The organism is Burkholderia sp. BE17 (assembly GCF_009362305.1).
Lineage (GTDB): Bacteria > Pseudomonadota > Gammaproteobacteria > Burkholderiales > Burkholderiaceae > Burkholderia > Burkholderia pyrrocinia_C.
This window is the reverse complement of record NZ_WHNU01000057.1, coordinates 1-55611: the sequence shown is the minus strand read 5'-3', so window position 1 is coordinate 55611 and position 55611 is coordinate 1. Positions and strand designations below refer to the sequence as shown.

Here is a 55611-nt window from a genome sequence, read left to right as displayed (position 1 = left end):
CATCCTTTGCTGCTGCTATATGGGTCGTAGCCGCCCATTGCTTCATTCTCGCGGTAGCCCCATTCCCATTCGCGGTTTTCGTAGCATTTGTCGGTCGTAACGACCACGACCGATCGGACACTGCGTACCTGGCGGATTGCGTCCAGCACGTGCACGGTGCCCATTACATTGGCTTCGTATGTTTCCACCGGGCTCGAATACGACGCGCGAACGAGCGATTGTGCCGCCATGTGAATCACGACTTCGGGCTCAGCACGGCGCAGCGCGTTGAGCAACTGTCCGCGATCGCGAATATCACCAATGACGGACTCGATACCCTCGTCCACTCGCGCAAGGGAAAACAGGTTTGGCGTGGTGTCGGGCGCGAGCGCATAACCCGTGACCTCTGCCCCGAGCGAATGGAGCCACAGCGTCAACCAGCTTCCCTTGAAGCCCGTATGCCCTGTCAGAAAGACACGCTTTCCGGACCAGAACGATGGGGCGATCATGACCACACCTTCCATGGCGCCTCATTGGTCTGCCAAAGTTTTTCGAGGAGCAATTTGTCCCTCAACGTATCCATCGGCTGCCAAAATCCTTCGTGCTCGTAGGCGGCGAGGTTGCCCTGCTCAGCGAGGCGCTCGAGCGGCTCTTGTTCCCACACACACGCATCGCCGGAGATCAGATCGATCACTTTCGGCGACAGCACGAAGAAACCGCCATTGATCATGCCGCCGTCACCCTTGGGCTTTTCCTTGAATGACGTGACCTTATTGTCGTGAATATCCAGCGCGCCAAAGCGCCCAGGCGGAAACGCGGCCACAAGCGTGGCGAGCGCGCGGCTCTTCTGGTGATACTCGACGAGTTGGGTAATGTTAACGTCGCTCAGGCCATCGCCATACGTGAAACAGAACGCTTCCTCGTCCTTGACGAAATTCTTCACGCGACGAAGACGCCCCCCCGTCATAGTCGATTCGCCGGTATCAACCAGCGTGACTTTCCAGGGTTCCGAATATCGCTGATGCACCTGCATTTCATTGGTCCGCATATCAAAAGTGACATCGGACGTATGCAGGAAGTAATTCGCGAAATACTCCTTGATCATGTAGCCCTTGTAGCCGCAGCAGATCACGAAGTCGTTCACACCGTAAGCGGAATAAATCTTCATGATGTGCCAGAGGATCGGTTTCCCGCCGATTTCGATCATCGGCTTCGGGCGGTTGACCGTATCCTCCGAAATGCGCGTTCCCAGCCCACCCGCAAGAATGACTGCTTTCATCAGGATCCTGTGTTGAACGTCGAGCGGCTAGCTGCCCTGCCCTGAGGGGTGATAACAGCGGATTCCGTGCTCAACCGGCGTGACGAGCCGGATAGTCGTCGCGACTCGCGTATTGATGTCGCGACGGGACAATTTGGAGGAGCTGTTTCACTTCGTTTGACAACCAAAATATTTTCGCCGGGTGCACTGGTTAGCAACCTTGCCGGACACGTCGGAGTGCAAGGGTTGTACGAAAACGCAAATGATACTGCTTTCAGATGTCAGGATTGTCATGCCGCTGGTGGAACATCAATTGTTTCGGCCGCCATCAAGGGCGGCAGATGGGAGACATCTAGAGGGCACGAACGCACCTTTCCGAGCCGACGCATCTCGTCGATGGATCGAAATCCCACGCGACAACCATGTACTGAACGTGAAATTACAACAGATTCCCGCTCGGAGCGAAAGTAGTCGCACCCCGCATCAGGCATGCAAGCGACTGCAGATTCCGTGGTCTGACGCCATTTCTACATTCGTCTCGCCCCCGTTCCACTCCTGATGCATGAATTCTGTCGGGAGCCAGACTTTCCCCGAAAATTCGCCACCCGGAGAACGCCGCCGGTTCTGACCTCGCGGGAATTATCCTCCCCCCACCACCCGCATGCGCCGCCGCGCAATAGTCACCTCTCACTGCATCAACCCGGTCCTGACCTGCGGCATCAAACTCGCATTCGCGCCCGTCACGGCAATCGTCCCCGTCAACGACGCCCCCGCTGGCAACGCCAGTAAACTGCCGTCCCCGAGCCGATTCGTATCGACGACGACCTGGTTCGCCGCGCAATCATCGGTCAACAGCCAGACCGCAAGCCGGCGATCGACAAGAACGTGTTGCCCGTCACGCTGAACGAACACACGTTCCCGTACGCCCGGAAACCCGCATAACCGGAGCCCGACACGCGGTTGTCCGCCACCGTGACATCCGACACCGCTCCCGACCACGTATCCAGCTCGATCGACTGTACGCATACGATTTCTTGCGAGCCCGAGGCGGCCTCATCGTAAGTACGCCCGGCGTTTTTGCAAATGAACTCCGTCGCCCGACTGGCCGCGCTGTGCGCCTCACGCACAAACCGTTGGCGGGCCTCTTCGACTCATCTCCATGACATGCGACATGCGATCGCACTTCGCCCGATCGCCACGGACACGCACCTGGCATTGCGTAGAATTCCGAACCGTTGCATGTACAACGGACCCAAGGACCCGACCATGATTCGAACGATCGCGGCACTGGCCGCGCTTTCGACCCTGACCTGCACGGCGAACGCCGCCGATACCGGCGCCGCATCCGGCAAGGCGCACGCGAAACAGCACTACGTCAGCCCGGGCATCGCCAACGTCACCGGCGCGGCAGCACCGCGCCAGGAAAGCGCGTCCTCCGACGCACGCTGCAGGGAACTGGCCGCCGGCATCGATGCGGTGACGCACGCACCCGATCGCGGCCACAAGGTCGTGCGCGGAATCGGCCCGGACGGCAAGCCGCGCAACGAACTGCGCGCTTACGACAAGCGGGCCGACCTGGAAGCCGAGCATCGACGGCTCGGCTGCCGATAACGAACGCAACGCCGCCCGGCCAACTCACGCCGGGCATCGGCATCTACGCGTTCGCGCCGCCATCGATCGTCAACCCGGTCCCGTTGATCGACCGCCCTTCCGGCCCGACGACGAACGCAACGAGCGCCGCCACGTCATCGGCCTTGCCGTACTGCGGAATCGCCATCCGCGAACGCTGCGCACCGGCATGTTCGCCATCGGCCGGATTCATGTCGGTATCCGTCGACCCCGGATGCACGATGTTGACCGTGATGCCGCGCGGCCCGAGATCGCGCGCGAGCCCCTGCGTCCAGCCGATCAGCGCGGCCTTGCTCGCCGCATAGAGGCTCATCCCCGCATCGGGCACACGCGTCGCGAGGCAACTGCCGGTCGACACGATGCGCCCGCCCTCCCCGAGATACCGCGCCGCCGCCTGCGACGCGACGATCACCGCGCGCACGTTCACGTTCAGCGTCGCGTCGATATCGTCGAGCGTGAGGTCGTCCAGCGCGCCTGCGCGGAAGATCCCCGCGTTGTTCACGAGGATGTCGAGACCGTCGAACGCTTCCGCGGCACGATCGACCGCGCTACGAACGGCAAGCGGATCGGCACTATCGGCCTGGATCGCAACGGCGCGCCGGCCCAGCGCCTCGATGCCGGCGACGACGGCCTGCGCCCGCTCGGCCGATTTTTCGTAAGTGATCGCGACGTCCGCGCCGTCGGCCGCCAGCCGCTTCGCGATGGCCGCGCCAATGCCGCGGCTGCCGCCCGTCACAAGTGCACGCTTGCCCTGAAGTCGATTCATGTTCGTTCCTTTCCTCATTTATGTAACGGTCGACACAGAATGTGGCACGTTGCGCGGCACTGTCAATTGAATTATTTTATCGATCGATACAGATATCGATGAAGGAATGGACGCAATGGCTGAACGGGGCCGACCGAGAAGCTTCGACAAGGAAGCGGCGTTGGATCGCGCGATGGAGGTGTTCTGGCGCCTCGGCTACGAGGGTGCGTCGATGGCGGACCTGACGGCCGCGATGGGCATCGCGTCACCGAGCCTGTATGCGGCGTTCGGCAGCAAGGAAGCGTTGTTCCGGCAGGCGCTCGAGCACTACCGTGCAACGGAGGGACGGGAAATCTGGGATGGCGTCGAACAGGCCGGCAGCGCGCACGACGCCGTGCGGAACTACCTGATGGATACCGCACGCGTGTTCACGCGGCGGTCGAAGCCGGCCGGCTGCCTGATCGTGCTGTCGGCGCTGCATCCGGCCGAGCGTTCCGACACCGTCCGGCAAACGCTGATCGTGATGCGCGAACGCACGGTCGAAGCGCTGCGCGAGCGCCTCAGCCAAGGTGTCGCGACCGGCGAGATCGCGGCGCACGCGAACCTCGACACGATCGCGCGGTACTACGTGACGGTTCAACAGGGGATGTCGATCCAGGCGCGCGACGGCGCAAGCCGTCGCGATCTGGAGGCGATCGCGCAAGCCGCGCTGGCCGCGTGGCCGGCGCTCGTCGGCGCGAGCGGCGTCTAGCCGCAGGACGCCGAAGCCGCGCGAGCCGGCACGTTACTGCTTCGCCGCGTGCTGCACGTCCTTCGACGCATGCCACACGCGATAGCGCACCTCGAAGCCGTCCGGCACATACACGACGAGCGGCAGGCGGCTGTTGTAGCGCAGCAGCTGGCCATCGCCGCGCACCTGCACGAACCGTTGCTGCGGCGCCTGACCCGGGCACGCCATCAACGTCGATGCCGGCCCCTTCACGTCAGTGAGCCGGTAGTACGTATAACCCCAGCCCTTCACGTCCTCGGCGGTCAGCTCGCCACCGAACCACTGCTGGTTGCAGTCGGTTTGCAGCGTCTTGCCGATCATCAGCTCGACGCGCGCATCGCCCTCGTTCTCGAGCGCGGGCAGCGCGATCACGGCGCGCTGCTGGCCGGCCGCGGCCTGCGGAAACATCTTGATCGACTCGGCCGGCACGGCGGGCGCCGATGCGGGGCCAGCCACGCACGCGGCGGCAGTCGTGACGCAGAAAGCGGCCAGGGCGGCCCGGATCGCGAATTTCATCGATGTGCTCCTGAAAAACAAATGAGCCCCGGATGCTAACACTTTCGGCTCAAGACCTTACGACGCTGTAATTTCACGACACAATTGCAAACAGCCGGCAATCCCCGTGCGCGGTACTTATACGGAAACCAACGGAGATCATCATGCTGAAGCTCATTGCTACCGCCGGCGTCACCGCCCTGCTGGCCGGCTGCGTCGTCGGGCCGGACGCCGGATACGGCTACGGATCGACCTACTATTCCGATCCGGGCTACGCGTACGGCCCGGCCTACGCGCCGTCGCCCGTGTACGGCACGGTCAACATCTGGGGCGGCGGCGGCGGGCGCGACTGGGACCGCGGACGCCGCGACTGGGATCGCGACCGCCGAGGCTGGGATCACGACCGCGGCGGCTGGGATCGCGACCGCGGCGAGCGCGCCCGTCACGGCGGCTGGGGCCGCGGCGACGGACGCCGCGCCGACTGGAACGACGACGGCGGCGGCGGGCGCGGCCAGGGCAACGGCGGCGGTCATCGCCACTGACGCAATTGCAACCGTTTGTATCCACGCACGGCCCGCCCGTGGTTGCTACAAGCCGATAGACGGCCGTAAAAAGACCAAGGCCCTCGCATCACCGCGAGGGCCTTTTGTCGTTAGGCCTACCGGAAATCAGGCGATATCAGCAATCCCGCGCCGACCTGCCCGCACGCCACATGCGTGCCCGCTTACCACCCGGCCGGCTGCGCATAGCCGCGCGACACGGGCGCGCCGCACACGTACGCACGCTGATAGCGGTCGTAGCAATAGCCGGGGCCGTCGTCGTCCTGGTACTGCGCCTGCTGGTAGGTCGGATAGGCAGGCTGCTGGTACGCGGGCGCCTGGTAGTACGTCGGCGGCTGATAGGCCGGTGCCTGGTATGCGGGCGCCTGATACACGACGGGCGGACTCATCGCGGACGTCACGATCGCGCCCAGCACCGCGCCGCCGATCAATGCGCCGATGACGGCGCCGCCGTCGCGGCCATGCGCGGACGCCGGGCCCGCTACGGCGAGCGAACCGGCGAGGACACACACTGCGGCAATCTTTTTCATGATGGACTCCCACGCGAAGTGGTACTGGATGCGATGCATTGTGGCGGCACGCGGCCGTAATAGATGCAGCAAGTGGTAACGCGCCATTACCGGTATCGCGCACACCGAAACGCGTCGTCGCCGTGCTACGATTTTCGGCACACAGGAGACGCCTTCATGCAGCCCGAAACCGCCCGCCGTTTCGATACCGAATTCGCCCCGCGCATTGCACGGGCGATCGCCGCCTTCTTCGCCGATCACGTACTGACCGATGTCGTCCCGTACGGCGGGCACGGGCACCCGACGTGCGTGCAGATCCGCAGTGCGCCGCACGAGCATGTGAGCGGCTTCGTGCATCCGCTGAATCTCGAGCTGACCTGGGACACCGACGAAATCGAGCGACTGATGGAGCCGGACGGCCCGCAGCGCTTCGAGCACTACCTGTCCGCGCTGCCGAAAAAGCTGGGCGCGTGGCAGGGCGCACGCGACATCGATCTCGCATCGCGCACGCAGGCCGACCCGCTCGTGCGGCTCGGCGGCCTCGACTTCGAAGGCTGAGTGCAGGCGCCGGCCGGCAGCCGCGCGTGCCGGCGTCGCGCAATGCGCGCCGGTGATACACTCGACCGGCCCCGGTCCGGCGCAGCCGCGCCGGCCAGCCGTTCATCGCCGCCTCCACCCTTTTCGCATGGTTGCGCACGCAACCGGCAACCGGGCGCGCGGACAACCACGCTTTCGCTCCCGCCATGAACGCCGATACCGGCCTGCCGCTTCCGCAACGCTACTGGGCGATCGTCTGCGTCGCACTGGGCATCACGCTTGCCGTGCTCGACGGCGCCATCGCGAACGTCGCGCTGCCGACGATCGCGCGCGACCTGCACGCCTCCGACGCCGCGTCGATCTGGATCGTCAACGCGTACCAGCTCGCGGTCACGATCACGCTGCTGCCGCTCGCGTCGCTCGGCGAGCGCATCGGCTATCGCCGCATCTACATCGCCGGGCTCGCGCTGTTCACCGCGGCATCGCTCGGCTGCGCGCTCGCCGGCTCGCTGCCGATGCTGGCCGTGATGCGCGTGATCCAGGGTTTCGGCGCGGCCGGCATCATGAGCGTCAACGCGGCGCTCGTGCGGATGATCTACCCGTCGTCGATGCTCGGGCGCGGGCTGTCGATCAATGCGATGGTGGTCGCGCTGTCGTCGGCGATCGGGCCGACGGTCGCGTCCGCGATCCTGTCGTTCGCGTCGTGGCCGTGGCTGTTCGCGGTCAACGTGCCGATCGGCATCGCCGCGGTACTCGGCAGCCTGCGCGCGCTGCCGGCCAACCCGCTGCACGACGCGCCGTACGATTTCCCGAGCGCGCTGATGAACGCGTGCGTGTTCGGCCTGCTGATCACGGCCGTCGACGGGCTCGGCCACGGCGAACGCCATGCGTATGTCGCGGCCGAGCTGGGTGTCGCATTCGTCGTCGGCTACTTCTTCGTGAAACGCCAGTTGTCGCAGCAGGCGCCGCTATTGCCCGTCGACCTGATGCGCATCCCGATGTTCGCGCTGTCGGTCTATACGTCGATGGCGTCGTTCACGTCGCAAATGCTCGCGTTCGTCGCGCTGCCGTTCTGGCTGCAGAATTCGCTCGGCTTCTCGCAGGTCGAGACCGGCCTGTACATGACGCCGTGGCCGCTCGTGATCGTGTTCGCCGCGCCGCTCGCGGGCGTGCTGTCGGACCGCTATTCGGCCGGCATCCTCGGCGGGATCGGGCTCGCGCTGTTCGCGGCCGGGCTGCTGTCGCTCGCGACGATCGGCGCACACCCGGGCACCGTCGACATCGTGTGGCGGATGGCGCTGTGCGGTGCGGGCTTCGGGCTGTTCCAGTCGCCGAACAACCGCGCGATGCTGTCGTCGGCGCCGCGCGAGCGCAGCGGCGGCGCCGGCGGCATGCTGAGCACCGCACGACTGACGGGCCAGACGCTCGGCGCCGCACTCGTCGCGCTGATTTTCGGGCTCGCGCCCGATCGCGGGCCGACGGTCGCGCTCTATGTCGCCACGGCCTTCGCGGCGGTAGCCGCGGTCGTGAGCATGCTGCGCATCGCGTCGCCGCGGCCGGACGCGGCGGCCTGACACCAACGCGCGCCGCACACGCAAACACACACACGCGTCATGCGGCGTCGAGCGCGTCCATCACGAAACGCACGCGCGCCTTCACGCTCACGCGCGGCAACTCGATCAGCCGATACCCGTACGCCGTGTAGCAATCGACCATCGCGTCGTAGGTGCGCACGGCTTCCGCGAAATCCTGCCGGCGCTCGGTGTCCTGCGCATAGATGTCGGGCCACGGCGGCGCGATGAACACGCGCCGGTGATAACGGAAACGGCGCGCCGCGGCTTCCGCGTGCGCGGGCACCGCAAGCCCGGTCAGCCGCAGATAGCCGACCACGTCCGGCACGCCGCGGTCGAAGAACACGGGCCCACGCGCGTGCCGCGCGAGATGGTACGAGCGCATCTCCCAGCTCAGCATCAGCTCGGCGAACGCTGCCGGGTCGCGCCACGGCAGCGCGTGGCCGTCGACGGCCACCTGGTCGCGGATCACGCCTCGCCCGGCCTCCTGCGAGCGCGCGAAACCGGCGCGCTCGAGCGCGTCGAGCAACGTGCTCTTGCCCGAGCCCGGGCCGCCCGTCACGACGAAGAATCGGCCGATTGCATCGTCGATCGCGTCGTCGCCCCCGGCCCCGGCTCCCTGCGCGAACTCACGCATGCGCAACCCGCCGGCCCGCGCGCTGCGTGACCGATACGGCCGCCGCGACACTGCGCAAGTCGGCGACGAACGTATCGCGCCAGACCGACAGGTCGTTCTCGCGCAGCCGCGCGAGGTTCTCCTCGTGACGTGCCTGCCGCTCCGCGAGCGGCATCGACAGCGCGCGCTCGAGCGCCTCGGCCATCTGCGACAGGTCGTACGGATTGACGAGGAGCGCGCCGGTCAGTTCGGCCGCCGCACCCGCGAACTCCGACAGCACGAGCACGCCCGGATCGGCCGGATCCTGGGACGCGACATATTCCTTCGCGACGAGATTCATCCCGTCGCGCAGCGGCGTCACGTAGCCGACCTGCGACATCCGGAAGAACGCCATCAGCAGGTTGCGCTCGTACTTGCGGTTCAGGTACTGGATCGGCGTCCAGTCGAGCTGCGAAAAGCGGCCGTTGATGCGGCCGGCCTCGCCTTCGAGCGTTTCGCGGATGTCCTGGTAGGTCTGCACGTCGGAACGCGTCGGCGGCGCGATCTGCACGAGCGACACGCGCCCCTGCCAGCCCGGTGCGTTCGCGAGCATCCGCTCGAACGACTGGAAGCGCTCGACCAACCCCTTCGAGTAGTCGAGGCGGTCGACGCTCATCACGAGCTTGCGGCCGTCGAGCGCCTCGCGCAGCATCTTCACCGGCTTGCGCGTGCCGTACTGGACGGCCGCCTGCGCGATCGCCTCCGGATGCACGCCGATCGGATAGGCGGCGACCTTCACGACGCGGCCGTGCGCATGCAGCATCCCGTCGTCGCTCGCCGCGCCTATGCCGCGCCGCTCGATGTAGTCGGTGAACGCCTGCTTGTCGGCATCGGTCTGGAAGCCCGCGACGTCGTACGCGCACATGAACTTCACGAGTTCCTCGTGCGGCGGCACGAGGCGCAGCATGTCGGGCGACGGAAACGGGATGTGCAGGAAGAAGCCGATCGGGTTCTTCACGCCGAGCTCGCGCAGGAAATGCGCGAACGGCAGCAGATGGTAATCGTGTACCCAGATCAGGTCGTCGGGCCGCAGCAGCGCGGCGAGCTGCTTCGCGAGCATCGCGTTCACGCGCAGATACCCTGCGTACTCCTGCCGGTCGAAGCGCGCGAGGTCGCCGCGGTAATGAAACACCGGCCACAGCGTCGCGTTCGAGAAGCCGCGGTAGTACTGGTCGTAGTCGCGCCGGGTCAGCCCGACCGTCGCGTAGGTCACGTTGCCGTCCCGCTGGATCGCGGGTTCGGCATCCGGCGCGCCGACGATCTCACCGTTCCAGCCGAACCAGACGCCGCCGGTTTCCTTCAGCGCGTCCATCACGCCGACAGCGAGGCCGCCCGCGCTCGGGCGCGTGTCCTCGCCGGCTGCGACACGGTTCGATACCACGATCAATCTGCTCATGCGGCTTCCCCTCCTCGATTCGATTGGCTGGCGCGCCGCGCGCCAAGGCGGACGCGGCTGCCCGAAGGCGGCCGCGCAGCGATTCAGTTCCGAGAAATGCAATGAAATGCGGCAGCGGAATGCGACGACGACGGGATCAAGCGTCCTGCTCCTGGCCGAGGTCGCGTTGATAGTCGAGCCCTTCCGGGCGGGCACCGCCCTGGTTGTGATCGCCGTCGGACGGCGTCTCGCCGTGCGCACCGGCAGGTGGTGCGGATGGCGCGTCGGTCCGCGGACGCGGTTGGTCCGCCCCCGCGTCGGGTGGCCGATGCGAAAACCGTTTCGGACGACGCATGGCAGGGTGTCTCATATATGGCGCGGCTCGAAGCCGTCGTAGAAACATTCCATAACAAAACAGTCTAGGTCGGTTCCTTGCACGCCAAGGTAACAATTGCCTTCAATTTGTAACGTTTCGACCCCGCGGCAACCATCTGTCCGAGAATAGCGCCGCGCGCCCGCGCGACATGCCGTCCGGCGATTTGTCAAAGCTTTGCATTTTTCCTATGACAATTGCGAAACAATGACGTGACATGGGGCGCGCATGCGTCGCCGCTCACCCAGACAGGACTTGCACTCAGGGATGAACATTCGTTTCGAATCGTCGCGCCGGGCCATGCCGGCGCGCGTCGTGCTGGCCGCGCTCGCCACGGCCGCACTGCTGTCCGGCTGCAACTCGCTTTACAGCGAAGGCGCGACAGCCGGCGCCGGTATCGCGGGTGCCGCGATCGCGTCCAAGGTCACCAACAACGCCGCCGTCGCGACGGGCATCGGCCTCGGCGCCGTCGCCGGCGCGCGTGCGGGCGTCCAGTACTCGCAGCGCGTCGCGCACCGCTACACGCAGGAACAGATCGCGAAGGCGGCCGCCCCGCTCGACGTGGGCGGCGTCGCGCCGTGGTCGACGCACCACTCGTTCCCGATCGAGGACGACGAGCAGGGCCGCGTGACGGTCAGCCGGATGATCAGCGTCGGTCCGCTCGACTGCAAGGAAATCGTGTTCGCGGTCGACACGCCCGCGAAGCCCGACAAGGCCGCGCAATCGGCGTTCTACGTCGCCACCATCTGCCGCGACGGCCCCATGTGGAAATGGGCGTCGGCCGAGCCGGCGACCGAACGCTGGGGCGCGCTGCAATGAGCGTCGCGATCCGTATCGCGGCGATCGGCGCGCTTTGCGCGGCGGCGGCCACGCTGTCGGGCTGCGGGTCGGTCGGCGCGGCGAGCGGCGCGCTCGCCGGCGCGGCGACGGGCCTCGTCACCGCGAACCCGGCGGTCGGCGTCGGCGTCGGGATTGCCGTGCAGGCCGCGACCGACGAGGCCGTCAACCGCACGATGAAGCAGCTCCATCAGAACCAGCAGGACGCGATCGCGAAGGCGGCCGGCAGCCTGGCCGTCGGCGAAGTGAAACCGTGGAAGGTGAAGAACACGCTGCCGCTGGAAAACGGCGAAGGCGAAGTGCGCGTCACGCGCGCGTACTCGTCGGCACTCGCGCTGTGCAAGGAATTCGCGTTCTCGGTGAAGGACGGCGACAAGGCCGACTGGTACTTCGCGAGTGCGTGCCAGCAAGGCACGCACTGGAAATGGGCGGCGGCCGAACCGGCCGTCGATCGGTGGGGGAATTTGCAGTAACGGGGCAATGCACCGCGTGACGCGCAGCGCACGCGGCTGCCGGGCCGCACGGCCCGGCGCAATCGATCAGGACTCGACGTCCTCGAGGCTGAAGATCTCGGTCTGGTCGTTGTACGAGAAGATCTCGCCGTAACGGCCCCAGTCGATCACCGCGTCGAGCGTTTCCTCGGCCGCGCCGTCCGACAGGGAATCCTCGAGCTCCTGCTCGAAGCGCACGCGCGGCGCGCGGTGGCCCGGGCGCTCGTTCAGCACCTTCTTGATTCGTGCGGCCAGCGGCACGTGCTTCAGCAGGTGATCCGCAAACATCAGCTTGCGCTCCTGCGTGCCGAACTCCGCGAACACGCGCCCCGGCGGCGTCAGGAACACGTCGCCTTCGCGCACGTCCGCGAAGCCGAGGTATTGCAGCACTTCCGCGATCGGGAACAGATCGTCGACTTCCAGATGCAGCGTGCGCGCGATTTCCGGCATGTCCGCGCGGCCATGGTACGGCGCCATCGCGAGCGTCTCGATCAGGCCGGCCATCAGGTTGGTCGACACCTGCGGCAGCCAGCTGCCGAGCTCGAGCCCCTTCTTCGTCGCCTCGCCGGTCTGGCGCGCGGTCATCTTCGCGTAGATATCGTCGACGAGCTTGCGGAACGCCGGATCGAGCCGGTTGCGCGGGTGCTTGAACGGCACCTTGATCTCGGCGATCACGCGGCCCGGGTTCGACGACAGCACGAGAATCCGGTCGCACATGAACACGGCTTCCTCGATGTTGTGCGTCACGATCAGCACCGACTTGATCGGCATCCGCCCTTGCGTCCACAGGTCGAGCAGGTCGGTACGCAACGTCTCGGCCGTCAGCACGTCGAGCGCCGAGAACGGCTCGTCCATCAGCAGGATCGTCGGATCGACGACGAGCGCGCGCGCAAAGCCCACGCGCTGGCGCATGCCGCCCGACAGCTCGCGCGGGTACGCGTTCTCGAAACCGTCGAGACCGATCAGGTCGATCGCGGCGAGCGCACGCTCGCGCCGCTCGCGCGCGCCGACGCCGAGCGCTTCCAGGCCGGCCTCCACGTTCTGCAGCACGGTGAGCCACGGGAACAGCGCAAACGTCTGGAACACCATCGCGACGCCTTCGGCCGGGCCGCGCAGCGGCTGGCCGAGATAGGTCACTTCACCGCCGGTCGGCTCGATCAGGCCGGCGATGATCCGCAGCAGCGTCGACTTACCCGAGCCGGAACGGCCGAGCAGCCCGACGATCTCGCCTTCGCGCAGCGACAGGTTCGCGTCGTCGAGCACGAGCAGTTCGCCTTGCGTCTTGTTGAAGCCTCGGCAGACGTGATCGACGCGCAGGATTTCTTCACCGACGCGCGGTGGCTGGGACGTCTGGACGGGGGCGTTTACAGCATTCGGATTGTGCATCGCGTTTCGCTCTCAATCGGTCTCAGTCGAGCCGCAGCTTCGCTTCGGCGAAGGCATACAGCGGGCGCCACAGCAGACGGTTGAACAGGGTGACGAACAGGGACATCACGGCGATGCCCAGGATGATCTTCGGGAAATCGCCGGCGGCGGTGGTCTGCGCGATGTACGCGCCGAGGCCGTGCGCCTCGATCTTGGTGTTGCCCCACTGCACGGCTTCCGACACGATGCTCGCGTTCCACGCACCGCCCGACGCGGTGATCGCGCCGGTCACGTAGTACGGGAAGATGCCGGGCAGGATCGCCTGCCGCCACCACTGCCAGCCACGGATGCGGAAGTTCGTCGCCGCTTCGCGATAGTCGTTCGGATAGGACGTTGCGCCGGCGATCACGTTGAACAGGATATACCACTGCGTGCCGAGCACGATCAGCGGCGACAGCCAGATGTCGGGGTTCAGGTGGAAGCCCGCGATCACGATCACGAACACCGGGAACAGCAGGTTCGCCGGAAACGCGGCGAGGAACTGCGCGAGCGGCTGCAGCTTCTCGGCCAGCCTCGGGCGCAGCCCGACCCACACGCCGATCGGCACCCAGATCACCGACGCGATCGCGATCAGCACGACCACGCGCAGCAGCGTGATGAGCCCGAGCACTAGCACATGCCCGACCTCGGTCATCGTCACGCCGGTCGACACGAAGCTGACGACGCGCCACACGATATAGGCCGTGCCGATCAGCACGAGGGTCGCCCATGCGATGTCGACCGTGCGCGACGCCTTCTTCTCCACGCGCGGCAGCGTGAAGCGCATCGCGCCGGACAGCGGCAGGCGCAGCGGAATCCGCGCCGCCTTGGCGAAGAACCAGCCGGCCGGCACGAGCAGTTGATGGATCAGGCGCGTGCGGCGCACGAGGTCGAGCAGCCACGACTCCGGCGCGTTGCCCGAGCTCGTGTTCTCCATCCGGAACTTGTCGGCCCACGCGACGAGCGGGCGGAACAGGAACTGGTCGTACGCGAGGATCACGACCGTCATCGTGAGGATCACCCAGCCGACCGCGCCGAGGTTCTTGTCCGAGATCGCCTGCGCGAGATACGCGCCGATCCCCGGCAGCGTGATCGTCTGGTTGCCGACGGTGATCGCTTCCGACGCGACGACGAAGAACCAGCCGCCCGACATCGACATCATCATGTTCCAGATCAGGCCCGGCATCGAGAACGGTACCTCGAGCTTCCAGAAGCGCTGCCAGGACGTCAGGTGAAAGCTCCGCGACACTTCGTCGAGATCGCGCGGCACCGTGCGCAGCGACTGGTAGAAGCTGAACGTCATGTTCCACGCCTGGCTCGTGAAGATCGCGAAGATCGCCGCGAGCTCGGCGCCGAGCACCCGGCTCGGGAACAGCGCGAGGAAGAACGTGACCGTAAACGAGATGAAGCCGAGCACCGGCACCGACTGCAGGATGTCGAGGATCGGGATCAGCACCATGCCCGCGCGACGGCTCTTGGCCGCGAGCGTGCCGTAGACGAGCGTGAACACGAGCGACGCGACCATCGCCGCGAGCATCCGCAGCGTGGTGCGCAACGCGTATTCGGGCAGGTTCGACGGATCGAGCGAGATCTTCTGCGTCTGCAGCACGCCGATCGGCGCCATCGTTTCGTGGAAACCGACGATCGCCATCGCCAGCAGGCAGATGATCAGCGGAAACGCGATGAAGTCCCACCGGTTCGGCAGAACGCGCCAGGCAGACGCGTTGGCGGTCCGGTTCGGATTGAAGAATCCGACGTCCATCAGGCGCCCTCCCCGGTAAGGCCGAACGAAGCCGGCAGTCGATGTTGATTCATGGCAAAGCGCACGGGCGCGGTAATTCGATTGACTGACGATCTCGCGCACGCGCGATGCGCCGTGCGTGCAAGCTGCGCCCCGCGCGGTCGCGGTCGAGTCGGCCCGCGACGGCACGACACTACACCAACCTGTATTTCAGGTACAACCGTCCGGGGACGGAGCGACGGCGCGCACCGCGCAGCGCGCAGCGCACGGATCGTGCCCGGTGCGCGGGCGGACGGCGGGTACACGGTACGGAGCAGCCCGGCCGCAGTCCTTCGGCCGGCATGCAGGCCCGAATTATGCCGTGATCCGGGCCGGCCGTGAACCCGCCAGCCGCACGCGGGCGCAAACCGTGCCGGGCGTCAGCAGCCGGACACGGCGAAGCGGGTATGATCGGGGCTAGCCCCCAGGGTCTGTTGCGGCCGGTGTCGTGGCGACGCATGCACGTTCCATATGTATACAGACCCTGGGGATCGACCGACGAGCGGGAGGAAGGGAATGGCAGGAAACTTGGTGATCGTCTGCCGCGATCAGGATGCCGACGCGTTCTACGAACTGATGCAGGAGTACGGGTCGTTCCAGACGCGGCTGTCGTCGACGGCATGGTACCTGAACATGAACGTCGTGCCGGAATCGCTGCAGGAGGAAATCCTGGAGCGCCTCGGCCGCTATACGACCGTCTACATCTTCGAGGCCACCACCGTGACCTACAACACGATCGACAGCAACGCAGCCGAGACGCTCGGCACGCTGTTCGGCGAATGATGCCGCGCGGCGCTTGCCGGCCCGGGCAGGCGCCGCAGCCGCTTACGCGGCCTGTGCGTGGGGTTCGTCCTTCGGCACGACCTCGAACGGAAACGTCATCGCGACGCGCAGGCCACCTTCGGGGCGGTTGCCGATGTCGCACGCCCCGCCCAGCCTGAGCACGAGCCGCTCGACGATCGCGAGCCCGAGCCCGCTGTGGCCGTTGCCGCCGCGCGCGGGGTCGAGCCGCACGAACGGCCGCGTCGCGGCCGCGAGGTCGCGCGGCGCGATCCCGCCGCCGCTGTCGCTGACCGACAGCACGTAGCCGGACGGCGTGCGGGCCGTCTCGACGAGCACGGGCGGCGCGCCATAGGCATGCGCGTTGTCGAGCAGGTTCGACAGAATCCGGTCGAGCGTCGCCGTCGGCAGCCGGAAACCCGGATCGGCGTCGAGCCGCGTCTGGACCGCCGGCGCATTCGGCGCGACCGCGCGATAGCTGCGTGCGATCCGCTCGCACGCCTGATCGACCGGCACCGGCTCGCTGCGGTCGGACCCGCCGTGCGCAAACACCAGAAACTGGTCGACGATGTGCGACATCGAATCGACGTCGCGCACGACGCCGTCGCGCAAGCGCGCATCGTCCATCATTTCCGCGCGCAGGCGCATCCGCGCAAGCGGCGTGCGCAGGTCGTGCGCAACGCCCGCCAGCATCACCGCGCGGTCGCTCTCGGCCTGCGACACCTGTTCCACCATCTGGTTGAAGCCGTGCGTGAGCTGGCGCAACTCGCGCGGGCCGCGCTCGCGCAGCGGCGGCACCGGCTGCCCGCGGCCGAAGCGCGCGACCGCGCGCGCCAGCGAGCGCAGCGGCTGCTGCAACTGCCAGGCCGCGAACAACGCGGCGATCACGCCGGCCGAGAAGATCGTGCCGAGCCACAACAGCATCCGGTCGAGCGAGCGCGGCGGCCGCAGCGGCTGCACGGGCACCACGATCCAGTTGCGGTCGGCCGGCTCCTTCACCCACAGCACCGGCGGATGGCCCGGCGCGCCGATCTCGACGCGCGTGCCGGGCGGCATCCGCTCGCTCACGTCGTCGCGGAACCGCTTGAGCGCCGCCGGCAGGCTCGACGGATCGGCGTTCGGCACGTCGGCGCTGTCCGGCGTCACGAGCCGCACGCGCGACGGCAACGGCTGGTCGGGCGTGCGCTCGACGTGCTGGCGCACCGCGTCGACCAGGAACGCGGCCTCCTCGACCGCGTAACGGGTCTGCATCTGGTTGCGCTCGAGCCGCATCGCGAAAAACCACGCGAAGTGCGACAGGAGCAGGACGCCGACGACGAGCAGCGCGAGCCGCCCGAACAGCGAATCAATGGGTTTGCGCATGAGCCTCGCCGTCGGGCACGAACACATAGCCGCGCCCGCGGACCGTCTGGATGAAGCGCGGCGTCGACGGATCCGTTTCGAGGATGCGGCGCAGGCGCCACACCTGGACGTCGATACCGCGGTCGGTACCGTCGTACTCGGGCCCGTGCAGCAGCTCGAGCAGCCGCTCGCGCGTAAGCGTGCGCAGCGCATGGTTCACGAAGATCTTCAGCAGCGCGAATTCGCTGCTCGACAGCGTGGCCGGCTTGCCGTCGACCGACAGCGTGCGCCCCTGGAAGTCCAGCACGAAGCGGCCGAACGCGAACGGCTCGCGCTGTTCGGGCGCGGCCGCCGACGGCGTCGCGCGGCGGCGGCGCAGCACGGCCTGCACGCGCGCGAGCAGCTCGCGCGGGTTGAACGGCTTGCCGAGGTAGTCGTCCGCGCCGAGTTCGAGCCCGACGATGCGGTCGACGTCGTCCGCGCGCGCGGTCAGCATGATCACGGGGATGTCGTCGCCGGCCGCGCGCAACTGGCGCAGCGCGGTCAGGCCGTCCACGCCCGGCATCATCAGGTCCAGCACGATCAGGTCGGGCCGCTCGCGCTCGAGACGCTTCTCGAGCGTCGCCGCGTCGTGCAGCACGGACACTTCCATCCCCTGGCGCACGAGATAGTCGCGCAGCAGGTCTCGGAGTTCTTGGTCGTCGTCGACGATGAGGATCTGGGTAGTCATGGCTCGAAGTTTACCGCGCGAGGGCGGAGTCGAAGAACGAAACAAAGGGATGAAAGGGTTACTGCGGGTTACCGCGCAAGGGAACTGTAATGCGCGGTAACCGGGCCGCCGCCCCACGTAACACCGGCCGGGGCCGGCATCGCTAACCTGCCTCTTACCGGATGCGGTACACGGCTTTCCCCGTACCGCATCGCCGGACCCTTTGGATACAAGGAGTTTCTGAAATGTATAAGAAGACTTCCCGCGTGGCCATCGCGGCCGCCACCGTGCTCGCTCTCGCATTCGGCACTGCGCATGCCGCGCCGCCCACCGACATGCCGCCGCCTGGCGGCCCCGGCATGCACCAGATGCACGGGCACGACGGCGGCCCGTTCGGTGCAATCATGAAACTGCACGACCAGCTGAAGCTCAACGCGTCGCAGGAACAGCAATGGCAGACGGCCGTCAACACGATGAAGCAGAACCGTGATGCGATGCGCAAGAGCCACGAGCAGATGCGCGAGCAGTTCAAGGCCCAGCAGAACCAGCCGATCCTCGACCTGAGCGCGCTGCACGCCGCGCGCCAGCAGGCCGAGCAGCAGAACGCGCAACTGCGCGAGCAGACGTCCGCCGCATGGCTCGCGTTCTACAACGGGCTGAACGACCAGCAGAAGACCACGGTCAGCACGGCGCTCAAGCAGCAGTTCGCGCAGATGCAGCAGCGCCACGAGAAGATGAAGGAGCGCTGGGAGCAGCATCGCGCGGCCAAGGGCGCGTCGGCGCCCGCGCAGTAAGCCGGCAAGCCGCTCCCCGGAGCGGCGCCGAAGGGGACGCGGGCACCGGCCCGCGTCCCCTTTTTTCGTTCAGGCGACGTCGAACGGCAGCACCTCGGCCGCCCGGCCGGGTGCGAGCGTGACCGCGTCCACGCCGCAATCCATCGACCGCGCGCCGGATCGTTGCATCCGCGACTGCAATTGACGCAATACCCGTTGCAAATACCGCGATTGCCGCAACAGCCGAATCGAAGATTCGAAGAATCGATCGATCGCGCCGGATTGCCGTTTTCCGGGTATCGCGTTCGGGTAAAATACCGCCCTTTTGGCGTTCGCCCGTCCGGCGGCCGCCATCGCCAGAACGCCGATCGGCGAATTTTGGCCGTCTAGAATACGCCGCGGCGCCCGGTCCGACCGGCCGCGAGCGCCCCCGGAAAGTCAGCAACAGAAGGATGGAAATGAAGAAGGCCGCCCTGTGCGCCGCCCTCGCCCTCGTGGCGGGCAGCGCCTTCGCGAAGGAGTGGAAGACCGTGCGGATCGGCGTCGATGCCAGCTACCCGCCGTTCGAGTCGACCGCGCCGAGCGGCGAGATCGTCGGTTTCGACGTCGATCTCACCAAGGAGATCTGCAAGCGGATCAACGTGAAATGCGTGTGGGTGGCGCAGGACCTCGACGGGATCATCCCGGCACTGAAGGCGAAGAAGTACGACGTCATCGTGTCGTCGCTGACCGTCACGGACAAGCGCCGCGAGCAGATCGACTTCTCCGACAAGGTGTACGACGCACCGGCGCGGATGATCGCGAAGACCGGCTCGCCGCTGCTGCCGACGGTCGCGTCGCTGAAGGGCAAGCGCGTCGGCGTCGAGCAGGGCTCGACGCAGGAAACCTACGCGAAGGCGTACTGGGAACCGCAGGGCGTGACGGTCATTCCTTACCAGAATCAGGACCAGGTCTATACCGATCTCGGCTCGGGCCGCCTCGACGCGACGCTGCAGGACGAACTGCAGGCCGACTACGGCTTCCTGCGCACGCCGCGCGGCAAGGGCTTCGCGTTCGCCGGGCCGGAAGTGAAGGATCCGAAGACGATCGGCGACGGCACCGCGATCGGCCTGCGCAAGGAAGATACGGACCTGAAGCTCAAGATCAACAAGGCGCTGGCCGACATGCACAAGGACGGCACGTACGACAAGCTGTCGCACAAGTACTTCTCGTTCAGCGTCTATTCGGCTTCGGCCCGCTGAGCGCCGACAAGAAGAAGCAACGGATGCGGGGGCGGCCCTGCGTCCGGGCAGTACAGGCAGTCAACCACGCGCCGCCCGCCCCCTAGCCCGCCGCTCGCGCGACGGGCTGGCCCGGCACCGTTGCCGGGGCGGACGGTCATGATACGCACGGGGCGTTCCGCGCAGTTCGGCGGGCGCGTCTTTCGCGGCGCACCGCGTGCGCCGTCAAGGACCACATATGTTTCTACAAGGTTACGGCCCGCTGATCCTCGCAGGCACCTGGCAAACCGTCAAACTGGCGGTGCTTTCGCTCGCGCTGTCGTTCCTGCTGGGTCTGCTCGGCGCGGGTGCGAAGCTGTCGCGCAACCGCGTGACGAACGGCGCCGGCACCGTCTACACGACGCTGATCCGCGGTGTACCCGACCTCGTGCTGATGCTGCTGCTGTTCTACAGCCTGCAGATCTGGCTGAACATGGCGACCGACGCACTCGGCTGGGACCAGATCGACATCGACCCGTTCCTCGCCGGCGTGATCGTGCTCGGCTTCATCTACGGCGCGTACTTCACCGAGACGTTCCGCGGCGCGTTCCTGTCGGTGCCGCGCGGCCAGCTCGAGGCCGGCAGCGCGTACGGGATGACGAACTGGCAGGTGTTCACGCGGATCATGTTCCCGCAGATGATGCGCTTCGCGCTGCCGGGCATCGGCAACAACTGGCAGGTGCTCGTGAAATCGACCGCGCTCGTGTCGATCATCGGCCTGGCCGACGTCGTGAAGGCGTCGCAGGACGCCGGCAAGGGCACGCTGCGGTTCTTCTTCTTCACGCTGATCGCGGGAGCGGTCTACCTCGCCATCACGACGATCTCGAACTTCGTGCTGATGTGGCTCGAAAAGCGCTACTCGACCGGTGTCCGCAAGGCTGACCTATGATCGAACTCATCCAAGAATACTGGCGCAACTATCTCTACACCGACGGCTATCGCATCACCGGTGTCGCGATCACGCTGTGGCTGCTCGTCGTGTCGATCGGCCTCGGCTTCTGCCTGTCGGTGCCGCTCGCGGTCGCGCGCGTGTCGAAGAGGAAGTGGCTGGCGGGCGCCGTGTGGCTCTATACGTACGTGTTCCGCGGCACGCCGCTCTACGTGCAGCTGCTGCTCTGCTACACGGGCCTCTACAGCCTGCAGGCCGTGCGCGGCACGCCGATGCTCGATGCGTTCTTCCGCGACGGGATGCACTGCACGCTGCTCGCGTTCACGCTGAACACCTGCGCGTACACCACCGAGATCTTCGCGGGCGCGATCAAGGCGACGTCGTACGGCGAGATCGAAGCCGCGCGCGCGTACGGGATGACGCCGTTCACGATGTATCGCCGCGTGATCCTGCCGTCGGCGCTGCGCCGCGCGCTGCCGCTGTACAGCAACGAAGTGATCCTGATGCTGCACGCGACGACGGTGGCGTTCACCGCGACCGTGCCGGACATCCTGAAGATCGCCCGCGACGTGAACTCGGCCACCTACATGTCGTTCCACGCGTTCGGCATCGCCGCCCTGCTCTACCTCGTGATCTCGTTCGCGCTCGTGTGGCTGTTCCGCCAGGCCGAGCGCCGCTGGCTCGCGTATCTGCGCCCGCAAGGCAAGTAAGTTTTCGCAGGACTATTGATGAATTCCCAGACCCAGAAGCTTTTCGTCGACGATCTCCACAAACGCTACGGCAGCAACGAGGTGCTCAAGGGCGTGTCGTTGAAGGCGAACGCCGGCGACGTGATCAGCGTGATCGGCTCGTCCGGCTCCGGCAAGAGCACGATGCTCCGCTGCATCAACTTCCTCGAACAGCCGAACGCCGGCCGCATCTTCGTCGACGGCGAGGAAGTGCGCACCGCCCTCGACAAGGCCGGCGCGCTGCGCGCGGCCGATCCGAAACAGTTGCAGCGCGTGCGTACCAAGCTGTCGATGGTGTTCCAGCACTTCAATCTCTGGTCGCACATGAACGTGCTCGAGAACGTGATGGAAGCGCCCGTGAACGTGCTCGGCATCCCGAAGAAGGAAGCCGAGGAGCGTGCGCGCGAATACCTGGAAAAGGTCGGCCTCGCGCCGCGCGTCGAGAAGCAGTATCCGTCGCACCTGTCGGGCGGGCAGCAGCAGCGTGTCGCGATCGCGCGTGCGCTCGCGATGCACCCGGACGTGATGCTGTTCGACGAGCCGACGTCGGCGCTCGACCCGGAGCTGGTGGGCGAAGTGCTGAAGGTGATGCAGAAGCTCGCCGAGGAAGGCCGCACGATGATCGTCGTCACGCACGAGATGGGCTTTGCGCGCAACGTGTCGAACCACGTGATGTTCCTGCACCAGGGCCGCGTCGAGGAAGAAGGCGTGCCGGCCGAGGTGTTTGCCAACCCGAAGAGCGAACGCCTGCGCGGGTTCCTGTCGGGCAGCCTCAAGTAACGTACGCAACGCACGACGTGCGAACGGGCGCCCCGCGGGGCGCCCGTTTTGCGTTTACGCGGCGCTCACCGGCGTGCAGTCGGCGAACGCGCGCAGTTCGTCGCCCGCGAGCCGGTAACGCACCCATTCGCTCTGCGGCGCGGCGCCGACGCTCTCGTAGAAACGGATCGCCGGCTCGTTCCAGTCGAGCACACTCCATTCGAAACGCCCGCAGCCCGACTCAACCGCGATCCGCGCGAGCGCCTTCAGCAGCCGCAACCCGGCGCCCGCACCGCGAAAGCGCGGCGACACGTACAGATCCTCGAGGTACAGCCCCTGCCGGGCAAGCCAGGTCGAATACGAGAAGAAATACACGGCGAAGCCGGCCGGCTCGCCGTCGACCTCGCACACCAGCGCGCGCGCCGGTGAACCTTCGCCGAACAGGCTGCGCTCGAGCGACGCGGGCGTCGCGATCACTTCGTGCTCCGCCTTCTCGTAGACAGCCAGCTCGATAATGAAACGCAGGATCAGCGGCACGTCCGCGGCGGTGGCGGTACGGATGTCGATTTGCACGGGTTGAGCCCTCCTCCGGCCCGGACTTGAAACGAAAAGCGGCGCAGCACAACCGCGCTGGCGCCGATCAGACCGTCATGCTACGTTCACGCCGTGCCTGCAGGAAGTGCAGTTTCTTCATCCTGACCTGAACATGATGCATCCCGACCTGCGTCGCCTCGACCTGAACCTGCTGCTCGCGTTCGACGCGCTGTACCGGCACCGGTCGGTCGCCGCGGCCGCGCACGAGCTCGCGATGAGCCCGTCCGCGCTGAGCCACGCGCTCGCGCGGCTGCGCGATGCGATCGGCGACGCGCTGTTCGTGCGCCTCGGCAACGAGATGCAGCCGACGGTGCGCGCCGACGACATCGCCACGTGGGCCGGCGACGCGCTCGACACGATGTCTAAGGGTCTCGCCCGCGCGCGCCGCTTCGATCCCGCGCAAAGCGACCGCACGTTCGTGTTCGCCGCGACCGACTACACGGCGTTCGCGGTGCTGCCGGCGTTCCTCGCGCGCATCCAGCACGTCGCGCCGCGGCTGCGGATCCGCGTCGTGCATTCCGACCGGAAGATTTCCGTCGACGAGCTGGCGGCCGGCCGCATCGATTTCGCGCTCGGCTACCACGAGGAATCGTCGGCCGACGCGCCGGGCATCGAGGATTTCGACTGGTTCTCCGACGACTACGTCGTGATCGCGAGCGCCACGCATCCGGACATCCGCCGGCGGCTGACGCTCGACCAGTACCTGGCGGCCCGCCACGTGGTCGTCACGCCGTGGAACGAATCGCGCGGCGTCGTCGACTACGTGCTCGACCGGCTCGGCCTCGCGCGGCAGGTCGCCGTGCAGTTGCCGACCGTACTGGCCGCGCCGTTCGTGATCGCGGAATCCGCACTCCTGATGACCGTACCGAACCGCGCCGCGCAAGCGCTGCGGCATGCGACGCCGATCCGCATCTTCCCTGCGCCGTTCGAGATCCCGCGCTACACGCTGAAGGTCTACTCGCACGCGAAGCATGCGCGCACCGATGCGCACCGCTGGATTCGCGCACAGCTGCTCGACGCACGTCCGGGCCCGGGCTGAGCTCGACATGCCGCGGCCGCACGCCTTATGCGACGGGTGTTGCAGGCACTGGACGGCGACATCCGGCGGCCGCAAATTCATTACGAAATACTTACCAATTTCGCATCTTTCGCGCCTACGCCCGCGCCCCGGCAACGTCAATAGTGGCAATCCTTGACCCATGTTCGCGGAATTCATGTCTCCCTTGCGGGACAAGGGTTTTCCGGTAATTGCGAACCCCTATGCCACCTGTCGCGCACTGTGTTGCATGGCAAATTGGCGACAGGTGTTAGTCAAACAACGATTTCCATCGCCACAAAATTGTATTTTTGCTAAATTAGTAACCAAAGTAGCAAAACGAAGTTCGTGAAATGTAGTTTAGCTTCACGACACTACAAGGAGACCCCGCAGGCCGACCCGGCTGTGCGCGGGAACGCTCAACGGTTTTCCGTCTGCTTGCCTGCGTGCCGCGCTTACCGGCCCTGCACGAGGTCTCCCTGGTTATCCCGCTTTTGCCCGGCGCTCGCGCTCCGGGCATCTCATGCAGTCTGGGTTGACTTTTTGACAGGGTATGGAGGAGATGATGAAGAAAGCTTTGGTCGCGGCCGCGCTGATGGCTGCTGGGGTGGTGACGGCGCACGCGCAGAGCAGCGTCACGCTGTATGGCCGCCTGGATGCAGGCATCGAGTACATGAACGGCCTGCAAGACGGCCACCGAGTACGCGCGGAAAGCGGCGACTGGGGCACGAGCCTGTGGGGCTTGAAGGGTAGCGAGGACATCGGCGGCGGCAACAAGGTCCTGTTCCACCTCGAAGGTGCGTTCAACACGATGACCGGCGGTCTCGGCACGTCCGGCTCGATCTGGGATCGTTTCGCGACGGTCGGCATCTCGAACGACCGCTACGGTACGCTGCTGTTCGGTCGCGAACTCGCGATCGCGAACGGCGTGTGGGACTTCGATCCGCTGGGCCAGTCGAGCTGGTCGTCGGCATCGCTCGTGCGCGGCCGCAACTGGAACAAGACCAGCAACAACGTGTCGTACCAGTCGCCGCAGTTCTACGGCTTCGACTTCTACGGCCAGTTCGCGTTCTCGAACTCCACCAGCTTCAACGGCAACACGACGGCCGGCCAGCCGGGCCGTGCAGCCGGCGCGCAGATCACCTACACGAACTCGCTGTTCCAGTTGCGCGGCATCTACGACGAAACGCGCGACAGCAACGGCCGCTTCTCGGACGTGTTCAACTACTCGCGTGAATACTTCGCGGGTGCGAACGTGTTCCTCGGCCAGTTCAAGCTGCAGGCCGCCTACCAGTCGTCGCACGCGGACGGCAGCGGCGGCCCGGCGGTCAACAACGGCATCACCGGCACCCAGCAGATCTGGGGCGGCGTGACGTGGCAGGCTACGCCGGCGGCGGCGCTGATCGCGGCCGTGTATCACGTGAACGCGAACCACGGCGGCGGCAACGCGAACATCTACACGGTCGGCGGTTCGTACAACATCTCGAAGCGCACGCTGTTCGACGTGCAGGTCGCGACGGTGCGCAACAGCTCGACGGCCAACTTCGGCCTGAACGCGAACGGCGCGGGCACGGCCGTGTCGACCGGCAACCCGCATCCGGGCGGCAGCCAGACCGGCGTCTACGCCGGCATCCAGCACCTGTTCTGATCAGGCGCCGTCCAAAGAACGATTCGGCAACACTTTCCACGCTGCTGCGAGAGGCGCGTATCGGTGCGGTACCCAACCGGGTATCGCACCGTTTTTTATTGGCGGGCCGGTTTCGCACGGCCCACTGACGAATACGGCGCTCAGACGGCCGCTTCGTTCTCTTCGCCGGTACGGATGCGGATCACGCGTTCGACGTCCGACACGAAGATCTTGCCGTCGCCGATCTTGCCGGTGCGCGCCGCGCCGATCACCGCGTCGATCACCTGGTCGACCTGCGCTTCCGCGACGACCACCTCGATCTTCATCTTCGGCAGAAAGTCGACCACATATTCGGCACCGCGATACAGCTCGGTATGCCCCTTCTGGCGGCCGAAGCCCTTCACTTCCGTCACGGTCAGGCCCGTGAGACCCACTTCGGCGAGCGCTTCGCGGACTTCGTCCAGCTTGAACGGCTTGATGATGGCTGTGATGCGTTTCATGATGGTTGTCCCTCAATGCTCGTTTGGATGAAAAATCGCGATCCCGATTGTAAGCCGTGCGGTATGCCGTGCACGGGTCAGTCGAGACGCTCGGTAAAGCGCGACGTGATCGGATAGCGCCAGTCGCGCCCGAATGCGCGATGCGTGACGCGGATGCCGATCGGCGCCTGGCGGCGCTTGTATTCGTTGATCTTGATGAGCCGCGTCACGCGTTCGACGTCGGCCTGCACATAACCGGCCGCGACGATCTCGGCGAGCGGCCGGTCTTCTTCCATGTACATCCGCATGATCGCGTCGAGCACGTCGTACGGCGGCAGGCTGTCCTGGTCGGTCTGGTTCTCGCGCAGCTCGGCCGACGGCGCGCGCGTCAGGATCCGCTCGGGGATCACGTTGCGCAGCACGTAGTCGGCCGTTTCGTTGCGATAGCGGCAGAGCCGGTACACGAGCGTTTTCGCGATGTCCTTGATCACCGCGAAACCGCCGGCCATGTCGCCGTACAGCGTGCAGTAGCCGACCGCCATCTCGCTCTTGTTGCCGGTCGTCAGCACGATCGAGCCGAACTTGTTCGACAGCGCCATCAGCAGCGTGCCGCGAATGCGCGCCTGGATGTTCTCCTCCGTCGCGTCTTCCGCGCGGCCCGCGAACTCGCCCGCGAGCGCCGCGCGGAACGCGTCGAACATCGGCGCGATCGCGATCTCGTCGTAGCGCACGCCGACGCGCCGCGCCATCTCCGCCGCATCGGTGGTCGAGATGTCGGCCGTGAAGCGTGACGGCATCATCACCGCACGCACGCGCTCGGGCCCGAGCGCATCGCACGCGACGGCCAGCACCAGCGCCGAATCGACGCCGCCCGACAGCCCGATGAGCACGCCGGGAAACCCGTTCTTGCCGATGTAGTCGCGCACGCCCAGCACGAGCGCGCGGTACACCTGCGCCTCCAGCGACAGTTCCGGCGCGATCGCGCCGGGCAGCGGCCGCGCGCCGTCGAATTCGACGATCGCATGCCCTTCGTCGAACTGCGGCATCTTCGCGACGAGCGCGCCCTGAGCGTCGAGCACGAACGAGCCGCCGTCGAACACGAGTTCGTCCTGTCCGCCGACGAGGTTCACGTACACCATCGGCAGCCCGGTCTCGCGGATCCGCGCGCGCAGGATGTCGATGCGCACCGCTTCCTTGTTCATGTGGTACGGCGAGCCGTTCGGGATCAGCAGCACCTGCGCGCCGGCCGCCTTCGCGATCTGCGCCGCCGATGCGTGCCATGCGTCCTCGCAGATGATCACGCCGAATTTCACGCCGTTCAGCTCGAACACGAGCGGCTCGGCGTCCGTCGCGAAATAGCGCTTCTCGTCGAACACCTCGGCGTTGGGCAGATCCTGCTTGCGGTAGGTGCCGACGATCTCGCCGCCGACGATCAGCGACACCGCGTTGAAGGTGTCGGTGGGCGGCACGCCGCGCTCGATCGGGCGGTTTGCATTACCATCGACGGCTGACGCGAGCGGAGCGCCGCCCGACGGATCGCCGCCCGCGCCGCGCAACGGATGGCCGACCAGCACCGCAAGCCCGTCGAACGCCTTCAGCTCATCGGCGAGCGCGGCGAGCGCGGCGGCCGCCGCCGCGTAGAACGCGGGCCGCAGCAGCAGGTCTTCCGGCGGATAGCCGGACAGCGCGAGTTCGGGCGCGACCATCAATTGCGCACCATCGTTGTGCGCGGCGCGCGCGGCCGCGACGATCCGCGCGACGTTGCCGGCGAAATCGCCGACGGTGACGTTGATCTGGGCGAGAGCGAGTCGGGTCTTCATGACGGGATCGGCGCAGCCCGGCGGCGCGCCCTGAAGGGCTGACGAAATCGACCCGGGCGCGTGCCACGGCGGCACGCATCCGGCAACATCCAACGGTACGGATTCACGCTTGAAACACGAACGCATCGATTATCGCACGGGCATCCTGTCGTCCCCCGCGGAGGTGCCGGCCGACGAGTGGAACGCGCTGCTCGCGCGCGACGCGCAGCCGACGCCGTTCCTGCGCCACGAATTCCTCGACGCGCTGCATGTCTCGCGCTGCGCGGTCGACGATACCGGCTGGTCGCCGCACTTCGTCACGCTGACCGACGAGCGCACGGGTCGCCTCGCTGCCGCCGCGCCCGTCTACGCGAAGCAGCATTCGTACGGCGAATACGTGTTCGACTGGGCGTGGGCCGACGCGTACCAGCGCAACAATCTGCCCTACTATCCGAAGCTGCTGTGCGCGGTGCCGTTCACGCCCGTGCAGGGCACGCGCCTGCTCGCGGCCGACGACGATGCGCGCCGCCGGCTCGCGGCCACGCTGCTCGCATTCGCCGAGCAGAGCGACGTGTCGTCGCTGCACGTGCTGTTCCCGACCGGCGACGAAGCGCGGCTCCTCGAATCGATGGGAATGATGCTGCGCGAAGGCGTGCAGTTTCACTGGATCAACGACGGCTACCGCCATTTCGACGATTTCCTCGCCACGCTGGAGCAGAAGAAGCGCAAGAACATCCGCGCGGAACGGCGCAAGGTGCACGATGCAGGCGTGACGTTCCGGCGGCTCACCGGCGACCGGATCAGCGACGCCGACTGGCGCTTCTTCTCGCGCTGCTACCGGCAGACCTACCGCGAACACTATTCGAGCCCGTACCTGAACCTCGACTTCTTCCGCACGATCGGCGCGACGATGCCCGAGAACCTGCTGCTCGTGATCGCGGAAGCCGACGGCCAGCCGATCGCGAGCGCGCTCGCCGTCTACCGGCGCGGCGAGCATGGCGGCGGCACGCTGTACGGCCGCTACTGGGGCGCGCTCGAGCACGTGCCCTGCCTGCATTTCGAAACGGCCTACTACCAGTTGCTCGAATTCTGCATCGAGGCCGGGCTCGATACGTTCGAAGGCGGCGCGCAAGGCGAGCACAAGCTCGCGCGCGGGTTCCTGCCGACCGTCACGCACTCCGCGCACTGGCTCGCGCACCCGGCGTTCTCGGATGCGGTCGCGCGCTTTCTCGAACGCGAAACCGAGCATATCCACGCGTACGTCGACGAACTGCGCGAACACGATCCGTTCCGGCGCGGCGCCGAGTAGCGCGAGACGGGACGTGCGCCGCCGGTCTGCATCGGGCACATTCGGCGCGGGGCAGGCCCGAGCGATGCCCCGGGCCTGCCCCGCGCATGACGCGGCCGGTCAGCGCGCCGCGAGCGACACCGCCTGCAACAGCGCCTGCGGATCGCGCGACGACGCAGCGGCCGTGAGCGTATAGCTGCCCGCGCTCACCCGCCATGCATGCGTGCCTACGTCCCAGGTCGCAAACCGCTGCGCCGGCACCACGACGCTGACCGTGCGCGCTTCGCCCGGCTGCAGCGCGACCTTGGTCCAGCCGACGAGCCGCTTCGGCGGTTCGCCGAGCGAGGCGGGCAGCGCCGCGTAGATCTGCACCGTTTGCACGCCGGCCCGCGCGCCGGTGTTCGTCACGGTCGCACCGACCGTCACGTTGCCCGATGCGTCGGCCTGCGCGGTCATCCCGGCGAGTGCATACGTCGTGTACGACAGCCCGTAGCCGAACGGGAACAGCGGCTCGATCGCCTTCGCGTCGAACCAGCGGTAGCCGTACGCGAGCCCTTCCGCATAGACCGATTGCTGGCTCGCCGGGTCGATCGTCGGCTGGGGCAGGTCGGCCTCCTGCTTCGGGAACGTCAGCGGCAGCCGGCCCGACGGGTTCGCGTCGCCGAACAGCAGGTCCGCGATCGCCTGGCCGCCCTGCACGCCCGGGTACCACGCGTCGAGCACGCCGTGTACGTTCGCGAGCCACGGCATCAGCACGGGGCTGCCGTTCTCGAGCACGACGATCACGCGCTTCGCCTTCGCCGCGACCGCGGCGATCAGCGCGTTCTGGTCGTATTGCTGGTTGTACGGATCGGCCTTCGCATCGGGCAGCGACAGGCTCGCCAGGTCGAGCCCTTCCGTCTGCCACTGCGTCGCGAACACGATCGCGACATCGGCCTGCGCGGCCGCGTTCGCGGCGGCGTTCGCGTCGGTCCCGTCGAGATAGCTGACCGACGCGTTCGGCGCCTTTGCGCGGATCGCCGCGAGCGGCGCGGACTTGTACCAGGTCGCGCAGCCGCCGAACAGCGTGTCGGCCGGCTGCTGGCAGGCCGTCACCGCATTGCCGTCGATCGCCGGCACCGCGCCCGAGCCGCCGCCCGACAGCACGCCCGCATCCGCATGCCCGCCGATCACGACTACCGACTTGAGCGCACCGGCCGCCAGCGGCAGCACGGGCTGCGCATCGCCGGGCGCGGCCGCGTTCTTCAGCAGCACCGCGGATTGCCGCGCGATCGCGAGCGCATCGGCGTTGCCGGCGGCTTCGTCGATCGCACCGCCCGGCTTCGGCGGCGCGTCCATCACGCCGATGCGGATCAGCGTGCGCAGCTTGCGCTGCACCATGTCGTTCAGCCGCGCGACCGATACGCTGCCGGCCTGCAGCGCCGCACGCAGCTTCGTATTGAAGTACGAACCGAGCGGCGCGTTGCCGTCGTCGGCCGCGCCCGGCTGTTCCTCGTCGAGCCCCGCCTGTACGGCCGCGACCGTCGAGTGCGTCGCACCCCAGTCCGACTGCACGACGCCCTTGAAGCCCCACTCGTTCTTCAGCACCGTCGTCAGCAGATACGGGTTCTCGCACGCATACACGCCGTTCAGCTTGTTGTACGAGCACATCACGTTGCCCGGCTGGCCGTCCTTCACGCCGATCTCGAACGCGAGCAGCTCGGCCTCGCGCATGGTCCGCTCGTCGACCACCGAATCGATCGTCATCCGGTTGGTTTCCTGGTCGTTGAACGCGAAGTGCTTGATCGTCACGATCACCTTCTGCGCCTGCGTCGCGTTCGTGCGCGCGGCGCTCAGCGTGCCCGCGAGCACCGGATCCTCGCCCATGTATTCGAACGTGCGGCCGTTACGCGGCTCGCGCGCGAGGTTCACGCCGCCGCCGAGCCCTTCCGCGAAACCGAGCGCGCGCAGTTCAAGCGCGATGCGCTTGCCGTAGGTGCCCGCGAGCGCCGGGTCCCACGTCGCCGCGAGCGCGACCGGTGCGGGCAGCGCGGTCACGCGCGCATTCTTCACGTTCACGCCGCCCGCCGAATCGGCGCTGCTGACGCCCGGAATGCCGAGCCGCGGCACGCCCGGGATGTAGCTCGCGCCGTTCAGCGCATCGGCCGGAAACGGCCCGCCCAGGTCGAGCGCGGGCAGGCCCGTGCCGTGCACGAGCTGCAGCTTTTCGTCGGTCGTCAGTTGCGCGACGAGCGCGGCCGCGCGCTGGTCGGCCGCGGCATCCGCGTCGGCCGACGCGGACGGGCCCGGCTGGATGTCGTCGCCGCCGCACGACGCGAGCAACACCGTGAGCGCGCACGCGGACGCGATCGTCGAACACCGGAACAGCGAAGTTTTCATTGATCCTCCTGAATCGATCTGTTGTACTTGTCGCCACACTCCAGCGTCCGAGTCTAAAAATCGACCGGTCACCACGCTTGACCGGCAGGAGCATGCGTTGACCTCTCGCAGCGGGGACAAACCCGAACGGCATGACGACAGGGAGACAGACATGGAGTTGCGACAGAAATCGGTATCCGTCCGGATCTACCGCTGGCTGTGCGAAGACGCGCGCGCGAACGGCATCGACATCGTGCCGCTTTACGAGACGCTCGGCATCGGGCCGGCCGAACTCGCCGACGACATGCGCCGCATCGCGGGCGACCGGCACGTCGCCGCGATGCGGCTGACGAGCGCGTGGCCGCTGTCCTGGTACCGCTCGCCGCCGCAGGCCGTGCCGTGGCTCGTGCCGTTCCCGGAGCTCGCGGGCGTCACGTGCAACGCGGCGACGCTGCGCGACGCGCTGCACGGTTACCTGCACTATCGCGAGCTGATCGGCAACGTCGACTGGATCTTCGCGCACGAGCACGGCGATGCGATCGCGCTCGAATACGTGAACGAAGGAGACGGCCGGCACGCGGGCAGCGCGCTCGCGAACCTCGCGATCCTCGCGGCGCTCGCGCGCCTGTACGATCCGCACGTGCGCGTCGACGACGCGGAATTCGCCGGCCGTGCGTTCGCGCCCGCGGCCGCGCTGCGCGACATGCTCGGTGCGCCGGTGTCGTTCGACACCGCCCACAACCGCATCGTGCTGCGCTCCGCACGCTTAGACACGCCGTTCGAGCGCTACAACGCACCGCTCGCCGGCATCCAGCGTCATGCGGCCGACGCCGCGCGCGACCGGGTTCGCGTGCGCTCGACGTTCGGCTCGTCCGTCGAGCAATGCGTGCGCGACTGGCTGCGTACCTCAGACGACGCCGACGTGCCGACCGACACGCTGATGCAGCACGTGTGCACACGCTTCGCGATGTCGCGCTGGACGCTACGCCGGCGGCTGCATCGCGAAGCGGTCGGCTTTCACGCGCTCGTCGCGCAGGCGCGGCTCGGCGAGGCGCGCGACCTGCTGCTGAATACGCAATTGCCGATCGGCGAGATCGGCGTGCGCGTCGGCTTCCGTTCGACGAGCGCATTCACGCGCTTCTTCACGCGCGAACTCGGCTCGGCGCCGAGCCGCTTCCGCGACGGGCACGGCGACGGACTGCGATGACGCGCAACTTTTCTGAGACACTGGCGGCTTCGCATCCCGCCGCCCTGCCATGTCCTGGTTTCTGTATCTGATCGAATGCGCCGACGACAGCGTTTACACGGGCATCACGACCGACGTTGCCGCGCGCTTCGACGAGCACGCGGCCGGCAAGGGCGCGCGCTACACGCGCTCGCGCAAGCCTCGCGCGGTGCTCGCGTCGTTTCCGCAGCCCGACCGGTCGAGCGCGTCGCGCGCCGAATACTGGGTGAAACGGCTCACGCCTGCGCAGAAGCGTGAGCTGGCGGCCGGGTTGCGGACGCTGGAATCGGTGCTGCCGGCAGGGTTGACGGTCGACGGGAACGGTGAGGTTGCCGGGTTGAAGGCAGGTGCGCGCGGGCGGAAGAAGGTGAAGGCAAAGGCGGAGAGCGTCGATAGCGCGACGAAAACAGCTGAAATGAAGCAACCTGCCGAGAAAGCCGAGAAAGCCGAGAAAGCCGAGAAAGCCGAGAAAGCCGAGAAAGCCATCAAGTCTGCAAAAACCGCGAAGACCCGACAAGCCGCTAAGGCTCCAAAGGCGGCAAAAGCCGCGCCGGTCGCGAAGCGCGCGAAGAACGACGGCGATGCGGTCGTGAAAAAGACCGCGTCGCGCGGCGCATCGTCGAAAAAAGACCAACAGGCCGCGTCCCCGTCGTCGAAAAGCAAAGCGCCGGCGGCCAACGGCAAGCCCGTCACGAACGGACGCGACGCCACCGGCCCCGCGCCGGCGCGCCGCCCTCCGTCGGCGACGAAAACCGCCGAAGCCACCGTGGTCTCCGCTGCCCCTCGACACGCCAAACGCACGACGGGCGCGAAGGACGCGCCGACCACCACCGCCCTGCCCGCCTCCCCTTCCGCTCGCAAGAAAACCGCGCGCGCAAAACAAAACCGCGCGGCCTCCTGAGGAGACACGCGCGGTTTGCGTTTCGCACGAACCGACCGTTGGCCGGCGCGCCGCTTACTTCTTGTAGTTCGCGGCGCCGTCGGTGATTTCCTTGTGCGCGGCTTCGATGCCGGCCCAGCCTTCGACCTTCACCCACTTGCCCTTCTCGAGCGCCTTGTATTGCTCGAAGAAGTGCTTGATCTGGTCCTTCAGGTACTCGGGCACGTCGTCGATCGACTTCAGGTTCGCCGTCATCGGGCAGATCTTGTCGTGCGGCACCGCGACCAGCTTCGCGTCGACACCCGACTCGTCGGTCATCTGCAGCATGCCGAGCACGCGCGAACGCACGATCGAGCCGGCGAGCAGCGGGAACGGCGTGATCACCAGCACGTCGACCGGATCGCCGTCGCCCGACAGCGTCTGCGGGATGTAGCCGTAGTTCACCGGATAGCGCATGCCCGTGCCGATGAAGCGGTCGACGACGAGGAGGCCCAGCTCCTTGTCCGCCTCGTACTTCACCGGATCGCTTTGCGCGGGAATCTCGATGATCACGTTGAAATCTTGCGGCAGGTCCTTGCCGGCCGGAACATGATTGAAGCTCATGAGCGCTCTCTGTAGGTCGATGGGAATTCGGGACAGGGCGCCGCGGCCGATGCACCGCCGCAGGCGTCCCTCAACGGAATGCGCCATTATAGCCAATCGATCGGTGGCGTCCGGATGACGATCGGCGCGATAATCGCTCCGGATGCCCGGCCGTCGAACGACAGGCGGCGTTGGATGGGATCGGCATCGGCGCTGAAGCGCCGGCGCCGGTCGACCGCGAGGCATGGGACCAGCGTAAGCGCTAAAGCGCTGACTCGGGTCGACAGGAGCTGGCATGGAAGAGGCGAAGCACTTCATCGCGGGCGAATGGACGTTGCCCGCGCAACTGGAAACGATCGCGGTCGTCGATCCGTCCGACGGCCAGCCGTTCGCGACGATCGCGCGCGGCACCGCGCCCGACATCGAGCGAGCGGTCGCCGCGGCCCGCGACGCATTCGCGGGCGCATGGGGCGCCGCGAGCGCCGCCGAGCGCGGCCGCGTGCTGATGCGGCTGTCGGCACGCGTGGCCGATTCCATCGAGGAACTCGCGGCGATCGAGGCGCGCGACACCGGCAAGCCGCTGAAGCAGGCGCGCGCGGATGCGGCCGCGCTCGCGCGCTACTTCGAGTTCTACGCGGGCGCCGCCGACAAACTGCACGGCGAAACCCTCCCCTATCAGGCCGGCTATACGGTGCTGACGGTGCGCGAGCCGCACGGCGTCACGGGCCACATCGTGCCGTGGAACTACCCGATGCAGATCTTCGGGCGCAGCGTCGGCGCGGCGCTCGCGGCCGGCAACGCGTGCGTCGTCAAGCCGGCCGAGGATGCGTGCCTGTCCGTGCTGCGCGTCGCCGAGCTGGCCGCCGAGGCCGGGCTGCCGGCCGGCGCGCTCAACATCGTCACCGGCTACGGCCATGAAGCCGGCGCCGCGCTCGCACGGCATCCGGGCATCGACCACATCTCGTTTACGGGTTCGCCGGCCACCGGCAAGCTGGTCACGCAGATGGCGGCCGAGAACCACGTGCCGGTCACGCTCGAACTCGGCGGCAAGTCGCCGCAGATCGTGTTCGCCGATGCCGACCTCGAAGCGGCGCTGCCCGTGCTCGTGTCGGCGATCGTGCAGAACGGCGGCCAGACCTGCTCGGCCGGCAGCCGCGTGCTGATCGAGCGCGCGGTCTACGAGCCGCTCGTCGAGCGCCTCGCCACCGCGTTCAACGGGCTGCGCGTCGGCCCGAGCCGCGCCGATCTCGACTGCGGCCCGCTGATCAACGCGAAGCAGCAGCAGCGCGTGTGGGATTTCCTGTCCGACGCGCAGCACGACGGCATTCCGATGGCCGCGCACGGGCAGGTCGTCGCCGACGCACCCGAAAGCGGCTTCTACCAGGCGCCCGCGCTGTTGCGCGACGTGCCGCCGTCGCACCGGCTCGCGCAGGAGGAAGTGTTCGGCCCCGTGCTCGCCGCGATGCGCTTCGTCGATGAAGACGAAGCCGTCGCGCTCGCGAACGGCACGCCGTACGGCCTCGTCGCGGGCATCTGGACGCGCGACGGCGCGCGCCAGATGCGTGTCGCGCGGCGCCTGCGCGCAGGCCAGGTATTCATCAACAACTATGGCGCGGGCGGCGGCGTCGAACTGCCGTTCGGCGGTGTCGGTCACTCGGGCCATGGCCGCGAAAAAGGCTTCGAGGCGCTGTACGGCTTTACCGCGCTGAAGACGATCGCGATCCGGCACGGCTGAACGCGCGGCGCGCGAAACGCGGCCGGCAGCGGCCGGCCGCATCGCACAACACGACGACTCTCATAACCAGCACAGGAGACACACCATGCGGTTGAGCGGCAAGACGGCAATCGTCACAGGCGGCGGCTCGGGTTTCGGCGAAGGCATCGCGAAGACGTATGCGCGCGAAGGCGCGAACGTCGTCGTCAACGACCTGAACGGCGCGGCGGCCGAGCGCGTCGCGAGCGAGATCGCGCTCGCGGGCGGCAAGGCGATCGCGGTGGCGGGCGACGTGTCGAAGCAGGACGACTGGCACACGCTGCTCCAAGCCGCGCTCGACGATTTCCATTCGGTCCAGATCGTCGTGAACAACGCGGGCACCACGCACCGCAACAAGCCGGTGCTCGACGTGACGGAAGCCGAGTTCGACCGCGTGTACGCGGTCAACATGAAAAGCCTGTTCTGGTGCGTGCAGACCTTCGTTCCGTACTTCCGCAAACAGGGCGGCGGCGTGTTCGTGAACGTCGCGTCGACGGCCGGCGTGCGGCCGCGCCCGGGCCTCGTCTGGTACAACAGCACGAAGGGCGCGATGATCACCGCGAGCAAATCGCTCGCGGCCGAGCTCGGCGCCGACCGCATCCGCGTGAACTGCATCAATCCCGTGCTCGGCGAGACGGCCCTGATGACCGAATTCATGGGCTGCGAGGACACGCCCGACAACCGCAGCCGCTTCCTCGCGACGATCCCGCTCGGCCGCTTCTCGACACCGCAGGACATCGCGAACGCGGCGCTTTACCTCGCGTCCGACGAGGCCGAATTCATCACGGGCGTCTGCCTCGAAGTCGACGGCGGGCGCTGCATCTAGCCGTACCGGGCTGTTCGCGTGCCGCGTCGGGATTCACCGGCCGGCACGGCATTCATGTATTGCTTCGCACGAAACCGGATCAAGGGCCGATGTATCGGCTCCGGTCAACCATAAAAACCGCAAAGCATGCGATCCAAGTAAACGCTAAAGCGCCAACCTGGGTCGACAGGAGACAACATGGCAACATCTACGCAGTCGCTGCCGGGTTCGTCCGGCGCATTCGAGGAAGCAACCTACCGCAAGGTGTCGTGGCGGCTTACGCCGCTCCTGCTGCTGTGCTACGTGGTCGCGTACCTCGACCGCGTGAACGTCGGGTTCGCGAAGCTGCAGATGGCAAGCGACCTGAACCTGAGCGACACCGTCTACGGGCTCGGCGCCGGGATCTTCTTCTTCGGCTATTTCCTCTTCGAGGTACCGAGCAACATCATCCTGCACAAGGTCGGCGCGCGCGTGTGGATCGCACGCATCATGGCGACGTGGGGCGTGATCTCGATCCTGACGATGTTCGTCACGACGCCCACGATGTTCTACGTGATGCGCTTCCTGCTCGGGCTCGCCGAAGCCGGCTTCTTCCCCGGCGTGATCCTGTATCTCACCTACTGGTATCCCGCGCACCGGCGCGGCCGGATGACGACCTTCTTCATGACGGCAGTCGCGTTGTCCGGTGTGATCGGCGGGCCGCTCTCGGGCTTCATCCTGAAGGCGTTCAACGGCATCAGCGGGTGGCACGGCTGGCAATGGCTGTTCCTGCTAGAAGGCATCCCGTCGGTGCTGGTCGGCGTGGTCGTGTTTCTCAAGCTCGACGACCGGATCGCGAAGGCGAACTGGCTGACCGACGACGAAAAAGCGCTGCTCGCGCGCAACGTCGACGCGGAGGAAGCGACCAAGGAAGACCTGCCGCTCGGCGCCGTGATGTCGAGCCCGCGCGTGTGGCTGATGGCGCTGATCTACTTCTCGTTCGTGATGGGGCTCTACGGCGTCGGCTTCTGGCTGCCGACGATCATCAAGGCGACGGGCGTCACCGACACGTTCATGATCGGCCTGCTGTCGGCGATTCCGTATGCGGCTGCAGTGGTCGCGATGATCCTGATCGCGCGCAGCGCGGACAAGCGCCGCGAGCGCCGCTGGCACCTCGCGATTCCGGCCGCGATCGGCGCGCTGGGGCTCGTGCTGTCGGTGATCTGGGCGCACCAGACCGCGCTCGCGATGCTCGGCCTCACGCTCGCGACGATCGGCATCCTGACGACGTTGCCGCTGTTCTGGAGCCTGCCGACCGCGTTCCTCGGCGGTGCGGCCGCCGCGGCCGGCATCGCGATGATCAACTCGATCGGCAACCTCGCGGGCTTCCTGAGCCCCTACCTGATGGGCTGGCTCAAGCAGGCGACGGGCGCCAACGACGCGGGTATGTACATGCTCGCGGGGTTCCTCGTGCTCGGCGGGCTGCTCGCGCTGTCGGTGCCGAAGCGGCTCGTCGACAAATGATGCGCGGCGCGTAACGATCATGACGACGGAGCCAACCCGCATGCCCCACCGAATCGTTCAGGCAGCCGGCAGCCGCGTGCTGATCCGCGATCCTTCCGCCGGCCTCGTGCAGCGGGAAAGCGATGCGCTCGACCTCGTCGCGCTCGCGCACGAGCATGAGGCCGATTGGGTCGCGGTCCCCGCCGACGCGCTGCACGACGATTTCTACCGGCTCGACAGCGGACTGGCCGGCGCGGTGCTGCAAAAACTCGTCAACTACGGCGTCCGGCTCGGCGTGGTCGGCGACATCGACCGCTGGCTCACGCGCAGCGAAGCGCTTCGCGCGCTCGTTCGCGAGTCCAATCGCGGGAAATCGGTGTGGTTCGTCGCGAACGAGGACGACCTGCTGCGCAGGCTCGGCGCCTAGCGTGCGGCGCGCTCGGCGCCGGTTCGCATCGGACAAGAAAATGCCCCGAAGGCCATCCGGCGTTCGGGGCATGTGGCGCAGCGCAGCGGGCCGCCCTCGGCAGGCGGCCGCGGCCCGCGTCAGACCACGGTAATCGCGAGCGCGCTTTCGCGGTAGTGCTTCGCGGCCTTGTCGGTTTCGCCGAGCTGCTCGAACAAGCGCGCAAGTGCGCGATGCGTACGCACCTTCAGCGCCTCGTTGTCGGCCAGCTTCAGCGCCGCTTCGAGGAACGATTGCGCCTTGCCCCACAGTTGCTGCTGCTGGCAGAGACGGCCGAGCGCGAACAGTAGGTCGGCATCCTCCGGGTGATCCTTCTTCCACCCTTCCGCCTTCTGGATCAACGGCAGCGCGTCGGCGCCGGCCGTGTCCGGGTAACGGCGCAGCAGGCGTGCGTCCCAGTTATGCGCGAGCGCTTCCTCGACGATGCGGCGCGCTTCGTTGCGACGCTCGAGCGACACGAGCAGATCGGCGGCGAGATCGGCAAGACGCGGCGACTGGCGCTCGACCGGCGACAGCGATTGCCACACCTCGAGCAACGCGTCCGGATCATGCCGGCGTTCGCGCAGCAGGTTCTCGGCAGCTTGCTGGCGCAGCCGCACGGCCGCGGCCGGATGCAGCGCCTCGCGCTTCTCGAGCGCCTTCGCGAGCTTCAGCACCTCGGCCCAGTTCTTCAGCTGCTGCTGCGCGCGGAGCGCGACCTGCTGCGCATGGATGCGCTTGCCGCCCGCCTGCAGGTCGGCCAACGCGGCGAGCGCGCCGTCGGCATCGCGCGCGTCCGCGCGCATGTCGGCCGCGGCGAGCAGCCGCGCGTCCTGCCATTCGGGCGCGTCGACCTTCGACAGCCAGTCGTCGCGGCGCGTGTACTCGTGCATCCGGTGCGCGGCGGTGGCCGCGACGAGACTCGCGGCGCCCAGGTTCGCGTCGACCGACAGCGCGTCACGCGCGGCCTTCTCCGCACGCGAGAAGCGGCCCGCGTACAGGTTCGCGATCGCATCGCGCAGCGACGCCTGCGCCTTCTCGTTGCGCGAGCGCGCACGATACGCGGCGACCCGCTGCGGCATGCGCCAGATGTTACGCACGATGCGCAGCAGCGCATACACGACGATGAACAGCACGACGATGGCGATCACGAACAGGTTCAGCGACACGTCGACCCGGTACGGCGGATAGACGAGCAGCACCTGCCCCGCGTCGAAACGGCCGACGGTGGCGAGCGCCGCGGCGATCGCGAACAGGACCGCGAGCCAGACGATTCCTCGAAGCGTCATCGTTACCCCCGGCTCTTGAACTGCTGAACGGCGTTCAGGCTCGTGTTCAGGTTCGGCACCGCGACCGTCAGCGATGCGCCGTCAACCTGCTTGAGCAGATCCTCGACGGTCTGCATGTCCTTCGACGCCTGATCGAAATACTTCCCGAGCGACGCCTGCGCGGCGTGCAGGTCGGCCTTCATCGCGCTGTCGTTGCGCGCGAGCAGCGACAGCCGCGCGGTGAGCAGGCGCAGCTTCACGTTCTCGCGCACGAAGTAGCCCTGGTCGGGCGACGCGAGCATCGCGTCCGCGTTGTCGATCCGGCGCACCTGCACGAGGCCCTTCAACTGCTGGCCGAGACCGGCCGAAAAGTCGTGCCACCAGACCTTCCAGCGCGGCTCGCCGGCCACGGCCGGCGATGCGGCGTCGGCCGGCGCGGCCTTCGGCGCCGCGTGCGGCACGATCGCCTCGCCGGAAAGCGGCAGCGCGTCGATCTTGCCGATCGCGTCGTCGAGCTTGATCGCGAGGCCCGTGAGATCGGCCGCCGGCGCGGCCTTCAGTTTTTCGATGTCCAGCGCGAGCGCCTTGCGCACCGTGACGGCCTGCGCGCTCTGCGACGCCGCGAGGCGCGCGTCGGCGTTCTGCAGCGCGATCAGCGCGAGTTGCGTGTTGCCCGTCAGCTGAAGCTGCTGGCTCGCGCTCGACAGCATCTGGTCGACTTCCTCGAGCATCCACGCATCGCGGTTGCGCGACAGGTCCTGGTATTGCTGCTGCAGCGCATGCTGTGCGCTCTGCGCGTCGGCGAGCTTGCCGTCGAGCTGCGCGAGCTGCGTGTCGACCTGGTGCGTGCTCGCGAGCGCCTGCTCGGTCTTCATGCGCGTCTCGGCCGTCTGCGCGTCGAGCGCCTTCTGGCGCGCGACGAACGTGCCGTCGAGCCGGTCGATCTTGCGGTTCAGCGCATAGCCGCCGACTCCCGCCGCGCAGCCGAGCACGACGACGACGAACCACAGCAGCGCGCTGCCGCCGCGGCGCGCGCGCGGCTCGGGCGCGAGATAAGGGGGACTGGACGGCGGTGCGGATGCAGCGGCCGGCTGGGAAGCGACGCTTTTGGAATCGTTGGTATCTGTCATGCGTTTAGTCACCGGTGCGGCTGTCGCCGGTTGGACGGCCTCGTCGGCCATCGTTCGAAACGCGCGGACGATGCGCTCATCGCCCGCGCCGGTCAGCGTAATCCTATCAAAACCCAATGCGCGCGCGGTCTGCTCGATCCGCGGGTGCGGCGTCACGAGCGGCGCATGCTTCAGCGCGTCGATTTCGGCATCGTTCAGGTGCGCCCGCGCGAGTTCGTGCAGGTTGCGCACGCCTTCCGAGCTCGTGACGAGCCACGCATGCGGTTCGCCGTCGAGCAGCGCGTGCACGCGCTCCCACGCGCCGACGCGCGGCTCGGGCACGACGCGCCGGTACGCGGCGACGAGCGTGACGTCCGCGCCGGCCTCGCGCAGCCGGTCGGCGAGCCATTCGCGCCCGCCGTCGCCGCGCACGATCAGCACGCGCTTGGCCGCCAGCGCCTGCGCGCCGCCGAACGCGGCCTCGATGCAAGCGAACAGGCTTTCCGAATCGTAATGGGGCATGCCGCCGTCGGCCGGCGCCTGCGGCGCGATCACGCGATGCGCGGGCGCCGCGATGCCGTGCCGCTCGAGCGCCGCGACGCTGCCGGGCCCGACCACGCCGACCGGCAGCGCGTTCGGCCAGATCGCGCCGTACTGCGCGAGCGCGCGGTCGATCGCGTTCGGCGACACGAAAATCACGAGCGCGTAGTCGGCAAGCGCCGCAAACGCGGCGTCGAGCGGCGCCGGATCGTCGACCGGCGCGATATCGATCAGCGGGAATTCGAGCACGTCGCAGCCGGCATCGGCCAATTGCGACGCGAGTGCGTCCGACTGGCCGTCCGGGCGCGTCAGGACGGCGGTGAACGCGCGCGCGCCGCCCGCCATCAGGCGTCGCCCTTGCCGGCCTGCGAGCCGGCGAGCAGCGCCTTGACGATGTCGAGCGCGCCTTGCGCCTCGAGCTCGTCGGACACCGCGCGGCCGAGCGCGAGCGCATCGGCGACGGTCACGACGGCTGCGCACTCGTCGGCCGTCAGCACGCGCTTGCCGTCGGTCGTCGACACGCGGCCCGTCAGGTACAGTTCGCCCGCTCGCCACACCGCGTGCGCGGCGAGCGGCACCTCGCAGCTGCCGCCGAGCGCGCGCGACACCATCCGCTCGGCCTCGACCGCGAGCGCGGTCCGCGGATCGTGCAGCGGCGCGAGCCATGCGGCGACGTCGTCGCGGTGCGTGGCGATCTCGATGCCGAGCGCACCCTGGCCGGCCGCGGGCGGGCTGGCTTCGACGTCGATGAGCGCGCGGATCCGCGCGTCGAGGCCGAGGCGCTTCAGGCCGGCGGCCGCGAGGATGATCGCCGCGTAGTCGCCGCGGTCGAGCTTCGCGAGGCGCGTATCGAGGTTGCCGCGCAGCGGCAGCACGTCGAGATGCGGATAGCGTGCGCGCAACATCGCTTCGCGGCGCAGGCTCGACGTGCCGACGACCGCGCCGGCCGGCAGCGTGTCGAGCGACGCGTAGTCGTTCGACACGAACGCGTCGCGCGGATCCTCGCGCTCCATGATCGCGGCGAGCGAGAAGCCGTCGGGCAGCGCCATCGGCACGTCCTTCAGCGAATGCACGGCGAGATCGGCGCGGCCGTCGGCGAGCGCATTCTCCAGTTCCTTCACGAACAGCCCCTTGCCGCCGACCTTCGACAGCGTGCGATCGAGAATCTGGTCGCCGCGGGTCGTCATCCCGAGGATTTTCACGTCACAAGCTGGATATAATTTGCGCAGCGCATCACGCACATGTTCGGCTTGCCACATCGCCAGGCGGCTCTCGCGCGAAGCAATCGTCAACGTCGCGGGCGGCTGTGCCTGTTGCGGCCCGGCCGCAAGGGTCTCGGAATTCATTGCTGGAACATCGAAGGACGGGATTGAAGATCGAACAATGGTAGCACGCACGCCCCGGCCCGCCCGGGCCCGGAGCCTGCGCCCGGCCGGCCGCTGCGCGGGTCGCGGCGCCGATGCGCGGATGTGCCGCACGTAGCTGGTTGCTTGACCGCAGTTCCGCAGTTTCCGCAGTTCCTTTTGACTCGAGCTTTCCCAAGGAAACCCATCGTGAAGTCTTCCGGATCGGCGCGTACGGCGCGCCGCAATGCTGCCCTGTCCTCCTCCGACGCCCCGACGGACACCGTCGCCATCGCCGCGAACGGCCGTGCGAAAACGGCAACGAAACCGAAAGACCCGATACGTCAGACAAAACGCGCGACGACAGCCGCCGGCCCGGCTGCCCGCGCGCCGAAGTCCGGCACGCGCACGCGCGACGACAAGGACCGCCCGCTGTTCGAGGACATCCGCTTCCTCGGCCGCCTGCTCGGCGACGTCGTGCGCGAGCAGGAAGGCGACACCGTGTTCGACGTCGTCGAGACGATCCGCCAGACCGCGGTCAAGTTCCGCCGCGAGGACGACAGCGAAGCCGCGCAGACGCTCGAGAAGAAGCTGCGCAAGCTGACGCCGGAGCAGACGGTGAGCGTCGTGCGCGCGTTCAGCTATTTCTCGCATCTCGCGAACATCGCGGAAGACCGCCACCACAACCGCCGCCGCCGCATCCACGCGCTGGCCGGCTCCGCGCCGCAGCCCGGCACGGTCGCTTACGCGCTCGATCAGCTCAAGACGACCGGCAACGCATCGAAGCGCCTGCTTCAGCGCTTCTTCGACGATGCGCTGATCGTGCCGGTGCTGACCGCGCACCCGACCGAAGTGCAGCGCAAGAGCATCCTCGACGCGCAGCACGACATCGCCCGCCTGCTTGCCGAGCGCGACCAGGAGCTGACCGCGCGCGAGCGCCAGCACAACGAATCGATGCTGCGCGCGCGCGTGACCGCGCTGTGGCAGACGCGCATGCTGCGCGACGCGCGCCTGACGGTCGGCGACGAGATCGAGAACGCGCTGTCGTACTACCGCGCGACGTTCCTCGACGAGCTGCCCGCGCTGTACGGCGACATCGAGGCCGCGCTCGCCGAGCACGGCCTGCAGGCGCGCGTGCCCGCGTTCTTCCAGATGGGCAGCTGGATCGGCGGCGATCGCGACGGCAACCCGAACGTGACGGCGACGACGCTCGACGAGGCGATCAACCGCCAGGCCGCGGTGATCCTCGAGCACTATCTGGAACAGGTGCACAAGCTCGGCGCCGAGCTGTCGGTGTCGAACCTGCTGGTCGGTGCGAACGACGCCGTGAAGGCGCTCGCGGCCGCATCGCCCGACCAGTCGCCGCACCGCGTCGACGAACCGTATCGCCGCGCGCTGATCGGCATCTACACGCGGCTCGCCGCGAGCGCGCGCGTGCGCCTGGGCGAAGGCACGGTGCCCGTGCGCAGCGCGGGCCGCGGCGCGCCGCCCGTGCGCGCGATCCCGTATGCGGATTCCGAAGCGTTCGTCGCCGACCTCAAGGTGCTGACCGCGTCGCTCGACGAACACCACGGCACGTCGCTCGCCGCGCCTCGCCTCGCGCCGCTCGTGCGTGCCGCCGAGGTGTTCGGCTTCCATCTCGCGAGCATCGACCTGCGCCAGAGCTCCGACATCCATGAAGCGGTGGTCGCCGAGCTGTTCGCGCGCGCGGGCGTCGAGGCCGACTACGCGGCGCTCGCCGAGGAAGACAAGCTCCGCGTGCTGCTCGCCGCGCTCGCCGACCCGCGCCCGCTGCGCTCGCCGTACTTCGAATACTCGGCGCTCGCGCAAAGCGAGCTCGGCGTGTTCGAGAAGGCGCGCGAGGTGCGTGCGCAATTCGGCGCGCGCGCGGTGCGCAACTACATCATTTCGCATACGGAAACCGTCAGCGACCTCGTCGAGGTGCTGCTGCTGCAGAAGGAGACGGGGCTGCTCGAAGGCGCGCTCGGCGTGCCCGGCGGCCATGCGAGGAACAGCCTGATGGTGATTCCGCTGTTCGAGACGATCCCCGACCTGCGCGACGCGTCGCGCATCATGCGCGAATACTTCGCACTGCCGGGCGTCGATGCGCTGATCGCGCACCAGGGCGCCGAGCAGGAAGTGATGCTCGGCTACTCGGACAGCAACAAGGACGGCGGCTTCCTCACGTCGAACTGGGAGCTGTATCGCGCGGAACTCGCGCTCGTCGACCTGTTCCGCGACCGCAAGATCACGCTGCGGCTGTTCCACGGCCGCGGCGGCACGGTCGGCCGCGGCGGCGGCCCGACCTACCAGGCGATCCTGTCGCAGCCGCCGGGCACCGTGAACGGCCAGATCCGCCTGACCGAACAGGGCGAGGTGATCGCGAGCAAGTTCGCGAACCCCGAGATCGGCCGGCGCAACCTCGAGACGGTCGTCGCCGCGACCCTCGAGGCATCGCTGCTGCCGCAGTCGAACGCGCCCGCGCAACTGCCCGCGTTCGAGGCCGCGATGCAGACGCTGTCCGACTCGGCGATGGCCGCGTACCGCGCGCTCGTCTACGAAACGCCGGGCTTCACCGACTACTTCTTCTCGTCGACGCCGATCACCGAGATCGCCGAGCTGAACATCGGCAGCCGCCCGGCTTCGCGCAAGCTGCAGGATCCGAAGCAGCGCAAGATCGAGGATCTGCGCGCGATTCCGTGGGGCTTCTCGTGGGGCCAGTGCCGGCTGCTGCTGACGGGCTGGTACGGCTTCGGCAGCGCGGTGAGCGCGTATCTCGACGGCGCGCAGGATGAAGCCGAACGTACGAAGCGCGTTGCGCTGCTGAAGAAGATGAACAAGACCTGGCCGTTCTTCTCGAACCTGATGTCGAACATGGACATGGTGCTGGCGAAGACCGACCTCGCGGTCGCGTCGCGCTATGCGCAGCTCGTCTCCGACCGCAAGCTGCGCAAGCACGTGTTCGAGCGGATCGTCGCGGAATGGGAGCGCACGTCGAACGCGCTGGCGGAAATCACCGGGCACGAAGGCCGCCTCGCGACCAACCCGCTGCTCGCGCGCTCGATCAAGAACCGCTTCCCGTATCTCGATCCGCTGAATCACCTGCAGGTCGAGCTGATCAAGCGCCACCGCGCGGGCGACACGAACGCGCGGCTGCGCCGCGGGATTCACCTGACGATCAACGGGATCGCGGCCGGCCTGCGCAACACGGGCTGATCCGCATGCGGCGCGGGCCCGTTCCGCACCGGCCGGCATCGCAAAAGCCGCGCTACGCCACCTTACCCACGGTGCGTAGCGCGGCTTTTTTTCATCGGGAGGCCGGCGGGCATCGGCGTGCCGTGCCGGCCGGCCCGGTCAATGTGCGTCGATCAGCAGCGCGTCATGCTCGAACGAACCGTCGGGCTGCACCGCGTAATAGCCGCGTACCTCGTCGGGCGCGTGCGCCCACAGCGCGCGGATCCCGGTGACGCTGTCGGCCGGCGTGCGGATGCGCGCGACCCACGTATCGAAATCGATCGGCAGCCGCCAGCGGCTGTGCACGTGCGCATCGAAACCGGCATCGCGGAACATCGCGAGCCATTCGTCCGTGCGGTAGTCGCGCACGTGCGACGCGTCGCGCAGCACTTCGGCGGCCTGCAGGTACGTGTCGAGCAGCGGATGGTCGTTGCCCGCGATGTCGATCATCAGCACGCGGCCGCCCGGTTTCAGCACGCGGCGCACCTCGGCGAGCGCCGCGCGCATGTCGTGCCAGTGGTGCGCGCTCATCCGGCTCACGACCCAGTCGAACGTCGCCGTGTCGAACGGCAGCCGTTCCGCCGGGCCCTGCTGCGTGCGGATGTTCGCGAGCCCGCGCTCGCGCGCGGCCGCGTCGACGGTCGCGAGCATCGGCGCGGCGAGATCGTATGCGACCACGTCGCGCACGTGCGGCGCGACCGCGAAGCTCGCGTGGCCGGCGCCGCAGCCGAGATCGAGCACCGCGGCATCGGGCGTCGCACGCACCGCGTCGGCGAGCGTCTGCAGATCGGCGCCCGTCGCGTGGACCGTGCTCGTCAGATAGGCGGCGGCCGTCGTGCCGAATGCGTCGGCGACCTGCTCGTGGTGTTTCATCGTTCGCTCCTTTGTGCTGTCGACCGGGGTGGGCGCTTCAGCGCTTGTGTCGGCTGGAGTAGGTGCTTCAGCACTTACTCCGGCCCCATGCTTCGCATCCGGCCCCTGCAACGCGTTTTGTGGGACGCCCGCTGCCTGCCAGCGCGCGAGCCGCTACAATAGGCTTGCGTTTGTACCAGTACAAGTTAAGTAGTTATTCTGGTATTCGATACACCTGTCTGATCGTTGCAGCATCCTCGCCCCCATTTCGCCGTTTCCGCATGAACCAGCCGTCCTCCGCCTCTGTCCCTCCGCTCGACGCCACGCCCGCCCGCGCGCTCGGCGAATTCATCCGCGCCCACCGCGAGCGGCTGTCGCCGCAGGCCGTCGGCCTGCCGCCCGGCCCGCGCCGCCGCACGCCTGGGCTGCGGCGCGAGGAAGTCGCGCAACTGTGCGGCGTCAGCCCGACCTGGTACACGTGGATCGAACAGGGTCGCCCGGTGTCGGCGTCGGCCGACGCGCTCGCGCGAATCGCCGTCGCGCTGCAGTTGTCGAAGGCCGAGCGCGCGTACCTGTTCGAACTGGCCGCGCAGCGCGATCCGGCCGAGCCCGACGTCGCGGGCGGCGACCTGCCGCCGACGCTCGCCGCGACCGTCGCGGCGATCGCGACACCCGCGTACGTGCTCGACCGGCAATGGAACGCGCTCGCGTGGAACGCGCCGGCCGCCGCGCTGTTTTCCGGCTGGCTCGACGGCGAGCACGACCGCAACCTGCTGCGCTTCACGTTCATGTCGCCGGCCGCGCGCACGCTGATCGTCGACTGGGAAACCCGCGCGCGGCGGCTCGCGGCCGAATTCCGCGCCGATTCGATCCGCCACCTGGCCGACGCGCCGACCCGCGCGCTGATCGACGCGCTGACCGCCGGCAGCGACGCGTTCGCGCAGTACTGGGCGTCGCAGGACGTGTTCGAGCGCGAAGGCGGCCTGCGCGAATTCGACCATCCGGCCGACGGCCGCCTCGTGTACCAGCAAATCACGCTGAAACCCGCGCACCGCGAGGACCTGAAGCTGGTCGTGCTGGTGCGCGACTGAGCCGGCTCAAAAACTGATCGTCGCGGTGATCGTGTCGCTGTAGTTGCCCGGCGCGGGCGTCGCCTGCGCAGGCACGCGGCCGTAGACGGTGAGCGCCTGCGCGAACCCGCTGCCGGTGCCGGTCGCCATCGACGTGCCGCCGGTGCCGTCGCCCCATGGCGTCGTCAAGCCGCTGTCCTGGTAGAGCTGATAGCCTACCGAGCCGCCGCCGCCCGAGCGCTGCATCGTACGGGCCGCCACGTTGCCGCTGCTGCCGCCGTTCAGCGCGATCTGGAACGCATCGCCGTTCGTGCATTGCGCGCTGATCGAGCCGCTCGCCGTCAGCGCCGACGCGAGCACGCCCGTTGCGGGAAACGCAACATTCGTCGCACTGATGAAGCAATTGTTCACGATGGTCGCGTTCGTCGAATACGCGAACGTGCCCGCCGACGCCTGCGACGTGCATGGCACCAGCTGGATGCCGAGCAGCGCGAAGTTGTAGCTGTACGACGCCTGGTTCCCGGCGAACGTCTGCGAGTACAGCGTGCTGCTGTTGTTCACGCTCGGCACGGTCGGCTGGTTCGGCGCGATGCGGCCGTAAACGGTCAGGGTCGCGTTCGCGCTCGTGCCGATCCCCGGCTTCGCCAGCGTGACCGACATCGGCGTCGTGCCGCTGGCGACCGCGCCCCAGACCTGCGTATAGCCGTTGTCCTGGTACAGGTCGTACTGCATCTGGTTGGCCCCGTTCGTCATCGCGCGCGGGCTCGTGGCGCCGAGATTCAGGCAGACCAGCGCGGTCGTGTTGAGACTCAACGTATCCCACGTGCACGTCACGCCCACCGTGCTGGTCGTCGTGTACGCTGCCTGCGTGATCGGGCTGACCGAACCGAAGCTCGTGGTCTGCGCGCTCACCGTGCAGCTGTCCGCCTGCGCGGACAGCCACGGCCCGCACAGCAGCGCGGCCAGCAGCCAGCACGCCACCCGATGCAGATACCGGTATGCCCGCAAGACCCGCTGCTCTGTCATGGTTTTCCCCACGGAAAAGCGTTCGTTACGGTGGCGGCCCACCTGCCGCCCCCTACTGTTGATCCAGATCAAGCCGCCCGCCTGCACAATATGCAGAAAATGCGAACCAGTCAGCATTTCTACCATTGCATGCAACCAAATGCTTAGAGTAGTCTAGTCAGACGAATATGCGGTTCCGTCGACACGGCGGCGCATCACGCGGTTCGGGCACCGCGGGCCGGGGCGACACTCCCTGAACGGCTGGAGACCATCACAATGAACGCCATCACGCGTCACGGGCTGTCCACCGCCATCGCGGCGGCCATCGCACTCACCCCGGCCTGGCGCCCTGTCGCCGCCGCCGTCTATTCCAACGGCACGGCCACCGCGCAATTCAACGTCACGCTGACCATCCAGGCGAACTGCGCGGTCAACGCGAACGCGCTCGCATTCGGCACCTCGGGCGTACTGACGGCCGCGATCAACCAGCAGACCACGCTCTCCATCACCTGCAGCAACACGACGCCCTACAACGTCGGGCTCGATGCGGGCGGCGTCTCCGGCTCGACGGTCAGCGCGCGGCTGATGGCCGGCACGACCAGCGGCAACACCGGCACGACGGTCGGTTTCCAGCTGTTCCAGGACAGCGGCCACACGACGATCTGGGGGAACACGCAGGGCACCGACACCGTCGGCGGCACCGGCAACGGCTCCGCCCAGACGCTCAACGTATACGGCCAGGTGCAGACGCAAGCCACCCCGACACCGGACACCTACCAGGCCACCGTCACCGCGACCGTCTACTTCTGACCCGCCGTGGCGATCGGCCCCCGGTTTGTCGCCGCGCTGTGCGCCGCGTCGGCTGCAACCGCGCCGGCCGCGACGCTGCAGATTTCTCCGGTAACGCTCGAGCTGTCGCCGTCGGTCGCGGCGGCGGGCGTCACGCTCAGCAATTCGGGCGTGCAGCCGATCTACGGCCAGGTGCGCACGTTCCGCTGGACCCAGGAGAACGGCGAGGACGTGCTGACGCCGACCGATTCGCTCGCCGCGTCGCCGCCGTTGCTGCAGATCGGCGCGAACGCCGAGCAGTTGATCCGCCTCGTGCGCACCACGCGCGCGAGCCCCGCCACGGAGGAAAGCTATCGCGTGCTGATCGACGAGCTGCCCGCGCCCGGCACACCGGCCCAGAACGGCATCACGATCCGCGTGCGCTACTCGGTGCCCGTGTTCGTCGAACCCGTCGCACCGCCCACCCCGCCGCAGCTCGACTGGCGTATCGAGGCCGATTCGCAGGGCCTGCGGCTGTCGGTCGCGAATCTCGGCGGCCGGCGCGCGCAGCTCTCCGCGGTACAGCTCGTCGATGCGCACGGCAACGCGCACGAAGTCGCGCGCGGGCTGCTCGGCTACGCACTGGCCGCTCAAGCTCGACGCGCGCCCGTCGCCGTTCGTGAAAGTCCGCGCGACGGTGAACACGCAACCCGTCGAGGCCCGGCTGACGCCGCGCTGAATCCGGCGCTGGCGCCCTCCCGCCCCGTTGCGCGTGCCGACGACGCGACATGCCCATCGAACGACGCCAGCCAGGCGCTACGCGTGGCTCGCAGCCCTCACGCTGGCGCTGCGCGCGGGCACCGCAGGCGCGCAGCCGGCCCCCGAGCTGCCCCCTTCCGCCGCCCCGGAGCCCGGCGTGCTGTACCTCGACGTGTCGATCAACGGCGAGCCGACCCACCGGATCGCGCGCTTCCGGCAGGTCGACGGACACCTGTTCGCGGCGTCGGCCGACCTGAACGACCTCGGCATCGCAAGCGGCGACCGCGCGCAGCCGCTGTCGAACACGCCGGTCGCGCTCGACGCGCTCGCGGGCCTGCGCTACGACTACGATCCGGGCCGCCAGACGATCGACCTGCACGTGCCCGACGCGCTGCGCATTCCGCACACGTTCGACGCGCGCGGGCTCGCCGCCACGCCGCCCGCGACGTCCGGCCGGGGCATCGTGCTGAACTACGACGCATACGCGCAGACCGCCGCGCATGCGCCGCTCGCGGTGTGGACCGAGGCGCGCTACTTCGATCCGGCCGGCGTGTTCAGCAACACCGGCATCGGCTACTTCCGTCGCGACGGGCAGCGCTACATGCGCTACGACACGTCGTGGACGGTGTCCGACCCGCGCACGCTCACGACGACCCAATTCGGCGACACCATCTCGTCGTCGCTGTCGTGGACCCGCTCGTTGCGCATCGGCGGCGTGCAGTGGCGCAGCAACTTCGGCCTGCGCCCCGATCTCGTGACCTTCCCGGTGCCGGCGCTGTCGGGCAGCGCGGTCGTGCCGTCGGCGGTCGACCTGTACGTGAACAACGTGCGTCAGTTCAGCGGCAACGTGCCGGGCGGCCCGTTCGTGATCAATAGCGTGCCGGGCATCACCGGCGCCGGCAACGCGACGGTGATCACGCGCGACGCGCTCGGCCGCACGATCGCCACGTCGATCCCGCTCTACGTCGACACGCGCCTGCTCGCGCCCGGCCTAGCCAGCTATTCGGTGGAGGCGGGCTTCCTGCGCCGCGCATACGGCCAGGACGCGTTCGACTATGCGCGCACGCCGGCCGCGAGCGGATCGGTGCGCTACGGCGTCACCGAGCGGCTGACGGCCGAGGCACACGCCGAGGCGACGAGCGGCGTCTACAACGTCGGCGCGGGCGTGCTCGCGCGCATCGGCGGCGGGGGCGTCGCGAACGCGTCGCTGGCCGTCGGCGCCGGGCGCTTCTCCGGCGCGCAGGCCGGCCTCGGCTACCAGTACGTGACGCCGCGCTTCTCGGTCGACGCGCAGACGCTGCGCGCGTTCGGCGGCTACGGCGACCTCGGCGCGCGCGAAGGCACGCCGGTCGCGACCGTCAGCGACCGCGTGACGGTGTCGTTCCCGTTCCTCCGCGCGCAGACGCTGTCGTTCAGCTATCTCGGCCTCAAATACCCGGGCGCGCCTGCGTCGCGGATCGGCTCGGCGGCGTGGTCGGTCAACGTCGGGATGCTCGCGTCGATGACCGTCAGCGCATTCCAGGATTTCCGGCAGCACAACGCGCGCGGCTTCTTCGTCAGCCTGAGCGTCGGCCTCGGCGACAACACGTCGATCGCGGCGAGCGTCGGCCGGCAGAACGGCGAGTCGACCCGCGCGGTCAGCGCGTCGCGCGCGCCCGACTACGACGGCGGCTTCGGCTGGAACGTGCAGGCCGGCGAAAACGGCCCGCTGCGCTACGGCCAGGGGCAGTTGCAATACCTGGGCCGCGCGGGCCAGGTCACGCTGCTCGGACAGTCGTTCGGCGGGCAGCGCGACGCGTCGGTCGACGTGACCGGCGCGCTCGTGCTGATGAACGGCCAGTTGCTGACGTCGCGCCGCATCGACGACGGCTTCGCCCTCGTGTCGACCGATGCCGGGCGCGTGCCGGTGCTGCACCAGAACCGGCCGATCGGCGAGACCGACCGCACGGGCTACCTGCTGGTGCCCGATCTGAGCGCGTACCAGCACAATCGCGTCGCGATCGACGGCACGACGCTGCCGGCCGATGCGCGCATCGCGGACACGACGCTCGACGTCGTGCCGCAGGCCCGCTCGGGCGTGCTCGCGCGCTTCCCGGTCACGCGCTACCGCGCGGCGTCGATCGCGCTGCGCACGCCGGACGGCGCGCCGCTGCCGCCCGGCCTCGACGTCCTGCACGTCGAAAGCGGCCAGCGCACGATCGTCGGCTACGACGGCCTCACGTTCGTCGACGGCCTCGCCGCGGACAATCATCTGGAGATTTCCGGCGGCGGACGCCGCTGCGGCGTCGAATTCGCGTACCGGCGGCCGGACGACGGCACGCTGCCGCGCATCGGCCCGCTGACCTGCACGCCCCGCTAGCCCGCGCCGGCCGCCGGGCCCGCAAATGTTAGAATCGCGGGATTCCCTCGGCGGCGCACGCCGCCCAACTCCCCTTCGAAGAATCGCCATGACGTCCCAACTGCACAAAAAGGGCGAGGCCTGGTCGGCCCGCTTCTCGGAACCGATGTCGGAGCTGGTCAAGCGCTATACGTCGTCGGTGTTTTTCGACAAGCGCCTCGCGCTCGTCGACATCGCCGGCTCGCTCGCGCACGCGAACATGCTCGCCGCGCAGAAGATCATCAGCGCCGACGACCTGGCCGCGATCGAACGCGGGATGGCGCAGATCAAGGGCGAGATCGAGCGCGGCGAATTCGAATGGCAGCTCGACCTCGAGGACGTCCACCTGAACATCGAGGCGCGCCTGACCGCGCTGATCGGCGATGCCGGCAAGCGCCTGCACACGGGCCGCTCGCGCAACGACCAGGTCGCGACCGACATCCGCCTGTGGCTGCGCGGCGAGATCGACCGCATCGGCGGCCTGCTGAACGACCTGCGCGGCGCGCTGCTCGACCTCGCCGAGCAGAACGCCGACACGATCATGCCGGGCTTCACGCACCTGCAGGTCGCGCAGCCCGTCACGTTCGGCCACCACCTGCTCGCGTACGTCGAGATGTTCTCGCGCGACGCGGAGCGCATGCGCGACTGCCGCACGCGCGTGAACCGCCTGCCGCTCGGCGCGGCCGCACTCGCGGGCACGAGCTACCCGATCGACCGTCACGCGGTCGCGAAGACGCTCGGCTTCGACGGCATCTGCGCGAACTCGCTCGACGCCGTGTCGGATCGCGATTTCGCGATCGAATTCACGGCGGCCTCCGCGCTCGTGATGACGCACGTGTCGCGCTTCTCCGAGGAACTCGTGCTGTGGATGAGCCCGCGCGTCGGCTTCATCGACATCGCCGACCGCTTCTGCACGGGCAGCTCGATCATGCCGCAGAAGAAGAACCCGGACGTGCCGGAACTCGCGCGCGGCAAGACGGGCCGCGTGAACGGCCACCTGATGGCGCTGCTGACGCTGATGAAGGGCCAGCCGCTCGCGTACAACAAGGACAACCAGGAAGACAAGGAACCGCTGTTCGACACGGTCGACACCGTCGCCGACACGCTGCGGATCTTCGCCGAAATGGTAGCGGGCATCACCGTGAAGCCGGACGCGATGCGCGCAGCCGCGCTGCAGGGCTTCTCGACCGCCACCGACCTCGCCGACTACCTCGTGAAGCGCGGCCTGCCGTTCCGCGACGCGCACGAAGCCGTCGCGCACGCGGTGCGGATCTGCGACGACCGCGGCATCGATCTCGCCGACCTGACGCTCGACGAGATGAAGCAGGAACTGCCGAACGTCGCGCACCTGATCGGCGACGACGTGTTCGGCTACCTGACGCTCGAGGGTTCGGTCGCCAGCCGCAACCATCCGGGCGGCACCGCACCCGACCAGGTGCGTGCGGCGGTCAAGGCTGCCCGCGCCGCGCTCGGCCGGTAAGCCCGCTGTTCCGGACGGACGCCTTCGGCGTCCGTCGTTCATTCGGGCGGCCGTCGCGCCGCCCATTGCCTGCCCCGCTTCCCGGATGTCGCCGATGACCTTTTCCGCCGCACTCTTCGACATGGACGGCCTGCTCGTCGATTCCGAGCGGACCATCATGAACACGTGGATCGACGTGTCGAATGCGCACGGTGTCGCGCTGACGGCCACCGACTACCTGCAGATCGTCGGCCGCTCGTTCGCCGAAGGCCAGGTCATCCTGGCGCGACTGATCGGCAATCCCGATACGTTCGACGCCGTGCGCATCCGCGTACGCGAACAGCTTGCGTCGCCCGAGCCCCATCCGAAGTTCCCGTTGAAGCCCGGTGCGTTCGCGCTGCTCGACACGCTCGCGCAAGCCGGCATTCCGTGCGCGGTCGCGTCGTCGTCCGCGTGCGACGTGATCCGCGCGCGGCTCGACGCGGTCGGCGTGCTGCCGTTCTTCCGCGCGATCGCGGGCGGCGACGAAGTCGCGCGCGGCAAGCCCGACCCGGCCGTCTACCGGCTCGCGGCCGAACGCCTCGGCGTGCCGGCACATACGTGCGTCGCGTTCGAGGACAGCGACTTCGGCGCGCAGTCGGCCGCCGGCGCGGGCGCGTCGGTCGTCACGGTGCCCGACCTGAAGGCGCCGACGCCCGAGATCGTCGCGCTGAGCCTGCACGTGCTCGCATCGCTCGACGATGCGGTCGCGCTCGTGCCGTCGTGGTTCGGCCGGTACGACCCGCAACGGCCCGCATAGGCGCGCGCGCGAAACGCGGCGCATCGCACGCCGCCAAATGCAAACGGGCACCCTCGGGTGCCCGTTTCGTTTTGCCGCCGAACGACCGGCGTCGCGACGGCTGTTACTTGTTGCCGGCCGTCTCCGACAGCCCCTTCATCGTCGCGATGCGCGCGCCGATCAGGTCGACGCGACCGTCCTCGCCGACGAGCGGCGCCGTCGCATCGCGGAACGCGACCCACGCGCGCTGCGCGCGCACCAGCGTCGCGGCCGAATGCGCCGGCATCTTGCGGCGCAGCTTCTGGTAATAGCGGTTCAGGTCGAACAGCGCGTGCTCGCACGCGGCATCCTGTTCGCACGGCCGCACTCGGCGCACGGCCGGATCGCGCGGCGCGCTCGCCGCCGGCTTGCCGTTCGACGCGGCCCCGCCCTGGGCCGCGCCCTCGGCCGCGCTCGCGCCGCCCTGCGTGGCGCTCGTGGCCGCGACCGGT

General features: G+C 68.0%; 53 protein-coding genes and 1 pseudogene (1 of these 54 only partly in view). 29 read left to right on the top strand and 25 right to left on the bottom strand.

Annotated features, from left to right (window positions below; all coding sequences use genetic code 11):
* From rfbG to GD429_RS35735, 3 genes are all read right to left on the bottom strand, one after another.
* Positions 1–503: the beginning of a CDP-glucose 4,6-dehydratase gene (gene rfbG / locus GD429_RS35745; protein WP_227791996.1), read on the bottom strand. 583 nt of this gene lie to the left of the window's left edge; the window shows 503 of its 1086 coding nt (coding positions 1–503); the start codon lies at positions 501–503; the stop codon falls past the left edge of the window.
* On the bottom strand, positions 485–1258 hold the full coding sequence (rfbF, locus tag GD429_RS35740; protein ID WP_152864368.1) for a glucose-1-phosphate cytidylyltransferase: 774 nt from the start codon (positions 1256–1258) through the stop codon (positions 485–487). Before rfbF ends, rfbG begins: the two co-directional genes overlap by 19 nt.
* Positions 1259–1924: 666 nt before the next feature.
* Entirely contained in the window at positions 1925–2149 is a 225-nt protein-coding gene (locus GD429_RS35735; RefSeq protein WP_227791988.1) for a hypothetical protein, read from the bottom strand.
* A gap of 171 nt (positions 2150–2320) precedes the next feature.
* On the opposite strand from GD429_RS35735, the gene GD429_RS35730 reads away from it, so the two are divergent.
* A complete protein-coding gene (locus tag GD429_RS35730) occupies positions 2321–2848 on the top strand; it encodes a hypothetical protein (RefSeq protein WP_227791986.1) in 528 nt (175 codons plus the stop codon).
* A 43-nt stretch (positions 2849–2891) separates the two neighbouring features.
* Here GD429_RS35730 and GD429_RS35725 read toward each other — a convergent pair whose 3' ends face one another.
* The gene (locus GD429_RS35725; protein ID WP_152864364.1) at positions 2892–3632 is read right to left on the bottom strand and encodes an SDR family NAD(P)-dependent oxidoreductase; all 741 of its coding nucleotides are present in this window, start codon (positions 3630–3632) and stop codon (positions 2892–2894) included.
* A 115-nt stretch (positions 3633–3747) separates the two neighbouring features.
* Here GD429_RS35725 and GD429_RS35720 point away from each other — a divergent pair, with 115 nt between their 5' ends.
* On the top strand, positions 3748–4362 hold the full coding sequence (locus tag GD429_RS35720; RefSeq protein WP_152864362.1) for a TetR/AcrR family transcriptional regulator: 615 nt from the start codon (positions 3748–3750) through the stop codon (positions 4360–4362).
* 33 nt (positions 4363–4395) lie between these two features.
* Here GD429_RS35720 and eco read toward each other — a convergent pair whose 3' ends face one another.
* Positions 4396–4896, bottom strand: a complete 501-nt coding sequence (gene eco / locus GD429_RS35715) for a serine protease inhibitor ecotin (RefSeq protein ID WP_096471477.1) — start codon at positions 4894–4896, stop codon at positions 4396–4398.
* 143 nt (positions 4897–5039) lie between these two features.
* On the opposite strand from eco, the gene GD429_RS35710 reads away from it, so the two are divergent.
* Positions 5040–5417 carry a hypothetical protein gene (locus GD429_RS35710; RefSeq protein ID WP_152864360.1) on the top strand — a complete coding sequence of 126 codons (378 nt, stop codon included), beginning with the start codon at positions 5040–5042 and terminating at the stop codon, positions 5415–5417.
* A 182-nt stretch (positions 5418–5599) separates the two neighbouring features.
* Here the strand turns inward: GD429_RS35710 and GD429_RS35705 are convergent, their stop codons facing one another.
* Entirely contained in the window at positions 5600–6004 is a 405-nt protein-coding gene (locus tag GD429_RS35705; RefSeq protein WP_152864358.1) for a hypothetical protein, read from the bottom strand.
* Positions 6005–6121: 117 nt separating this feature from the next.
* Here GD429_RS35705 and GD429_RS35700 point away from each other — a divergent pair, with 117 nt between their 5' ends.
* Positions 6122–6502, top strand: a complete 381-nt coding sequence (locus GD429_RS35700; protein ID WP_152864356.1) for a DUF5594 family protein — start codon at positions 6122–6124, stop codon at positions 6500–6502.
* A gap of 185 nt (positions 6503–6687) precedes the next feature.
* Positions 6688–8055, top strand: a complete 1368-nt coding sequence (locus tag GD429_RS35695) for an MFS transporter (RefSeq protein ID WP_152864354.1) — start codon at positions 6688–6690, stop codon at positions 8053–8055.
* A gap of 37 nt (positions 8056–8092) precedes the next feature.
* On the opposite strand, the gene GD429_RS35690 is transcribed toward GD429_RS35695, so the two are convergent.
* The 3 genes from GD429_RS35690 to GD429_RS41420 all read right to left on the bottom strand — a co-directional run bounded on the left by GD429_RS35690 (position 8093) and on the right by GD429_RS41420 (position 10437).
* The gene (locus GD429_RS35690; RefSeq protein ID WP_152864352.1) at positions 8093–8689 is read right to left on the bottom strand and encodes an AAA family ATPase; all 597 of its coding nucleotides are present in this window, start codon (positions 8687–8689) and stop codon (positions 8093–8095) included.
* Positions 8682–10103 carry an alpha,alpha-trehalose-phosphate synthase (UDP-forming) gene (gene otsA / locus GD429_RS35685; protein WP_152864350.1) on the bottom strand — a complete coding sequence of 474 codons (1422 nt, stop codon included), beginning with the start codon at positions 10101–10103 and terminating at the stop codon, positions 8682–8684. The genes GD429_RS35690 and otsA overlap by 8 nt, the downstream gene beginning before the upstream one ends.
* Before the next feature lie 136 nt (positions 10104–10239).
* A complete protein-coding gene (locus GD429_RS41420) occupies positions 10240–10437 on the bottom strand; it encodes a hypothetical protein (RefSeq protein WP_152864348.1) in 198 nt (65 codons plus the stop codon).
* A gap of 285 nt (positions 10438–10722) precedes the next feature.
* Between GD429_RS41420 and GD429_RS35675 the strand changes: the two genes are divergently transcribed.
* Both GD429_RS35675 and GD429_RS35670 read left to right on the top strand, forming a co-directional pair.
* Complete coding sequence (locus GD429_RS35675; RefSeq protein ID WP_152864346.1) at positions 10723–11274, top strand: hypothetical protein; 552 nt, start codon at positions 10723–10725, stop codon at positions 11272–11274.
* Entirely contained in the window at positions 11271–11765 is a 495-nt protein-coding gene (locus GD429_RS35670) for a hypothetical protein (RefSeq protein WP_152864344.1), read from the top strand. The genes GD429_RS35675 and GD429_RS35670 overlap by 4 nt, the downstream gene beginning before the upstream one ends.
* Positions 11766–11831: 66 nt before the next feature.
* Here GD429_RS35670 and GD429_RS35665 read toward each other — a convergent pair whose 3' ends face one another.
* Together GD429_RS35665 and GD429_RS35660 are read right to left on the bottom strand one after the other, a co-directional pair.
* Positions 11832–13169, bottom strand: coding sequence for an AAA-associated domain-containing protein (locus tag GD429_RS35665; protein ID WP_152864342.1), 1338 nt, complete (start codon positions 13167–13169; stop codon positions 11832–11834).
* A gap of 22 nt (positions 13170–13191) precedes the next feature.
* Entirely contained in the window at positions 13192–14949 is a 1758-nt protein-coding gene (locus GD429_RS35660; RefSeq protein WP_152864340.1) for an ABC transporter permease, read from the bottom strand.
* 534 nt (positions 14950–15483) lie between these two features.
* Between GD429_RS35660 and GD429_RS35655 the strand changes: the two genes are divergently transcribed.
* Positions 15484–15750, top strand: coding sequence for a hypothetical protein (locus GD429_RS35655; protein ID WP_011545926.1), 267 nt, complete (start codon positions 15484–15486; stop codon positions 15748–15750).
* A 42-nt stretch (positions 15751–15792) separates the two neighbouring features.
* Here GD429_RS35655 and GD429_RS35650 read toward each other — a convergent pair whose 3' ends face one another.
* Together GD429_RS35650 and GD429_RS35645 are read right to left on the bottom strand one after the other, a co-directional pair.
* Positions 15793–17109 carry an ATP-binding protein gene (locus tag GD429_RS35650; protein ID WP_152864338.1) on the bottom strand — a complete coding sequence of 439 codons (1317 nt, stop codon included), beginning with the start codon at positions 17107–17109 and terminating at the stop codon, positions 15793–15795.
* Complete coding sequence (locus GD429_RS35645) at positions 17093–17818, bottom strand: response regulator (protein ID WP_047898732.1); 726 nt, start codon at positions 17816–17818, stop codon at positions 17093–17095. Before GD429_RS35645 ends, GD429_RS35650 begins: the two co-directional genes overlap by 17 nt.
* A gap of 224 nt (positions 17819–18042) precedes the next feature.
* On the opposite strand from GD429_RS35645, the gene GD429_RS35640 reads away from it, so the two are divergent.
* Positions 18043–18591, top strand: a complete 549-nt coding sequence (locus GD429_RS35640; RefSeq protein ID WP_152864336.1) for a Spy/CpxP family protein refolding chaperone — start codon at positions 18043–18045, stop codon at positions 18589–18591.
* Between the two features lie 69 nt (positions 18592–18660).
* Here GD429_RS35640 and GD429_RS35635 read toward each other — a convergent pair whose 3' ends face one another.
* A complete protein-coding gene (locus tag GD429_RS35635) occupies positions 18661–18924 on the bottom strand; it encodes a hypothetical protein (protein ID WP_152864334.1) in 264 nt (87 codons plus the stop codon).
* 104 nt (positions 18925–19028) lie between these two features.
* On the opposite strand from GD429_RS35635, the gene GD429_RS35630 reads away from it, so the two are divergent.
* The 4 genes from GD429_RS35630 to GD429_RS35615 all read left to right on the top strand — a co-directional run bounded on the left by GD429_RS35630 (position 19029) and on the right by GD429_RS35615 (position 22226).
* Positions 19029–19811, top strand: a complete 783-nt coding sequence (locus tag GD429_RS35630) for an ABC transporter substrate-binding protein (RefSeq protein ID WP_152864332.1) — start codon at positions 19029–19031, stop codon at positions 19809–19811.
* A 217-nt stretch (positions 19812–20028) separates the two neighbouring features.
* The gene (locus tag GD429_RS35625; protein ID WP_152864330.1) at positions 20029–20718 is read left to right on the top strand and encodes an ABC transporter permease; all 690 of its coding nucleotides are present in this window, start codon (positions 20029–20031) and stop codon (positions 20716–20718) included.
* Positions 20715–21428, top strand: a complete 714-nt coding sequence (locus GD429_RS35620) for an ABC transporter permease (RefSeq protein ID WP_111016361.1) — start codon at positions 20715–20717, stop codon at positions 21426–21428. The genes GD429_RS35625 and GD429_RS35620 overlap by 4 nt, the downstream gene beginning before the upstream one ends.
* Positions 21429–21446: 18 nt before the next feature.
* On the top strand, positions 21447–22226 hold the full coding sequence (locus tag GD429_RS35615) for an ABC transporter ATP-binding protein (RefSeq protein WP_152864328.1): 780 nt from the start codon (positions 21447–21449) through the stop codon (positions 22224–22226).
* Positions 22227–22280: 54 nt separating this feature from the next.
* On the opposite strand, the gene GD429_RS35610 is transcribed toward GD429_RS35615, so the two are convergent.
* A complete protein-coding gene (locus GD429_RS35610; protein WP_321575100.1) occupies positions 22281–22778 on the bottom strand; it encodes a GNAT family N-acetyltransferase in 498 nt (165 codons plus the stop codon).
* 133 nt (positions 22779–22911) lie between these two features.
* On the opposite strand from GD429_RS35610, the gene GD429_RS35605 reads away from it, so the two are divergent.
* Together GD429_RS35605 and GD429_RS35600 are read left to right on the top strand one after the other, a co-directional pair.
* On the top strand, positions 22912–23838 hold the full coding sequence (locus GD429_RS35605; protein ID WP_152864326.1) for a LysR family transcriptional regulator: 927 nt from the start codon (positions 22912–22914) through the stop codon (positions 23836–23838).
* 559 nt (positions 23839–24397) lie between these two features.
* Positions 24398–25483, top strand: a complete 1086-nt coding sequence (locus tag GD429_RS35600) for a porin (protein WP_152864324.1) — start codon at positions 24398–24400, stop codon at positions 25481–25483.
* Between the two features lie 140 nt (positions 25484–25623).
* Here the strand turns inward: GD429_RS35600 and GD429_RS35595 are convergent, their stop codons facing one another.
* Both GD429_RS35595 and GD429_RS35590 read right to left on the bottom strand, forming a co-directional pair.
* Positions 25624–25962, bottom strand: a complete 339-nt coding sequence (locus GD429_RS35595) for a P-II family nitrogen regulator (RefSeq protein WP_006398637.1) — start codon at positions 25960–25962, stop codon at positions 25624–25626.
* 77 nt (positions 25963–26039) lie between these two features.
* Complete coding sequence (locus GD429_RS35590; RefSeq protein ID WP_152864322.1) at positions 26040–27761, bottom strand: NAD+ synthase; 1722 nt, start codon at positions 27759–27761, stop codon at positions 26040–26042.
* Positions 27762–27870: 109 nt separating this feature from the next.
* Here GD429_RS35590 and GD429_RS35585 point away from each other — a divergent pair, with 109 nt between their 5' ends.
* Positions 27871–29049 carry a GNAT family N-acetyltransferase gene (locus tag GD429_RS35585; RefSeq protein WP_152864320.1) on the top strand — a complete coding sequence of 393 codons (1179 nt, stop codon included), beginning with the start codon at positions 27871–27873 and terminating at the stop codon, positions 29047–29049.
* 99 nt (positions 29050–29148) lie between these two features.
* Here the strand turns inward: GD429_RS35585 and GD429_RS35580 are convergent, their stop codons facing one another.
* Positions 29149–31407 carry a glycoside hydrolase family 3 C-terminal domain-containing protein gene (locus GD429_RS35580; RefSeq protein WP_152864318.1) on the bottom strand — a complete coding sequence of 753 codons (2259 nt, stop codon included), beginning with the start codon at positions 31405–31407 and terminating at the stop codon, positions 29149–29151.
* A gap of 151 nt (positions 31408–31558) precedes the next feature.
* Here GD429_RS35580 and GD429_RS35575 point away from each other — a divergent pair, with 151 nt between their 5' ends.
* Both GD429_RS35575 and GD429_RS35570 read left to right on the top strand, forming a co-directional pair.
* Entirely contained in the window at positions 31559–32593 is a 1035-nt protein-coding gene (locus GD429_RS35575) for a helix-turn-helix transcriptional regulator (RefSeq protein ID WP_152864316.1), read from the top strand.
* A 49-nt stretch (positions 32594–32642) separates the two neighbouring features.
* Positions 32643–33512, top strand: coding sequence for a GIY-YIG nuclease family protein (locus tag GD429_RS35570; RefSeq protein ID WP_152864314.1), 870 nt, complete (start codon positions 32643–32645; stop codon positions 33510–33512).
* A 54-nt stretch (positions 33513–33566) separates the two neighbouring features.
* On the opposite strand, the gene ppa is transcribed toward GD429_RS35570, so the two are convergent.
* On the bottom strand, positions 33567–34094 hold the full coding sequence (gene ppa, locus GD429_RS35565; protein WP_034178734.1) for an inorganic diphosphatase: 528 nt from the start codon (positions 34092–34094) through the stop codon (positions 33567–33569).
* Between the two features lie 274 nt (positions 34095–34368).
* Between ppa and GD429_RS35560 the strand changes: the two genes are divergently transcribed.
* The 4 genes from GD429_RS35560 to GD429_RS35545 all read left to right on the top strand — a co-directional run bounded on the left by GD429_RS35560 (position 34369) and on the right by GD429_RS35545 (position 38540).
* A complete protein-coding gene (locus tag GD429_RS35560) occupies positions 34369–35808 on the top strand; it encodes an aldehyde dehydrogenase family protein (protein ID WP_152864312.1) in 1440 nt (479 codons plus the stop codon).
* 85 nt (positions 35809–35893) lie between these two features.
* Positions 35894–36652, top strand: coding sequence for an SDR family oxidoreductase (locus tag GD429_RS35555; RefSeq protein ID WP_152864310.1), 759 nt, complete (start codon positions 35894–35896; stop codon positions 36650–36652).
* A 177-nt stretch (positions 36653–36829) separates the two neighbouring features.
* Entirely contained in the window at positions 36830–38134 is a 1305-nt protein-coding gene (locus GD429_RS35550; RefSeq protein WP_152864308.1) for an MFS transporter, read from the top strand.
* 40 nt (positions 38135–38174) lie between these two features.
* Positions 38175–38540, top strand: a complete 366-nt coding sequence (locus GD429_RS35545; RefSeq protein ID WP_152864306.1) for a DUF4180 domain-containing protein — start codon at positions 38175–38177, stop codon at positions 38538–38540.
* Positions 38541–38659: 119 nt separating this feature from the next.
* On the opposite strand, the gene GD429_RS35540 is transcribed toward GD429_RS35545, so the two are convergent.
* Genes GD429_RS35540 through hemC form a run of 3 tightly spaced genes read right to left on the bottom strand, consistent with a single transcriptional unit; the run spans position 38660 to position 42821 of the window.
* On the bottom strand, positions 38660–39847 hold the full coding sequence (locus GD429_RS35540) for a heme biosynthesis protein HemY (protein ID WP_152864304.1): 1188 nt from the start codon (positions 39845–39847) through the stop codon (positions 38660–38662).
* A gap of 2 nt (positions 39848–39849) precedes the next feature.
* Positions 39850–41820 (bottom strand): fused uroporphyrinogen-III synthase HemD/membrane protein HemX, encoded by a 1971-nt coding sequence (hemDX, locus tag GD429_RS35535; RefSeq protein ID WP_152864301.1) that lies wholly within the window; start codon positions 41818–41820, stop codon positions 39850–39852.
* Positions 41820–42821 (bottom strand): hydroxymethylbilane synthase, encoded by a 1002-nt coding sequence (hemC, locus tag GD429_RS35530; RefSeq protein ID WP_152864299.1) that lies wholly within the window; start codon positions 42819–42821, stop codon positions 41820–41822. Before hemC ends, hemDX begins: the two co-directional genes overlap by 1 nt.
* A gap of 207 nt (positions 42822–43028) precedes the next feature.
* On the opposite strand from hemC, the gene ppc reads away from it, so the two are divergent.
* Positions 43029–46034: a phosphoenolpyruvate carboxylase gene (ppc, locus tag GD429_RS35525; protein WP_321575099.1), complete on the top strand. Its 3006-nt coding sequence runs from the start codon at positions 43029–43031 to the stop codon at positions 46032–46034.
* A 138-nt stretch (positions 46035–46172) separates the two neighbouring features.
* On the opposite strand, the gene GD429_RS35520 is transcribed toward ppc, so the two are convergent.
* Positions 46173–46925 carry a class I SAM-dependent methyltransferase gene (locus GD429_RS35520; protein WP_152864295.1) on the bottom strand — a complete coding sequence of 251 codons (753 nt, stop codon included), beginning with the start codon at positions 46923–46925 and terminating at the stop codon, positions 46173–46175.
* A 260-nt stretch (positions 46926–47185) separates the two neighbouring features.
* Here GD429_RS35520 and GD429_RS35515 point away from each other — a divergent pair, with 260 nt between their 5' ends.
* Complete coding sequence (locus tag GD429_RS35515; RefSeq protein ID WP_152864278.1) at positions 47186–47995, top strand: helix-turn-helix transcriptional regulator; 810 nt, start codon at positions 47186–47188, stop codon at positions 47993–47995.
* Positions 47996–48001: 6 nt separating this feature from the next.
* Here GD429_RS35515 and GD429_RS35510 read toward each other — a convergent pair whose 3' ends face one another.
* Positions 48002–49000, bottom strand: coding sequence for a spore coat protein U domain-containing protein (locus GD429_RS35510; RefSeq protein ID WP_152864276.1), 999 nt, complete (start codon positions 48998–49000; stop codon positions 48002–48004).
* 255 nt (positions 49001–49255) lie between these two features.
* Here GD429_RS35510 and GD429_RS35505 point away from each other — a divergent pair, with 255 nt between their 5' ends.
* From GD429_RS35505 to GD429_RS35485, 5 genes and pseudogenes are all read left to right on the top strand, one after another.
* Positions 49256–49789, top strand: coding sequence for a spore coat U domain-containing protein (locus tag GD429_RS35505; protein ID WP_152864274.1), 534 nt, complete (start codon positions 49256–49258; stop codon positions 49787–49789).
* 6 nt (positions 49790–49795) lie between these two features.
* Positions 49796–50486, top strand: a pseudogene (locus GD429_RS35500) (molecular chaperone).
* Positions 50487–50519: 33 nt separating this feature from the next.
* Positions 50520–52865 carry a fimbria/pilus outer membrane usher protein gene (locus tag GD429_RS35495; RefSeq protein ID WP_415748973.1) on the top strand — a complete coding sequence of 782 codons (2346 nt, stop codon included), beginning with the start codon at positions 50520–50522 and terminating at the stop codon, positions 52863–52865.
* 88 nt (positions 52866–52953) lie between these two features.
* Positions 52954–54363: an argininosuccinate lyase gene (argH, locus tag GD429_RS35490; RefSeq protein ID WP_152864270.1), complete on the top strand. Its 1410-nt coding sequence runs from the start codon at positions 52954–52956 to the stop codon at positions 54361–54363.
* Between the two features lie 94 nt (positions 54364–54457).
* Complete coding sequence (locus GD429_RS35485; protein ID WP_152864268.1) at positions 54458–55141, top strand: HAD family hydrolase; 684 nt, start codon at positions 54458–54460, stop codon at positions 55139–55141.
* A 103-nt stretch (positions 55142–55244) separates the two neighbouring features.
* On the opposite strand, the gene GD429_RS35480 is transcribed toward GD429_RS35485, so the two are convergent.
* On the bottom strand, positions 55245–55611 hold a 367-nt coding region (locus GD429_RS35480), incomplete at its 5' end, for a lysozyme inhibitor LprI family protein (protein WP_152864266.1).

What these genes read in the sequence shown, in the direction of transcription:
- rfbF (WP_152864368.1), bottom strand. Translation starts at nt 1,258, where the DNA reads ATGAAAGCAGTCATTCTTGCGGGTGGGCTGGGAACGCGCATTTCGGAG.
- GD429_RS35730 (WP_227791986.1), top strand. Translation starts at nt 2,321, where the DNA reads ATGAACTCCGTCGCCCGACTGGCCGCGCTGTGCGCCTCACGCACAAAC.
- GD429_RS35725 (WP_152864364.1), bottom strand. Translation starts at nt 3,632, where the DNA reads ATGAATCGACTTCAGGGCAAGCGTGCACTTGTGACGGGCGGCAGCCGC.
- GD429_RS35720 (WP_152864362.1), top strand. Translation starts at nt 3,748, where the DNA reads ATGGCTGAACGGGGCCGACCGAGAAGCTTCGACAAGGAAGCGGCGTTG.
- eco (WP_096471477.1), bottom strand. Translation starts at nt 4,896, where the DNA reads ATGAAATTCGCGATCCGGGCCGCCCTGGCCGCTTTCTGCGTCACGACT.
- GD429_RS35710 (WP_152864360.1), top strand. Translation starts at nt 5,040, where the DNA reads ATGCTGAAGCTCATTGCTACCGCCGGCGTCACCGCCCTGCTGGCCGGC.
- GD429_RS35705 (WP_152864358.1), bottom strand. Translation starts at nt 6,004, where the DNA reads ATGCATCGCATCCAGTACCACTTCGCGTGGGAGTCCATCATGAAAAAG.
- GD429_RS35700 (WP_152864356.1), top strand. Translation starts at nt 6,122, where the DNA reads ATGCAGCCCGAAACCGCCCGCCGTTTCGATACCGAATTCGCCCCGCGC.
- GD429_RS35695 (WP_152864354.1), top strand. Translation starts at nt 6,688, where the DNA reads ATGAACGCCGATACCGGCCTGCCGCTTCCGCAACGCTACTGGGCGATC.
- GD429_RS35690 (WP_152864352.1), bottom strand. Translation starts at nt 8,689, where the DNA reads ATGCGTGAGTTCGCGCAGGGAGCCGGGGCCGGGGGCGACGACGCGATC.
- otsA (WP_152864350.1), bottom strand. Translation starts at nt 10,103, where the DNA reads ATGAGCAGATTGATCGTGGTATCGAACCGTGTCGCAGCCGGCGAGGAC.
- GD429_RS41420 (WP_152864348.1), bottom strand. Translation starts at nt 10,437, where the DNA reads ATGCGTCGTCCGAAACGGTTTTCGCATCGGCCACCCGACGCGGGGGCG.
- GD429_RS35675 (WP_152864346.1), top strand. Translation starts at nt 10,723, where the DNA reads ATGAACATTCGTTTCGAATCGTCGCGCCGGGCCATGCCGGCGCGCGTC.
- GD429_RS35670 (WP_152864344.1), top strand. Translation starts at nt 11,271, where the DNA reads ATGAGCGTCGCGATCCGTATCGCGGCGATCGGCGCGCTTTGCGCGGCG.
- GD429_RS35665 (WP_152864342.1), bottom strand. Translation starts at nt 13,169, where the DNA reads ATGCACAATCCGAATGCTGTAAACGCCCCCGTCCAGACGTCCCAGCCA.
- GD429_RS35660 (WP_152864340.1), bottom strand. Translation starts at nt 14,949, where the DNA reads ATGGACGTCGGATTCTTCAATCCGAACCGGACCGCCAACGCGTCTGCC.
- GD429_RS35655 (WP_011545926.1), top strand. Translation starts at nt 15,484, where the DNA reads ATGGCAGGAAACTTGGTGATCGTCTGCCGCGATCAGGATGCCGACGCG.
- GD429_RS35650 (WP_152864338.1), bottom strand. Translation starts at nt 17,109, where the DNA reads ATGCGCAAACCCATTGATTCGCTGTTCGGGCGGCTCGCGCTGCTCGTC.
- GD429_RS35645 (WP_047898732.1), bottom strand. Translation starts at nt 17,818, where the DNA reads ATGACTACCCAGATCCTCATCGTCGACGACGACCAAGAACTCCGAGAC.
- GD429_RS35640 (WP_152864336.1), top strand. Translation starts at nt 18,043, where the DNA reads ATGTATAAGAAGACTTCCCGCGTGGCCATCGCGGCCGCCACCGTGCTC.
- GD429_RS35635 (WP_152864334.1), bottom strand. Translation starts at nt 18,924, where the DNA reads ATGGCGGCCGCCGGACGGGCGAACGCCAAAAGGGCGGTATTTTACCCG.
- GD429_RS35630 (WP_152864332.1), top strand. Translation starts at nt 19,029, where the DNA reads ATGAAGAAGGCCGCCCTGTGCGCCGCCCTCGCCCTCGTGGCGGGCAGC.
- GD429_RS35625 (WP_152864330.1), top strand. Translation starts at nt 20,029, where the DNA reads ATGTTTCTACAAGGTTACGGCCCGCTGATCCTCGCAGGCACCTGGCAA.
- GD429_RS35620 (WP_111016361.1), top strand. Translation starts at nt 20,715, where the DNA reads ATGATCGAACTCATCCAAGAATACTGGCGCAACTATCTCTACACCGAC.
- GD429_RS35615 (WP_152864328.1), top strand. Translation starts at nt 21,447, where the DNA reads ATGAATTCCCAGACCCAGAAGCTTTTCGTCGACGATCTCCACAAACGC.
- GD429_RS35605 (WP_152864326.1), top strand. Translation starts at nt 22,912, where the DNA reads ATGATGCATCCCGACCTGCGTCGCCTCGACCTGAACCTGCTGCTCGCG.
- GD429_RS35600 (WP_152864324.1), top strand. Translation starts at nt 24,398, where the DNA reads ATGATGAAGAAAGCTTTGGTCGCGGCCGCGCTGATGGCTGCTGGGGTG.
- GD429_RS35595 (WP_006398637.1), bottom strand. Translation starts at nt 25,962, where the DNA reads ATGAAACGCATCACAGCCATCATCAAGCCGTTCAAGCTGGACGAAGTC.
- GD429_RS35590 (WP_152864322.1), bottom strand. Translation starts at nt 27,761, where the DNA reads ATGAAGACCCGACTCGCTCTCGCCCAGATCAACGTCACCGTCGGCGAT.
- GD429_RS35580 (WP_152864318.1), bottom strand. Translation starts at nt 31,407, where the DNA reads ATGAAAACTTCGCTGTTCCGGTGTTCGACGATCGCGTCCGCGTGCGCG.
- GD429_RS35575 (WP_152864316.1), top strand. Translation starts at nt 31,559, where the DNA reads ATGGAGTTGCGACAGAAATCGGTATCCGTCCGGATCTACCGCTGGCTG.
- GD429_RS35570 (WP_152864314.1), top strand. Translation starts at nt 32,643, where the DNA reads ATGTCCTGGTTTCTGTATCTGATCGAATGCGCCGACGACAGCGTTTAC.
- ppa (WP_034178734.1), bottom strand. Translation starts at nt 34,094, where the DNA reads ATGAGCTTCAATCATGTTCCGGCCGGCAAGGACCTGCCGCAAGATTTC.
- GD429_RS35560 (WP_152864312.1), top strand. Translation starts at nt 34,369, where the DNA reads ATGGAAGAGGCGAAGCACTTCATCGCGGGCGAATGGACGTTGCCCGCG.
- GD429_RS35555 (WP_152864310.1), top strand. Translation starts at nt 35,894, where the DNA reads ATGCGGTTGAGCGGCAAGACGGCAATCGTCACAGGCGGCGGCTCGGGT.
- GD429_RS35550 (WP_152864308.1), top strand. Translation starts at nt 36,830, where the DNA reads ATGGCAACATCTACGCAGTCGCTGCCGGGTTCGTCCGGCGCATTCGAG.
- GD429_RS35545 (WP_152864306.1), top strand. Translation starts at nt 38,175, where the DNA reads ATGCCCCACCGAATCGTTCAGGCAGCCGGCAGCCGCGTGCTGATCCGC.
- GD429_RS35540 (WP_152864304.1), bottom strand. Translation starts at nt 39,847, where the DNA reads ATGACGCTTCGAGGAATCGTCTGGCTCGCGGTCCTGTTCGCGATCGCC.
- hemDX (WP_152864301.1), bottom strand. Translation starts at nt 41,820, where the DNA reads ATGGCGGGCGGCGCGCGCGCGTTCACCGCCGTCCTGACGCGCCCGGAC.
- hemC (WP_152864299.1), bottom strand. Translation starts at nt 42,821, where the DNA reads ATGAATTCCGAGACCCTTGCGGCCGGGCCGCAACAGGCACAGCCGCCC.
- GD429_RS35520 (WP_152864295.1), bottom strand. Translation starts at nt 46,925, where the DNA reads ATGAAACACCACGAGCAGGTCGCCGACGCATTCGGCACGACGGCCGCC.
- GD429_RS35515 (WP_152864278.1), top strand. Translation starts at nt 47,186, where the DNA reads ATGAACCAGCCGTCCTCCGCCTCTGTCCCTCCGCTCGACGCCACGCCC.
- GD429_RS35510 (WP_152864276.1), bottom strand. Translation starts at nt 49,000, where the DNA reads ATGACAGAGCAGCGGGTCTTGCGGGCATACCGGTATCTGCATCGGGTG.
- GD429_RS35505 (WP_152864274.1), top strand. Translation starts at nt 49,256, where the DNA reads ATGAACGCCATCACGCGTCACGGGCTGTCCACCGCCATCGCGGCGGCC.
- argH (WP_152864270.1), top strand. Translation starts at nt 52,954, where the DNA reads ATGACGTCCCAACTGCACAAAAAGGGCGAGGCCTGGTCGGCCCGCTTC.
- GD429_RS35485 (WP_152864268.1), top strand. Translation starts at nt 54,458, where the DNA reads ATGACCTTTTCCGCCGCACTCTTCGACATGGACGGCCTGCTCGTCGAT.